The organism is Achromobacter dolens (assembly GCF_902859745.1).
Classification (GTDB): domain Bacteria; phylum Pseudomonadota; class Gammaproteobacteria; order Burkholderiales; family Burkholderiaceae_B; genus Achromobacter; species Achromobacter dolens.
Window position 1 is genome coordinate 1 of sequence record NZ_CADIJW010000042.1, and the last position, 50806, is coordinate 50806.

40 protein-coding genes and 1 pseudogene are annotated in these 50806 nt (G+C 68.5%); 18 read left to right on the plus strand and 23 right to left on the minus strand.

The genetic code is table 11. The features are described from left to right. The 4 genes from HV783_RS22590 to HV783_RS29520 form a co-directional block, all read right to left on the minus strand. Positions 1-546: enoyl-CoA hydratase-related protein (locus tag HV783_RS22590; RefSeq protein WP_175189898.1), on the minus strand; the 546-nt coding region annotated here is incomplete at its 3' end. Then, the gene (locus HV783_RS22595; RefSeq protein WP_064524256.1) at positions 543-1835 is read right to left on the minus strand and encodes an acetyl-CoA C-acetyltransferase; all 1293 of its coding nucleotides are present in this window, start codon (positions 1833-1835) and stop codon (positions 543-545) included. The genes HV783_RS22595 and HV783_RS22590, both read right to left, overlap by 4 nt. A gap of 29 nt (positions 1836-1864) precedes the next feature. Continuing rightward, on the minus strand, positions 1865-4213 hold the full coding sequence (locus tag HV783_RS22600; RefSeq protein ID WP_254604000.1) for an acyl-CoA dehydrogenase: 2349 nt from the start codon (positions 4211-4213) through the stop codon (positions 1865-1867). Positions 4214-4270: 57 nt separating this feature from the next. Then, on the minus strand, positions 4271-4942 hold the full coding sequence (locus tag HV783_RS29520) for a TetR/AcrR family transcriptional regulator (protein WP_054503067.1): 672 nt from the start codon (positions 4940-4942) through the stop codon (positions 4271-4273). A 353-nt stretch (positions 4943-5295) separates the two neighbouring features. Here HV783_RS29520 and HV783_RS22605 point away from each other — a divergent pair, with 353 nt between their 5' ends. The 3 genes from HV783_RS22605 to HV783_RS22615 all read left to right on the plus strand — a co-directional run bounded on the left by HV783_RS22605 (position 5296) and on the right by HV783_RS22615 (position 9229). Next, positions 5296-6897: a glucosamine inositolphosphorylceramide transferase family protein gene (locus HV783_RS22605; protein ID WP_175189899.1), complete on the plus strand. Its 1602-nt coding sequence runs from the start codon at positions 5296-5298 to the stop codon at positions 6895-6897. A 565-nt stretch (positions 6898-7462) separates the two neighbouring features. Continuing rightward, entirely contained in the window at positions 7463-8209 is a 747-nt protein-coding gene (locus HV783_RS22610) for a response regulator transcription factor (protein WP_064524407.1), read from the plus strand. A gap of 369 nt (positions 8210-8578) precedes the next feature. Then, positions 8579-9229: a response regulator transcription factor gene (locus tag HV783_RS22615; protein WP_054503064.1), complete on the plus strand. Its 651-nt coding sequence runs from the start codon at positions 8579-8581 to the stop codon at positions 9227-9229. A 72-nt stretch (positions 9230-9301) separates the two neighbouring features. Here HV783_RS22615 and HV783_RS22620 read toward each other — a convergent pair whose 3' ends face one another. The 13 genes from HV783_RS22620 to HV783_RS22680 form a co-directional block, all read right to left on the minus strand. Next, positions 9302-10579 (minus strand): glycosyltransferase WbuB, encoded by a 1278-nt coding sequence (locus HV783_RS22620; RefSeq protein ID WP_175189900.1) that lies wholly within the window; start codon positions 10577-10579, stop codon positions 9302-9304. Continuing rightward, complete coding sequence (locus tag HV783_RS22625; protein ID WP_054503062.1) at positions 10576-11136, minus strand: putative colanic acid biosynthesis acetyltransferase; 561 nt, start codon at positions 11134-11136, stop codon at positions 10576-10578. The genes HV783_RS22620 and HV783_RS22625 overlap by 4 nt, the downstream gene beginning before the upstream one ends. Further along, on the minus strand, positions 11133-12020 hold the full coding sequence (locus tag HV783_RS22630) for a glycosyltransferase family 2 protein (RefSeq protein ID WP_081273429.1): 888 nt from the start codon (positions 12018-12020) through the stop codon (positions 11133-11135). The genes HV783_RS22625 and HV783_RS22630 overlap by 4 nt, the downstream gene beginning before the upstream one ends. A 12-nt stretch (positions 12021-12032) precedes the next feature. Further along, the gene (locus HV783_RS22635; RefSeq protein WP_064524264.1) at positions 12033-13163 is read right to left on the minus strand and encodes a glycosyltransferase; all 1131 of its coding nucleotides are present in this window, start codon (positions 13161-13163) and stop codon (positions 12033-12035) included. Beyond that, entirely contained in the window at positions 13156-14448 is a 1293-nt protein-coding gene (locus HV783_RS22640) for an O-antigen ligase family protein (RefSeq protein WP_175189901.1), read from the minus strand. Before HV783_RS22640 ends, HV783_RS22635 begins: the two co-directional genes overlap by 8 nt. 23 nt (positions 14449-14471) lie before the next feature. Continuing rightward, positions 14472-15374, minus strand: a complete 903-nt coding sequence (locus HV783_RS22645) for a glycosyltransferase family 2 protein (protein ID WP_054503058.1) — start codon at positions 15372-15374, stop codon at positions 14472-14474. Between the two features lie 20 nt (positions 15375-15394). Beyond that, complete coding sequence (locus tag HV783_RS22650; RefSeq protein WP_175189902.1) at positions 15395-16711, minus strand: lipopolysaccharide biosynthesis protein; 1317 nt, start codon at positions 16709-16711, stop codon at positions 15395-15397. 30 nt (positions 16712-16741) lie between these two features. After that, complete coding sequence (locus HV783_RS22655; protein WP_054503056.1) at positions 16742-17695, minus strand: GDP-L-fucose synthase family protein; 954 nt, start codon at positions 17693-17695, stop codon at positions 16742-16744. 6 nt (positions 17696-17701) lie between these two features. Continuing rightward, positions 17702-18811: a GDP-mannose 4,6-dehydratase gene (gmd, locus tag HV783_RS22660; protein WP_054503055.1), complete on the minus strand. Its 1110-nt coding sequence runs from the start codon at positions 18809-18811 to the stop codon at positions 17702-17704. Positions 18812-18821: 10 nt separating this feature from the next. Then, positions 18822-19229 (minus strand): VanZ family protein, encoded by a 408-nt coding sequence (locus HV783_RS22665; RefSeq protein ID WP_231132911.1) that lies wholly within the window; start codon positions 19227-19229, stop codon positions 18822-18824. Continuing rightward, a complete protein-coding gene (locus HV783_RS22670) occupies positions 19222-20652 on the minus strand; it encodes a mannose-1-phosphate guanylyltransferase/mannose-6-phosphate isomerase (protein WP_116791888.1) in 1431 nt (476 codons plus the stop codon). Before HV783_RS22670 ends, HV783_RS22665 begins: the two co-directional genes overlap by 8 nt. Beyond that, the gene (locus tag HV783_RS22675) at positions 20649-21110 is read right to left on the minus strand and encodes a GDP-mannose mannosyl hydrolase (RefSeq protein ID WP_155755505.1); all 462 of its coding nucleotides are present in this window, start codon (positions 21108-21110) and stop codon (positions 20649-20651) included. The genes HV783_RS22670 and HV783_RS22675 overlap by 4 nt, the downstream gene beginning before the upstream one ends. A 73-nt stretch (positions 21111-21183) precedes the next feature. Next, positions 21184-22593, minus strand: a complete 1410-nt coding sequence (locus HV783_RS22680; protein WP_175166634.1) for an undecaprenyl-phosphate glucose phosphotransferase — start codon at positions 22591-22593, stop codon at positions 21184-21186. A gap of 249 nt (positions 22594-22842) precedes the next feature. On the opposite strand from HV783_RS22680, the gene HV783_RS22685 reads away from it, so the two are divergent. The 7 genes from HV783_RS22685 to HV783_RS22715 all read left to right on the plus strand — a co-directional run bounded on the left by HV783_RS22685 (position 22843) and on the right by HV783_RS22715 (position 32478). Continuing rightward, complete coding sequence (locus HV783_RS22685; RefSeq protein WP_054503051.1) at positions 22843-23979, plus strand: polysaccharide biosynthesis/export family protein; 1137 nt, start codon at positions 22843-22845, stop codon at positions 23977-23979. A gap of 14 nt (positions 23980-23993) precedes the next feature. Further along, positions 23994-26255 carry a GNVR domain-containing protein gene (locus tag HV783_RS22690; protein WP_054503050.1) on the plus strand — a complete coding sequence of 754 codons (2262 nt, stop codon included), beginning with the start codon at positions 23994-23996 and terminating at the stop codon, positions 26253-26255. A gap of 18 nt (positions 26256-26273) precedes the next feature. Continuing rightward, positions 26274-27677, plus strand: coding sequence for a phosphomannomutase/phosphoglucomutase (locus tag HV783_RS22695; RefSeq protein WP_175143240.1), 1404 nt, complete (start codon positions 26274-26276; stop codon positions 27675-27677). A 13-nt stretch (positions 27678-27690) separates the two neighbouring features. Continuing rightward, positions 27691-29364 (plus strand): glucose-6-phosphate isomerase, encoded by a 1674-nt coding sequence (gene pgi, locus HV783_RS22700; protein ID WP_144654724.1) that lies wholly within the window; start codon positions 27691-27693, stop codon positions 29362-29364. Between the two features lie 13 nt (positions 29365-29377). Next, positions 29378-30430, plus strand: a complete 1053-nt coding sequence (galE, locus tag HV783_RS22705) for a UDP-glucose 4-epimerase GalE (protein ID WP_175189903.1) — start codon at positions 29378-29380, stop codon at positions 30428-30430. A 181-nt stretch (positions 30431-30611) separates the two neighbouring features. Then, a complete protein-coding gene (gene epsC / locus HV783_RS22710; protein WP_054445629.1) occupies positions 30612-31559 on the plus strand; it encodes a serine O-acetyltransferase EpsC in 948 nt (315 codons plus the stop codon). A gap of 91 nt (positions 31560-31650) precedes the next feature. Next, positions 31651-32478, plus strand: coding sequence for an NAD-dependent protein deacetylase (locus HV783_RS22715; RefSeq protein WP_064524271.1), 828 nt, complete (start codon positions 31651-31653; stop codon positions 32476-32478). A 192-nt stretch (positions 32479-32670) separates the two neighbouring features. On the opposite strand, the gene HV783_RS22720 is transcribed toward HV783_RS22715, so the two are convergent. The 3 genes from HV783_RS22720 to gabT form a co-directional block, all read right to left on the minus strand. Continuing rightward, positions 32671-33525, minus strand: coding sequence for an inositol monophosphatase family protein (locus HV783_RS22720; RefSeq protein ID WP_064524273.1), 855 nt, complete (start codon positions 33523-33525; stop codon positions 32671-32673). A 196-nt stretch (positions 33526-33721) separates the two neighbouring features. Beyond that, complete coding sequence (locus tag HV783_RS22725; RefSeq protein WP_054503045.1) at positions 33722-35194, minus strand: NAD-dependent succinate-semialdehyde dehydrogenase; 1473 nt, start codon at positions 35192-35194, stop codon at positions 33722-33724. A gap of 147 nt (positions 35195-35341) precedes the next feature. Beyond that, the gene (gabT, locus tag HV783_RS22730; protein WP_054503044.1) at positions 35342-36604 is read right to left on the minus strand and encodes a 4-aminobutyrate--2-oxoglutarate transaminase; all 1263 of its coding nucleotides are present in this window, start codon (positions 36602-36604) and stop codon (positions 35342-35344) included. A 95-nt stretch (positions 36605-36699) separates the two neighbouring features. On the opposite strand from gabT, the gene pdxR reads away from it, so the two are divergent. After that, a complete protein-coding gene (pdxR, locus tag HV783_RS22735; RefSeq protein WP_367646396.1) occupies positions 36700-38229 on the plus strand; it encodes a MocR-like pyridoxine biosynthesis transcription factor PdxR in 1530 nt (509 codons plus the stop codon). A gap of 145 nt (positions 38230-38374) precedes the next feature. On the opposite strand, the gene HV783_RS22740 is transcribed toward pdxR, so the two are convergent. Beyond that, the gene (locus HV783_RS22740; protein ID WP_064524277.1) at positions 38375-39286 is read right to left on the minus strand and encodes a DUF72 domain-containing protein; all 912 of its coding nucleotides are present in this window, start codon (positions 39284-39286) and stop codon (positions 38375-38377) included. Between the two features lie 110 nt (positions 39287-39396). Here HV783_RS22740 and HV783_RS22745 point away from each other — a divergent pair, with 110 nt between their 5' ends. From HV783_RS22745 to HV783_RS22775, 7 genes are all read left to right on the plus strand, one after another. Further along, positions 39397-41487, plus strand: a complete 2091-nt coding sequence (locus HV783_RS22745) for an ATP-dependent helicase (RefSeq protein ID WP_175189904.1) — start codon at positions 39397-39399, stop codon at positions 41485-41487. Between the two features lie 124 nt (positions 41488-41611). Next, positions 41612-42622 (plus strand): magnesium and cobalt transport protein CorA, encoded by a 1011-nt coding sequence (locus HV783_RS22750; protein ID WP_054503041.1) that lies wholly within the window; start codon positions 41612-41614, stop codon positions 42620-42622. A gap of 101 nt (positions 42623-42723) precedes the next feature. Then, positions 42724-43392 carry a thermonuclease family protein gene (locus HV783_RS22755; RefSeq protein ID WP_175189905.1) on the plus strand — a complete coding sequence of 223 codons (669 nt, stop codon included), beginning with the start codon at positions 42724-42726 and terminating at the stop codon, positions 43390-43392. A 151-nt stretch (positions 43393-43543) separates the two neighbouring features. Beyond that, positions 43544-45781: an ABC transporter substrate-binding protein gene (locus HV783_RS22760; protein WP_144654727.1), complete on the plus strand. Its 2238-nt coding sequence runs from the start codon at positions 43544-43546 to the stop codon at positions 45779-45781. Then, on the plus strand, positions 45778-46755 hold the full coding sequence (locus HV783_RS22765; protein WP_054503038.1) for an ABC transporter permease: 978 nt from the start codon (positions 45778-45780) through the stop codon (positions 46753-46755). The genes HV783_RS22760 and HV783_RS22765 overlap by 4 nt, the downstream gene beginning before the upstream one ends. A 5-nt stretch (positions 46756-46760) precedes the next feature. Then, the gene (locus HV783_RS22770) at positions 46761-48269 is read left to right on the plus strand and encodes an ABC transporter permease (protein ID WP_175189906.1); all 1509 of its coding nucleotides are present in this window, start codon (positions 46761-46763) and stop codon (positions 48267-48269) included. Next, positions 48266-49960 (plus strand): ABC transporter ATP-binding protein, encoded by a 1695-nt coding sequence (locus tag HV783_RS22775; RefSeq protein ID WP_175143237.1) that lies wholly within the window; start codon positions 48266-48268, stop codon positions 49958-49960. Before HV783_RS22770 ends, HV783_RS22775 begins: the two co-directional genes overlap by 4 nt. A gap of 57 nt (positions 49961-50017) precedes the next feature. On the opposite strand, the gene HV783_RS22780 is transcribed toward HV783_RS22775, so the two are convergent. Next, complete coding sequence (locus tag HV783_RS22780) at positions 50018-50557, minus strand: MarR family winged helix-turn-helix transcriptional regulator (protein ID WP_054503036.1); 540 nt, start codon at positions 50555-50557, stop codon at positions 50018-50020. 28 nt (positions 50558-50585) lie between these two features. Next, positions 50586-50806, minus strand: a pseudogene (locus HV783_RS22785) (collagen-like triple helix repeat-containing protein); the annotation flags it as partial.

Sequence of the window (50806 nt, forward strand, 5' to 3'; positions counted from 1 at the left end):
GGCCGCGCGGCGCGCGTCGGCGCCGCGGCCGGTCAGCATCATGTCGAGCGCGGCCGGCGCGCCGACCACGGCCGGCAGGCGCAGCATGCCGCCCCAGCCGGGAAAGATGCCCAGCATCACTTCCGGCAGCGCCAGCGAGGCGCCGGGCGCGTCCTCCACCAGCCGGTAGCGGCAGGCCAGCGCCAGTTCCAGGCCGCCGCCCAGGCAGTGACCCTGGATCAGCGCCAGCGTCGGGTAGCGCACCGCCGCCAGGCGGTTGAACAGGTTCCAGCCGCGCGCCACCAGGGCGCGGCCCTGTTCCGGCGTGTTCAGTTCGGCGAATTCATTGACGTCGGCGCCGACGATGAAGCCGGTCGGCTTGCCCGAGCGGATCACCAGGCCCTTGGGCGGCTGCGCGTCGAGCGCGTCCAGCACCGTCGCCAGTTCCGCCATGGTGTCGGCGGACAGCGCGTTGACGGCGCTGCCGGCGCGGTCGAACGTCAGCCACGCCAGGCCGTCGGCGTCGCGCTCCAGGCGCCAGTGCGAGAGCGTCTCCAGCGTGTTCATGGGCGGTCCTCCAGGGTTTCGACCAGCATGGCGCCACCCAGGCCGCCGCCGATGCAGATGGCGGCCATGCCGCGGCGCGCGCCGCGACGCTTGAGCGCCTCCAGCAGGTGCAGCACGATGCGGGCGCCGGAGGCGCCGACGGGATGGCCGATGGCGATGGCGCCGCCGTCCACGTTCAGGCGCGCCGGATCGAGTTCGCCCCACGCGGGCGTGCCGAAGTGTTCCTGGCAATAGGCCTCGTCCCGCCAGGCCGCCAGGCAGCCTAGCACCTGCGCGGCGAAGGCCTCGTTGATCTCCCACAAGTCCAGGTCATTGAGGCCGAGTCCGTGGCGTTGCAGGATCGGGGTGGCGGCGTGCACCGGCCCCAGGCCCATCATGGCCGGATCGAGGCCGGCCCACTGGCTGTCGATGATGCGGCCCAGCGGCCGCAGGTTCCAGCGCCGCACCGCTTCCTCGGAGGCCAGCACCAGCATCGCCGCGCCGTCGGTGACCTGCGAGCTGTTGCCGGCGGTGATGTTGCCCCAGGGCTTGTCGAACACCGGCTTGAGCTTGGCCAGCTTTTCAGGCGTGGAGTCCTCGCGCACGCCGTCGTCGTCCGGGTACAGCTTGCCCTGCGTGTCGATCAGCGGCGTGATCTCGGCGAAGGCGCCGTTGGCGCGCCCGGCCAGCGCGCGCGCGTGGCTCTGCGCCGAATAGGCGTCCATGGCCTGGCGGCTGATGCCGAAGCGGGTGGCGACGTTCTCGGCGGTCTGGCCCATCGACAGGCCCACCACCGGGTCCGTCAGGCCCTTGAGCAGGCCGATGACCGGCGCCAGGTGGCGCAGGCGCAGGCGGCCGAGCGTGGCGAGTTTGGCGCCGACGCCGCGGGCCGCGTACCAGCCGGCCAGCCAGCGCACCATGTCGTCGGAAAATAGCACCGGCGCGCGCGACAGGGCGTCGACGCCGCCGGCCAGCACCAATTGCGAGCGTCCGGTCTGAATGTTGGCGATGGCCGAGTCCAGCGCCTGCATGCCCGAAGCGCAATTGCGCATCACGGTCCAGCCGGGCACTTTGTTGCCGCAGCCCAGGCGCAGGGCGATCACCCGGCCGATGTTGACTTCGTCGGGCGACGGCGCGGCGCAGCCCACGATGACCTCGTCCAGGTCCGTGGGCGCGTAGGGCTGTCGCAGCAGCAGGCCGCGGCCGGCCTGCACCGCCAGATCCCCGGCGGCGAACGGGCCGGGGCCCGTGCGCGCCTTCAGGAATGGCGTGCGGGCGCCGTCGACCACGTATACCGGTTTGAATGCCATCCGATCTCCTCTGCGTGTTGACTGGGTCCTCAGGCGGCCTTGCGTTCGGCCGCTGGCTTGACCGCGCCTGTGACGCCGAGGTCAAAGGGGAAATCATCCACTCTCACCACGCTATCGCGCAAGGCATTGCGACGCTTGACCACCGCATATTCTTCGGCGGTGATGCCGCCGGCGGCAAAGACGGCGTCGGCCAGGTCGCGCACGTTGGCCTGCGGATTGCCTTCGAGCGTGCCGCGCTTCTCGAACTCGCGGATCTTCGATTCGATCGGCTCGGCCTCCAGCGTGGCGGCCAGCGCCTGTTCGATCGCGCCGACCGGTTCGTCGGCGGTCGCGGGCAGATGGCAGCCGGCGGTCAGGCGGTCGCGGGTCGCGCCGGGGTTGATGAGCAGCCGCGCCACGTCCTGGCCCAGTTGGTCCGACGGCAGCGACTGCGGCCGGCCCCAGGGGAAGACGATGCGGCGCAGGCTCCACGCCACCACCCGGTTGGGATAGTTCTCCAGCACGCCGTCGATGGCGTCCTGCAAGCGGAACAGCGCGTCCTGCACCGACCAGTGCGCCAGCGGCGCGTCGGCATTCTGGCGGCCTTCGTCCTCGAAGCGCTTGAGCGCGGCGCTGGCCAGGTACATCTGCGACAGGATGTCGCCCAGGCGCGCCGACAGGCGTTCGCGGCGCTTGAGGCTGCCGCCCAGCACCAGCATCGAGGTGTCGGCCAGCAGCGCGAAAGCGGCCGAATAGCGGCTCACCAACTGGTAGTAGCGCTTCATCTCAGGCGCGACGTCGGCGTCGATGCCAATGAAGCGTCCGCCGGTCAGGGCGGTGCCCAGCGCGCGCAGCGTGTTGCGCGCGACAAAGCCGACGTGGCCCCAGAAGGCCTGGTCGAAATCGATCAGGCCCTGCCTGCGGTCGGACGACTGCGCCGCGCGCATCTCGGCCAGCACGTAGGGATGGCAGCGGATCGCGCCCTGGCCGAAGATGATCAGGCTGCGGGTCAGGATGTTGGCGCCTTCCACGGTGATGCCGATGGGGATCTGTTGATAGGCGCGGCCCAGGAAGTTGGAGGGCCCCAGGCAGATGCCCTTGCCGCCGATCACGTCCATGCCGTCGTTGACGACCTGGCGCGCGCGCTCGGTGACGTGGTATTTGACGATGGCCGACACCACCGACGGTTTCTCGCCCAGGTCGACGGCGCCGGCGGTCATGCTGCGCGCGGCGTCCATCATGTAGGTGTGGCCGCCGATGCGGGCCAGCGCCTCCTCGACGCCCTCGAACTTGCCGACCGGGGTGCGGAACTGGCTGCGCACGCGGGCGTAGCCGCCGACGGCGCGGGCGGTCAGCTTGGACATGCCGGTGTTGGACGATGGCAGCGAGATCGAGCGGCCGGCCGCCAGGCATTCCATCAGCATGCGCCAGCCCTGGCCGGCCATGGCCGGGCCGCCGATGATGAAGTCCAGCGGCATGAACACATCCTGGCCGCGGGTCGGGCCGTTCATGAACATGGCGTTCAGCGGGAAGTGGCGGCGGCCGGTGTCCACGCCGGGATGGTCGTGCGGCACCAGCGCGCAGGTGATGCCGATGTCCTTCCTGCCGCCCAGCAGGCCGTCCGGGTCGTACAGGCGGAAGGCCAGGCCCAGCAGCGTGCAGACCGGCGCCAGCGTGATGTAGCGCTTGTCCCAGCTAACGCGCATGCCGATCACTTCGCGGCCCTGCCATTCGCCCTTGCAGACGATGCCGCTGTCGGGAATGGCGGCGGCATCGGAACCGGCCCAGGGGCTGGTCAGCGCGAAGGCCGGCACTTCCTCGCCGCGCGCCAGGCGCGGCAGGTAGTGGTTCTTCTGTTCGTCGGTGCCGTAGTGCAGCAGCAGCTCGGCGGGGCCGAGCGAGTTGGGCACCATCACCGACACCGCCAGCGCCGACGAGCGCGTCGACAGCTTGGTCACGATCTCGGAGTGGGCATAGGCCGAGAAGGCCAGGCCGCCGTATTCCTTGGGGATGATCATGCCGAGGAAGCCGCTGCGCTTGAGATAGTCCCAGACCTCGGGGGGCAGGTCGAAGCGCTCCTGCGTGATGTTCCAGTCGTTGACCATGCGGCAGGCCTCTTCGGCCTGGTGGTCGAGGAAATGTTGTTCCTCGTCGGTCAGGCGCGGGCGCGGGTAGGCCAGCATGCGCTTCCAGTCAGGGCGGCCGCGGAACAGCTCGCCTTCCCACCACACCGTGCCGGCCTCGAGCGCGTCGCGCTCGGTGTCAGACATCTGCGGCAGCACCTTGCGGTAGAGATTGAAGATCGGCGCCGACAGCAAGGCCCGCCTGAGCGGGCGCACGCCCAGCAGGATGACGGCCAGCAGCGCGATGACGATCAGCGCGACGATGACTGCGTTCATTTCCTAGTCTCCTTTTTTGAATTCTCTGGAACCGCCGCGCCGCGCCGACCCGGGGCCCTAGGTGGCGGGGTGCTGCGGCAGCGGAGCGCGCAGGCCGCCGAGCAGGAAGCTCATCAGGCGGGGCAGCAGCAGCTCGGGGTTGTCGGGTTGCTCGGACTCGTCCAGCGTCCAGCCGGTCACCGAGCGCAGCAGGTCGGTGCCGATGATGGCGTAGGAGGTGGCGCCGAGCATGAACTGGAAACGCCACACGATTTCGGCGCGCGGCACGTCGGGCAGGGCGGCGAACAAGGCATTGCGATAGCGCTCGAGCACGTCGGCGTATTCCTCGGCGAACAGGGCGCGGATGAAGCCGGCGGGGTCGGTCATGGTGCGTTCGAGCAGCGGCAGGAACGTGCTGCCGGCCTGTTCGGGATCGGCCGCCAGCCGCAGCAGCGTGCCGAAGAAGGCGTCGACGATCTGCGACGGCTTGAGCGGCTTGCCCTGGGCCTGGGCCTCGAGCTCGTCGAGCAGTCGCAGCCGTTCGCGGTTCAGGACTTCCAGGCGGCGCTTGAGCACGGCCTGCACCAGCGATTCCTTGGAGCCGAAGTGATAGTTGACCGAGGCCAGGTTGACGCCCGCCGCGCCGGTGATCTGGCGCATGGACGTGCCGTCGTGCCCCTGCTGGGCAAACAGGGCTTCGGCGGTGTCCAGGATCGATTCGCGCGTGCTGGAAGATCTGAGTTCTTGCATTAAGTTGAATTCAAACGTTTGTTTGAAAGCAGTATGCGTAAAAGATCGCAAGCGTGCGACCCCTGCAATCCCGAATAGGGTTTACCCCTAAAAACGGAGTGCGTGCGGCGCTCGTTCCTTTGCATGAGAACCCCTGCCGTTGGCTGAGGCGGAGCGCGGCGTGTCGTCCAAACGGCGTTGCGCCGTTTGGCCTCGGACTTGCGCCCTAGGATGAAAGCCGTCTGGAAGGTCGGGGCGAAACGCCGCAGTATCACAGCGAGGACTTGAGAGCGTGGCACCGTGGATGCGCCTGGCGAGCCCGATCGCCGTTCCGGTGCCGCAGGCCATATCGACCTGACACAGGAGCAGGAGACATGAAGACCTACAGAGTGGGGCTGTTGATCGATGGCACCGACCAGCCCGGCTGGATCCACGACATGGCTGAGTGGCTCGCGCGCAGCCAGGATTTCGATCTTTCCGCACTGCTGGTCATGGAGAAAGACGCCGCCGGCCTGTCGCCGCGGTTTGGCGCCAAGGCGCTGTTCGGCACGCTGTCGCGGCTGGAGTCGCGCCTGCTGCCGGCGCGGCAGCGCCAGATGCTGGCCTGCCGCGACTTGCGCGACGGCCTGCCCGCATCGACCACGGTGCTGACCCTGCCGGCGGGCCCGCGTGACAGCGGACGCGATGACGGCGTGGCGGCGTTGGGGCTGGACCTGGTGATCATGCTGGGCGCGCTGCCGCCGCCGCGCTCGCGGATGGCGGGCTGGGCGCGGCACGGCATCTGGCGGCTCAGTTATTCCGACATCGCCGTTTCCACCAGCCGCTATGCGGGGTTTTGGGAGGTCTATCAGCGCGAGGACCATACCACCGTGAAGCTGTGGCGGGTGGGCGCCAGCGCGGACGAGGATGCGCTGCTGGACCAGCGCAGTTTCAATACCGAGGTGTTCTGGCTGAAGAACCAGACCCGCGCGTTCAGCCTCGGCAATTTCATGGTCTATGACGCGCTGCTGGCGCTGGCGCGGGCGCGGCCTGGCGCCGCGCCTCCCGGCATGCAGATCATGAGCGGCCAGCGCCGCGACGATCCGGCCGAGTGGGATAGCGCCGCCTATATCGCCCGTCAGGCCTGGTTAATGACCGATTTGATTGTGCGCCGCGTCATGAGGCGCAATGTGCGCTGGCGAATCGGTATGTTCCCATCGACCCGGCAACAGGCAGTGGTATCCGAGGCCATGGTATTGCAGCCTCCCAAGGGGCGTTTTTTCGCGGATCCATTTGTTTATATGCGGGGCGATCATCCATATATTTTTTTTGAGGATTACGATTTTCACTCGCGCAAGGGAACGATCTCGGTCGCCACCTATGAAAACGGGGCTTTCCAGTTGCTCGGGACCGCCCTGAATCTGCCTTACCATTTATCCTTTCCATATATTTTTGAATATGAAGGAACGACGTACATGGTGCCGGAAACGTGCGGAAATCGGAGTATTGAATTATGGAAATGCACGGAATTTCCGCTGAAATGGGAGTTGGATCTGACGCTCATGACCGATGTTTCCGCGGTCGATACTATTATTTTTAAACGCGGTGAATACTGGTGGCTATTAACCAATATCGATCGCACCGACGGCCAGAATCACTGCGATGAATTGTTCGCCTTCTTCGCCGACTCGCCGCGCTCGAGCCACTGGACGCCGCACGCCTGCAACCCGATCGTGCGCAACCCGATGCGGGCCCGCAACGCCGGGATCGTTGTCTCGCCTGGCGGAGAGGTGATCCGCTGCGCGCAGTACCAGGGCTTCTGCCACTACGGCAAGGGCGTTTCGCTGAACCGGATCGAAGAACTGTCGCCGTCGACCTACGTCGAGACCGACGGCGAGATCCACTACGCCAGCTTCCTGAAAAAACGCCATGCTTCAATGCACCATTGGCATCATCAGGGTGGCCATACGGTATTTGACTTCGCGTATATGGAGTAAATGACGCAAGCTACCGGAAAATAAAAGTGTTACCTATATTTCTTTTGCGACGGATAGCCGCGGGCATAATGTGTCGGTGGAAACATATCGACAAGTCTGCCGCCCGATCCGGCCGCGTCGCGACAGCCTTTCCGTCGGCGCCGGTCGCGCCCCGTTCCCCCCGCGCATGCCTTGAACATGGCCTTGCCCAAGCCGGCCTGCCGGCCTGGAAGCCGCTTGGCGCGCGGCTTTGCGCGCGGATGGGGTTGGTGGAAACCCTAGCGGATGAAAGGATGAGAGGGGGTGTCTCATCCTGTTTTATGAGTACGTTTACGGCTAACGAATGATTTCTGTTTTTGTCGGATTATATCGCTTGCCAGCGTCTTGATTTTGCCAATTTCGAACCATAAGATGGGTTCATGCCATCCGTTATGTTGGCTACGAAAGTCTCCCAGCCCAAATGGCCCGGTGCAGCGTCATTAGATATTCCGGGAAATCGCGGACCACCCCCGCGGGGTTGGAAAAAAAATAGTCTTCAGCACAGCGAAGATCCCTTCTAGGCCTGTTGAACAACCGGGAGGCCACCATGGCCAAGATGGTCCTGATTGAAGCCCATCCGCTTCTGCGGCTGGGGTTATGGCAGATTCTGAGCAAGTTGGACGATGTGTGGGAAATCGAAGGAATGGGGTTGGCCGATGTCTCGAAGGCCAACGGGGCGCATGCCGGCGCAGATCTTCTGATCTACGGCCTGCCCGTGGACAGCGAGGAAGCCTGGAGCACGCTGCATGAGATCCAGCGCGAACTCAGCCCCAAGCGCATCCTGCTGCTGACCGATGTCATGCCGCTGCCGATGCCGGTGCAGGGCTTGCCCGGCGCCAGCGTGTACGGTTGCCTGATGAAGACGGCGTCGGTGGAGATCCTGGAAGCGGCCATCCGCCTGGTCATGGCGGGCGGGCAGTGCTTTCCGAGCGAGCAGGCGTTGCAGGCCCCGGCTCAGGCCAGTTGCGTGCTGCCGGCGCGCGAGACCGATGACGCTGGCAAGGGCACCATGCCGATCAGCGCGGGCGCGCAGTTGCTGCAGATCACGCCGCGCCAGTACGAGGTATTGGTGCTGCTGGCCAGGGGCTATCCCATCAAGACGGTCAGCCGCATGCTCAACATCTCGGTGGCCACCGCGAAAACGCATGCCTGCACGCTGTACCAACGCCTGCACGTCAAGAACAAGGGCGAGGCCGTGTACGCGGCGCTGCAACGCGGCGCCACGCTGGAATGGCATGAGCCCAACGCTCGCGACGTGGACGCCGGACAGATGTATGGGCGCAAGCTGGGCTGAAGCGCCGGGGCTCGGCGCCCCGGCTCGCGCCGTCCGCCAGACCGCGCGCGGCCCCCGCCCATCGGCCCGGCCGGGCGCTCCCCGCCATCCCGCCTAGGGCATACACTGCAGCATCGGCGGTCGCCGTGCCGCAGCATTCCTCCTCCAATCATCCTCCTGTACGAGATTCAGCGAACGTAGCCGCTGATAGCATGGGTTGTGTCCGCAAGCATGGGTTGAGACGGCGAATCGCTATGCCGCCAGAGCCCACCCCGCGCGGCGGACGAGATTCCCGTGAGCCGGGTGACGCGCCGGAACCGTCGTCGCTGCCGTGCGCCGCCTTGCCATGGGAACCGTGTCTGGACCCTGTGTCACAAGGTTCCCCCCGGGATGACAACCGTTCTGATCGAAGACTACGCGCTGCTTCGCGTCGCTATCCAGCATGTGTTGGAGCGCGTGCGCAATGCCGAGGACATCCTGGCGATCTCGCCAGCCCATCTCTTGAACATGCCGGGCTCGATCAATCGGCCAGTGGAACTGCTGGTGGTCGGCTGCAGCGGGGTAACCGAGCCCGACATCGGCCTGCTGTCGCAGGCGATGGCGCTGTTCATGCCGCGCCTGGTACTGGCGCTGTACGCGGTGCTGGACCAGAACGTCATGGCCGCCTGCGCGCGGGCCGGCGTGGCGGGTTATCTGCCCAAGGCCTCCAGCCCGGATGCGTTGGCCGCCGCGGTCAGCCTGGTGCTGGCGGGCGGGGAATGCTATCCGCAGCCAGCGGCGCGGCCATTGGGCGCCTCGCAGACGGCGGCGCCGGAATTGCGCGAGCTGACGCAGCGGCAGGAGGAGATCCTGCAATTGCTGGTGCAGGGCAAGACCATGCGCGAGATCGGCCAGCACGTGGGCATTTCGGTGGCCACGGTCAAGAGCCATGCGCGCACCCTGTACTGGAAGCTGAACGCGCGCAACCAGGCCGAGGCCGCCTACATCGCGGTGCAGATGGGCCTGGTGCGCGGCAGTGGCAAGCCCGGCGAACCCACCTGAAGACGCCCCAGGAAAGAGGCGGCGCGCCCTCAAGCGCGCCGCCCTGGATGGCGCCAGGCCGTGATGGCGGCGTCAGCGGCCCGTGTCGCGGCGCGCGGCGCTGGCGGGGCTGGGCGCGGCCGGCACGGTGACGGGATCGACCACCGCCGCGAACTCCCGTTCGGCGGCCGCCAGCACCGCGTCGATGTGCAGGTAGCGCAGCGCGTGGCGGCGCGCGGCGGTGCCAAGGGTCTCGCGGATCTGCGCGTTGTTGGCCAGCTTGCGCACGGCCTCGGCCATGGCCGCGGCATCCTCGGGCGGGGTGACCAGGCCGCAGTGCGCCACCACGCCGGCCAGCTCGGTGCCGCGCGCGGCGCCGCACACCACGGGACGGCCGCTGGCCAGCATGCCGGTCAGTTTGGACGGCATGACCAGATCGGCGGCGCCGGCGCGTTGCGGCAGCAGGTGGATGTCGGCCGTGTTCAGCAGCGCGCCCAGGCGTTCGCAGGGCTGCAGGTCGAGAAAGCGCACCCGCGCCAGGCCCTCGCACTGCGCCTGCAGCGGCGCGCGTTCGGGGCCCTGGCCGCAGAACACGAACCACAGGCGCGGTTCGTGCTCCAGCAACCGCGCCACCTGCGCCAGCGTGAGCAGGCCCTGCTTGCCGCCCATGTTGCCCGAGTACAGCGCCACCACCGCGTCGGCCGGAATGCCGAGCTCGGCGCGCAGATTGCCCGCGCGGTCGGGCGCGATGGCGTTGACGTCGATCCAGTTGGGCAGCAGCACCGCGCGCTGCGGGTCGATGCCCTTGTACAGCGCCAGGTCCTGCATGCGCCGGGAAATCGTCGAGACGCGGTCGAAGCGTCGCATCAGCCAACGCTCGGCGCGCTGCACCAGGCCGCGCAGTCGCGCGCCCTTGAGCAGGCCCAGGTCGAAGGCGGCGTCCACTTCATAGTCCTGGATGTGCAGCCAGGCGCGCGCGCCGCTCAGCCGCGCCGCCAGCCATGCGGCTGGGGCGCAGAAGAGGGCGGGCTCGACCACGAGGATCAGGTCCGGCCGGCCTGCCGCCGCCCGCAGCAGCGACGGCAGGCTGGACAGCGCGAAGCTGGCCAGGTGCACCAGGCGCTTGGCGCCGCCGGGCTTGCGCGGCACCCACAAGGGCGCGCGCCGAACGTCGACGCCGGCGCGCGTCTCGCGGCGGTAGCGGCCGGCGTGATAGCCGTCGTGGACCTGCCATTGGGGATAGTAGGGCGGCGCGGTGACCACGCTGACCTGGTGGCCGCGGGCGGCCAGCCATTCGGCCATTTCCGCGTTGTACTTGCCGATGCCGGTCAGCTCCGGCGCGTAGTTGATGCTGTACAGAAGGATCTTCATGTTGGCGGCTCCACGCGGGGTTTGACGGGACGGCAGGGATTGCCCAGGCACACCATGGCGGGCGGCAGGTTGCGGAACACCGAGCTGCGCGCGCCGACCACGGCCTCGCGGCCGATGGTGACCCCTGGGCCGACGAACACGTCGGTGGCGACCCAGGCGCCTTCCTCGATGCGCACAGCGCGTTCGCGCAGCGGGAAGTCGGGCTTGCCGGCGTCGTGGTCGGCCGCGCACAGGTAGCTGCGCTGGGAGATCACGGCATGGGCGCCGACGTGGATCGGCCCCAGGCTGTAGAGCACCGCGTCGTCGCCGATCCAGGCGTAGTCGCCGATTTCCACCTTCCAGGGATAGGTCACGGTGGCGCTGGGCCGGATCAGGACTTTGCGCCCGACGCGGGCGCCGAAGCAGCGCAGCAGCCAGCGCCGGAAGCCGTAGGCCACCTGCGGCGACCAGCGGAACAGCGACCCCTGCACCAGCCACCACAACTGCACCGTCAACGCCGAGCGGCCGCGCTGTCCAGGCGCCACGGCGAACTGGTCGAGACGCTGCAGCGCGCTCATTTGGCGGCTCCGGCCACCGCGTCACGCTGTCCGCGCTCGGGCTCGGCCAGTCGCGCCTGCCGGATCTCCTCGGTCTTGATGCGGATCTGCCAGTAGTACATGGCGCGCGCGATGGCGTAGTCGAAGCCGGCGCGTCCGTCGAGGAACCCCAGTCGCAGCACGTACGAATGCAGGAACGAGATCGGCGCCTTGAACGGCATCGCCTGGAATACGCGCTTGAGCAGCGCCCGCGCGCCAACGTTGGCCTCGCGCGGGTCGTTCATCAGGCCCTTGATGCGCAGGTTGGCTTCCCAGTCGGAGTAGCGGTTGTGCTTGTCGAAGTAGTGGTACAGCGAGTCGTGGTCGTTGTGCACCATGCGCGCCCGCAGCGCGAAGGTTGCGCCCTGCACCTGGGGCTGGTAGTGGCCCTCGACCTCCCACATGTGGGCCACGTCCAGGTCGTCGTAGTCGAGAAAGCGCGAGCGCTCGCGCGCCAGCAGCGCCAGCTTGTAGACGCGATGCCCATGGCGCAGCTTGCGGCCGCAGAACACGTAGTCGAACGGCACGAAGGCGCCGCCGGCGCCGGCGGCAAAGCGCGGCAGCGCGGCGCGGATCTCGGCGGCCAGCTCGGGCGTCATTTCCTCGTCGGCGTCGACGTACAGCACCACGGGGTGGGTGAAGGGCAACTGCTCCAGGCACCACTGCTTCTTTTTCGGGTACTTGCCATTCCACTGGAAGTTGCTGACCTTGGCGCCGAGCGCGGCGGCCATGGCGCAGGTGGCGTCGGTGCTGTTGGAATCGACCACGAAGACTTCGTCGAAGTCGGCCAGCGCCTTCAGGCATTTGGCGATGTTGCGTTCCTCGTTCTTGGTCATGACGACCACGGACACCGGTATCTTGGACATGATGCTTTCCTTTCAGGAGGCGGCGCGCCGCATCAGCGGCTGGAACAGCTCGATGACGTCGCGGCAGTGCCGCTCCAGTGAAAAGGCGTCGGCGCGCCCGGGGCCGTCGGCCGCCAGTCTCGCGCGCATGTCGCCGTCGTAGGCCAGGCGGCGCACCGCCGCGGCCAGGGCCGCCGCGTCGCCCACCGGCACCAGCAGCCCGTAGCGGCCGGCGTCGAGGATCTCGGCCGGCCCGTGCGGACAATCGGTGGAAATGACAGGAACCCCCAGGCACAGCGCCTCGACCAGCACGTTGCCGAAGCTCTCGCGCACCGAGGTCAGGGCGAAGGCGCCGGCGCCGGCGATGACCGGGAACGGGTTGTCGATGTGGCCGGCCAGCGTCACCGGGCTGCGCGAGGCGCGCGCGTCGATACGCTTTTGCAGGGCGGCGTGTTCCGAGCCTTCGCCCAAAATGGTGAAGCGGATGCCCGGGTCGTCCAGCAGCGCGGCGGCGTCGATCAGGGTGGCATAGTCCTTGACGGCCTCCAGGCGGCCGACCGCGACCACGTGGTACGGCGCGGCGGCAGGCTCGGCGTCCGTGGACGTCGCGCTCTGCTCGCGCACCTCGTCCAGCGGCACGCCGTTGTAGATGGTGCGCACCTTGCCGCGCAGCGGCGGAAACATGCTGACCAGGTCTTCCTTGACGCCGCGCGACACGCCGACGACGGCGTCGTGGCGGCGGTAGGTCTGGCTCACCAGCCAGCACTTGAGCCGCCGCATGCGCGACGCGCCGTAATGGATGGCGGGGCTGCTGTGCTCGAAGGCGACGGTGGCGAATTTGCCGCGCAGCAGCTTCCTGGCCAGCACCACCAGCATATTGCACAGCAGGCCGTGCGAGCAGACGATGGCGGGCCGGTCACGGCGGATCTGCTTCAGCAGCCGCCAGAACGCCACCGGCAGCATCAGCCGCAGCGAGGTGGGCGATTCGATGACCGGCAGCGCCCGTGTCACGCGTGGATTGGCGACCGGGTACTCGCGGTTGCGCGAGCGCAGCAGGAACAGCGCGGCGTCCAGGCCCCTTTCGGGCAGGGCATCGGCGATGAAGGCAACGCATCTTCCGACGCCGCCGTGCAGGTCGGGCGCGACGAACAGGACATCAGGCATGGGGCAGTACTCGCGGTGACGCCCGGCGCATGGCGTCCGGACGGGGGCTGGGAGCCGCGGGCGCGGGCGTGGGCACGGGCATGGCCCGCGCATTGCGTATCAGCGACAGGCAGTAGCACAGCAGGAAGCCGGTGAAGGCGGTCTTGGGGGCGTACGCCAGGCCGCCCGAGAGCGAGTCGATGAAGATGTAGATCGGCGCCGTGGCGAGCAGATAGCGTCGATGCAGTTCGAGTCCGGGGTGGGCGTAGCGCCGGAACAGCGACAGCAGCAGGATCAGCAGTGGCGGCAGCATGATCATCGCCGTGCCGACGATGCCGAACTTCATCAGGTAGAAGGCCCAGGAATTGTGCGCGAACGTGCTCAGTTCGAAGCCGTTCTCGCCCATCACCCAACTGCGAAAGCCGGCGCCCTTGCCGAACACCGGGCTCTCGGCGAACGAGTCCATCTGGCCCTGCATCTCCTGGATGCGGGCGCCGTAGCTGGAGTCCTCGTCCAGGCGTTCGACGCTGAAGACGCGGTTGGTCAGCACCTCCAGGTAGCCGATGCTGGCGAACACCAGGATGCCGGCCACCGCCGCCGGCGCGAAGATCATCACCACCCGGCGGCGCACGTCGGAACCGGCCGCCAGCATCACCGCCAGCAGCACGGACACCATCAGTTGCAGGTACTGGCTGCGGTTCAGCGAGAACACCAGCGCCAGCAGCATGTACACCGTCAACGCGTAGGCCTTGGGGCCGGACACGTTGAGCGTTTTGCGAAAGTACAGCAGCGACACCACGCCGAACGGAATCGCCCAGACGCCGAGCCGTACGTTGCGCAGCGGGTTGGCGACGCTGAAGCCCTGCAACTGCTCCAGCAGCATCAGCGTGGCCACGGCCAGGCACGCGGCCACGATGTACTTTTGCAGCAGGGCGTAGGCCGCCGGGCTGTCGATGTCCTTGTAGCAAAGGAACGGCACGCTCAGGAAGTAGAAGACGATGCGCAGGTCGCGGGCGACGTCGCCGGTGTCGATGCCCGGATGATGCAGCGACACCAGCAGCAGGTAGATCACCGTCAGCACCTGCAGGCCCAGCAGCATGCCGAGCGCGCCGCGCGGCAGGGCATAGGCGGCCGGGTCCGCCAGCCGCAGCGCCTTGACCACCAGGATGGCGACGAACAGCACGTCGAACGGCGACAGCTTGAAGCTGCCCACCCCGAGGATGAAGTGGTCGTCGTTCAGCGCCAGCGCGGTGAAGGCGAACAGGCCCAGCAGGTGCAACGTGGAAAGACGGCGGTGCGAATGCATGGCGGCTCCATGGCTGGGTGGGGTCAGTGCGCGGCCCAGTCGTCGCGTCCGAACAGCTTGATGGCGAGCTTTTCGACGAGGTAGGACAGATCGCCCTGGCGCGCGTGCGCCGCCACCTGCGACGCCCGGCACGACAGGCCGAACAGCTTGCCCATGCCCGGTTCGGTGCGGCGGATGCGCTCGACGATCTGCTGGCGTTCCTCCAGCAGCACGTCCTGCATCAGCGCGGTCTTGGTCTCGTCATGGGCGGTGTACACGCCCATCGCGTCCGGCACGATCTGGTTGCGGCCTTCGCGCAGCAGCCGGCTCCACAGTTCCAGGTCCATGCAGTAGCGCATGCTTTCCTGCAACAGGCCGTGCTTGAGCAGCAGGTCGCGGCGGAAGATGGCCGACTGGTTCGGGATCGAGGCCTTGACCACGGTCAGCGTGCCGCGGTTGACGGGGGTGTAGTGGATCTTGCGGAAGATGTGGTTGTCGGCGTCGGCCACGAACAGGTTGCCGCTGACGATCGGCGCCCGGCCCCGCGCCGCCGCCGCGCCCAGCTTGCGCAGGGCGCCCGGGTAGTACAGGTCGTCGGAGTTCTGCCAGCCGACATAGTCGCCGGTGGCGCGCTCGAAGCCCTTGTTGATGGCGTGCGACTGGCCGCGGTCGGGCGCGCTTTCCCAGTGGGTCAGGTAGCGCTCGTACTTGCGGATGATGTCGACGCTGCCGTCGGTCGAGCCGCCGTCGATGATGATGTACTCCAGCCGCGGATAGCCCTGGTTGAGCACCGACACGATGGTGCGTTCCAGGAAGCGGGCCTGGTTGAACGAGGGGGTCACGATGGTCAGCTTGGGCAACAGGCCGCCGGCGATCGGCGCGGGCGGGCGCAGCTCGCTCACGAAATCGATCAGTTCACGCGAGTACTCGTTGTGACGCTTGCGCATATAAGACCTCAGCATGTTCACTACCGGGTGGCCGCAGGCATTGCGCCCGGGTAGTCGGGCCGGGATTGACGGATGGCGAGCGCCACGCCGGCCAGCGTGATCGCCGCGTAGGCCATGCGGCCCCAGGCGGCGGCGTGTTCGCCCGCCGCGTGCACCAGGACGGCCATGACGCACAGCATGGCCAGGCCGCCCAGGCCGTTCAGAATGGCGACTGCGCGCGAGTTGCCCAGCCCGAGCAGGGAAAAATGCGCGGCCGCGTTCAGCGACAGCAGCCCGGAGGCGGCGATCAGCAGGCGGAAGGTGCCCAGGTGGCCCTCGGCCACCGCCTGGCCCAGCAGCAGGTCCAGCAGCGGCGCGCTGACCGCCAGCACCGCCACGGTGGCGCCGGCCGACAGCAGCAGGTTCCACCGCATCAGGCGGCGGATTTCCTCTTCGGCGGCGCCGGGATGGGGCGGCGCCGCGGCCAGCCGGCTGACGCGCGGCATGGCCTTCTGGAAAATCGCCACCGAAGCGGTGTGGATCATCTGGCCGACCTGCACGCCGACCGTGTAGATGGCCAGCGCGGCCGGGCCCATCAGGCTGCCCACCAGCACCCGGTCGACCGAGCCGAACGCCAGGGCGCTGAGGCTGTTGAGCCAGGACCAGCGCGAGAACTTGAACGCCGCCAGCATCGCGCCGCGGTCTCGCACCGGGCGCACCAGCGCATGGCCGTAGCGGCGCGCGAACACGCGCATCTTGACCGAGCCGGCCAGCAGCAGGCCGGCCGCCTGGGCCAGGCCGGTCCAGGTGGGCGAAGCGGTCAGCCACGCGGCGGCGCAGGCCAGCGCCATGGTGCCGCTGCGGCTGAAGACTTCGCACAGGGCGGTGGCGCGGAAATCCTCGCGGCCCTTGAGGCAGCCGGACATCAACTGGTCGTATTGCTGCGTCAGGTAGACCGCCAGCGCCGGCATGGCCAGCAGCGTCACCGCGACCCCGCCGAAGGTGGCGGCGGGCCAGCCCAGCCAGACCACGCCCCACAGCAGCGCCGCGGCCGCCGTCACCACGCCGAGCGCGCAGCCGATCAGCGACATGGCGACGCCTGCCGCGCGGTAGGCGCCGCCCGGCTCGTGCAGGCGTTCGGACACCAGCTTGGTGGCGGTCACGGCGGCGCCCAGGTTGGCGGCGTTGCCGAAGCCGGCCAGCGCGATGATCATCGAGTACTGGCCAAATCCCACCGTGCCCAACTGGCGGAACAGGATGGGCAGCGCCACCAGCGCCGCGACCGGGCCGATGCCGTATTCCACCAGCCCCCAGAACGAGGCATTGCCGGCGACGTGCTGCCTGATGAGTCGGATCATCGGTGGGCCTGTGCTCGGTTGGCGTGGCGCTCAGGCCACGGGCAGCGGCGGACGCGCCTGCTCGCGCAGGAAATGGCCATAGGCCAGCGTCACGCCATGGGTAAGCGATATCTCCGGTTTCCAGCCCAGGGCGCGCACCCTGGACGAGTCCATCAGCTTGCGCGGGGTGCCGTCGGGCTTGCTGGCGTCGTAGACGATGTTGCCCTGGTAGCCGACCACCTGCGCCACCACCCGCGCCAGCTCGGCGATGGACAGGTCCTGGCCGGCGCCGATGTTGTACATGCCCTCGGCCGACGGCGTTTCCATCAGCATCACGCAGGCCCGCGCCAGGTCGTCCACGTACAGGAATTCGCGCAGCGGCCTGCCGCTGCCCCACAGCGTCACGCTGTCGTCGCCGGCCTCGCGGCCCTCGTGGAACTTGCGGATCAGCGCCGGCAGCACGTGGCTGCTGTGCAGGTCGTAGTTGTCGTGCGGGCCATACAGGTTGGTCGGCATGGCGCAGACGAAGTGCGCGCCATGCTCGCGCTGGTAGGCCTCGCACAGCTTCAGCCCGGCGATCTTGGCGATGGCGTAGGGCTCGTTGGTGGCTTCCAGCGGACCGGTCAGCAGTGCGTCCTCGCGCAGCGGCTGCGGCGCGTCGCGCGGATAGATGCAGGACGAACCCAGGAACAGCAGCTTGCGCACGCCGGCCGCGTAGGCGGCGCGGATCACGTTGCACTGGATCATCAGGTTGCGGTAGAGGAAGTCCACCGGATGGTTCTGGTTGGCCAGGATGCCGCCGACCTTGGCGGCCGCCAGGTACACCACGTCGACCGGCGTGGTCGAAAAGAAGCGGTGCACCTGGTTCTGGTTCTCCAGGTCCAGTTCGCTGTGGCTGCGCGTGATGACCTGGCGGTAGCCGCGGCCCTGGAGCTCGCGCACCAGCGCCGCGCCCACCATGCCGCGATGGCCGGCCACGAACACGCGTTGATCCTGATGGCTCATGGCGGGCTACTCCTTGTAGGCGTAGATTTCGTAGCCGTTCTGCTCCACCAGGGCATCGCGGCGCGCGTCCTTCAGGTCGCTCTCGACCATCTCCTTGACCAGTTGGGCGAAGGTGGTGCGGGGCGACCAGCCCAGCTTCTCGCGCGCCTTGGTCGGATCGCCCAGCAGGGTCTCGACCTCGGTCGGGCGGAAGTAGCGCGGGTCGACCCGCACGATGACCTGGCCGGCCTTGATGTCGTGCACCGGGCTGAACAGCACCGTGGCGGTTTCGTTCAGGCCCTCGCCTTCCCACGCCAGCAGGATGCCCAGCTCGCGCGCGGCGGTATTGATGAACTCGCGCACGCTGTACTGCATGCCGGTGGCGATGACGTAGTCCTCCGGCGTGTCCTGCTGCAGCATGAGCCACTGCATTTCGACGTAGTCGCGCGCGTGGCCCCAGTCGCGCAGCGCCGACAGGTTGCCCAGGTACAGGCATTCCTGCAGGCCCAGCACGATGCGGGCCAGGCCGCGCGTGATCTTGCGCGTCACGAAGGTCTCGCCGCGCTTGGGCGATTCGTGGTTGAACAGGATCCCGTTGCAGGCATACATGCCGTAGGCCTCGCGGTAGTTCACGCTGATCCAGTAGGCGTACAGCTTGGCGGCGGCGTAGGGACTGCGCGGATAGAACGGCGTGGTTTCCTTCTGCGGGGTCTCCTGCACCAGACCGTACAGCTCCGAGGTCGAGGCCTGGTAGAAGCGGGCCTTGTCCTCCAGTTTGAGGATGCGGATGGCCTCCAGCAGGCGCAGGGTGCCCAGGCCGTCCGCGTTGGCGGTGTACTCCGGTTCTTCGAACGACACGCCGACGTGGCTCTGCGCCGCCAGGTTGTAGATCTCGTCGGGCTGCACCGATTGCACGATGCGGATCAGGCTGCAGGAGTCGGTCATGTCGCCGTGGTGCAGCACGAAGTTGCGCGGCTGGTCATGCGGATCCTGGTACAGGTGATCGATGCGCGCGGTATTGAAGAGCGACGCGCGCCGCTTGATGCCGTGGACTTCATAGCCCTTGGCCAGCAGGAACTCGGCCAGGTATGCGCCGTCCTGTCCGGTGACGCCGGTAATCAGTGCCCGTTTTGGCATGGTTTTATCCTTAAGACTTAGTCACTGCACGAAAGGAGCCGAAGGCTGCGGAACCGATGTTCAACGAGATTACTGTCGCACCCGCCGCGGAGATATCGGCCAGAAGGTCTAAGAGATCAGCCTGTCGATAGGCAAAAAAGGACTGGATGATTTCGTCCAGCGCGCCCAGCGCCGTCACGATCGCCAGCGCCGTCAGCGCGGGGCGCCGACGCACCGAGGCGTAGATCAGCGCCGTCAGAAAGGCGTAGGCCGCAAGGTGCAGGCGCTTGTCGCCGAAGGTGGCCGACATTTCCGCCGCCAGGCCTGGCAGGTTGCCCACCGTGACCAGCGCCAGGAAGAACAGCGCCGCCGCGGGCAGGCAGATCCGCGCCACCCCCGGGCGCAAGAAGGACGAGGCCGCGCGCCGCGGATCAGACACGGCCGTACATGTCCTGGAAACGGACGATGTCGTCCTCGCCCAGATACGCGCCGGACTGCACCTCGATGATTTCCAGCGGGATCTTGCCGGGGTTCTCCAGGCTGTGGACCTCGCCCAGCGGGATGTAGGTCGATTGGTTTTCGGTCAGCAGGTATTGCTTGTCGCCGTTGTAGATGCGCGCCGTGCCTGACACCACCACCCAGTGTTCGGCGCGGTGATGGTGCATCTGCGACGACAGGCGCGCGCCCGGCTTCACGGTGATGCGCTTGACCTGGTAGCGCGGCCCCTGGCCCACCGAGTCATACGAGCCCCAGGGCCGCTGCACCTCGCGGTGGTGGTTCATCTCACTGCGGCGCTGGCCCTTGAAAGCCTCCACCAGCCGCTTGACGTCCTGCGAGCGGGTCTTGTGCGCCACCAGCACCGCGTCGGCGGTCTCGATCACCACGATGTCGTCCAGTCCCACCGAGGCCACCAGCCGGCTGGTCGAATGGATGAGGCAGTTGCGCGAGTCCTCGACCATCACGTCGCCGCTGGTGGAGTTGCCCTCGGCCGTCTTGCGGGCGATGCCCCAGACCGCGTCCCAGGCGCCGACGTCGCTCCAGGGCGCTGCCAGCGGGATGACCACGGCGCTGTCGGTGCGTTCCATGATGGCGTAGTCCATCGAGTCGCTGGGGCAGGCCTCGAAGGCGGGGCCGTCCAACTGGAACAGGCTGTCTTCGCCATGGCCGGCGGCCACGGCCGCGCGCACCTGCTGCAGGATGCGCGGCGCCAGGCGTTCCATCTCGGCCAGGAACACCGAGGCCTGGAAGGCGAACATGCCGCTGTTCCAGTAGTAGCTGCCGGTCTCGATGAAGCGCTGCGCCACTTCGGGCGAGGGCTTCTCGACGAAGCGGCGCACGCGTCGCGCCGGCGCCAGGTCGTCCGGCTCGGCCGCCTGGATGTAGCCGTAGCCGCTCAGCGGCGCCGTGGGCGTGATGCCGAACGTCACCAGCGCGCCCTGGCGCGCGGCCTGGTAGGCCTCGGCGAAGGCGGCGGCCAGCACCGGTCCGTCCTCCAGCACGTGGTCGGACGGCATGATCAGCATGACCGGATCCTCGCCGTCGCGCATCGCCCGCAGCGTGGCGGCGGCGATGGCGGGCGCGGTGTTGCGGGCGTGCGGTTCGAGCACGATCTCGGCGTCCTGTATGCCCAGTTCCTGCGCCTGTTCGGCCGCGATGTAGCGGTGGGCGGCGTTGCAGACCAGCATCGGTTTGGGCTGGGCGCCGGCCGAGCCGAGCCGCAGCAGGGTGTTCTGCAGCAGGCTGCGGTCATCGGTCAAACGGATGAACTGCTTCGGCAGCAGCTCGCGCGACAGGGGCCACAGGCGCGAACCCGAACCGCCGCAAAGGATGACGGCCCGGTAGGGGGGATGGGGGTGGGTCATGGCGCTGACTCCTTGAAGTAGGCCTGGGTGTTCGGATGCGCGCCGGGATCGGCGGCGATGGCCGCCGGGGATTGCCAGCGGTAGCGGCGGTGCTGGCCCAGCGGCAGGTTGCCGGCATCCAGCGTCAGATCGGCCTCGTAGGCGAGGACGACGTAATGGGTGGAACGGCCGGGCTCGCCGGCGAAATTGGTGTCGTAGAAGTGTTCGTACACGCCGCGCGGCCGCCAGGCGGGGGGCGGCAGCGTCACGCCCAGTTCCTCGCGGGCGATGCGCTGCAGCGCCCGCGCCAGCGTTTCGTTCTTGCGGATGCGGCCGCCCGGCACGAACCAGGCGCCCTGGGCCGGCGGGTTGCTGCGCAGCCCGGTCAGGTAGCGGCCCTCGGCGTCGCGCAGCAGCAGGTCGATGGACACCAGCGGCAGCATCTCCACCGCGCGGCGGAAGTCGTCCTCGGCCAGCAGGCCGGGGGCCGGCGCGGCCGGGCCGGGCGAGAAACGCACGCGCGCCGGGACGATCAGGGGCCAGCCGAGCGGTTCAGTAGACATTTCGGCCCGTCCATCCGGAGACCGCCGTGCGGGCGATGATCATCAGGTCCATCCGGAACGTCCAGTGCTGGATGTAATAGATGTCGTGCTCGATGCGGTCGCTCATCTTGCGCAGCGTGTCGGTCTGGCCGCGCAGGCCGTTGACCTGGGCCCAGCCGGTGATGCCCGGCTTGACGCGGTGGCGCATCATGTAGCGCTGTACCAGGTCCTTGTAGAGTTCGTTGTGCTCCAGCGCGTGCGGACGCGGGCCGACCACGGACATGTCGCCGCGCAGCACGTTCAGGAACTGCGGCAGTTCATCCAGGCTGGTGCGGCGCAGGAAGCCGCCAATGCGCGTGACGCGGGCGTCATTGCGGGTGGCCTGGGTGACCACGCCGTGCTCCTGGTGCACGGTCATGGTGCGGAACTTGTAGACGTGGAACACCTTGCCGTCCACGCCCAGGCGCGGCTGGGTGAACAGCACCGGCCCGCGCGAGGTCAGCTTCACCAGGCACGCCACCGTCAGCATCACCGGCGACAACCCCACCAGCGCGCACAGGGCGAAGGCGCGGTCGAAGGCTTCCTTGGCCAGGCCGCGCACGCCGGCGGCCGGCAGGCTGTTGAGCTGGATGGCGGGCAGGCCGAGGAACTCGCCGATGCGGTGTCCCAGCAACTGGATCGACATCACGTCGGGAATCCAGCGGATGTCCACCAGGTCGTTGCGCAGGTGGTAGAGCACCTCGCGCAATTCCTGGCCTGCCTCCATCGGCAGCACGATCCAGACTTCCCGCACATTGTGCTCGCGCACGAAGCCATGCAGCGCGTCCAGCTCGTGCAGGCGGCGCACCTGCGGCGGCAGGTTTTCGTGGGCTTCGGCATAGATGCCGGCGATCTCGTAGCCGGCCTCGCGGTAGCGTTCGACACGGCGCCACAGGTCGTGGCCGAGCGCGCCGAAGCCGACCAGCAGCACGCGCTTGCGGTCCAGGCCGCGGTCGCGCGCCGCGCCCAGGATGGTGTAGGCCGCCAGGCGCACGCCGGCCAGCGCCAGGGCGACGGAGCCGAACCAGGTCGCCGCCCACAAGCGCGATACCGCCGCGCTCTGATGCATGAGAAAACTGACCAGAATGCCCAGGGCGAACACCGTGGCCCAGGCCGCCAGGCTGCGCACCACCAGGTCGGTCAGGCGGCGGCCGCGCCAGGAGACATAGAGGCGGAAGGCCGGGAACAGCGCGATGACGCCCAGGCCGCACAGGTAGATCAGGAACAGGTGGATCTGCGGAGGATCCGCCATCGCCTCGTCCGAGAACTTCAGCTCGGTGACGGCGAGGCCGCAGATGATGACGATCGCGGCATCCAACAGCCGGTAGAGATAGCTGGATCGGTTCGACCTCGCCGACGTGTCCGTAAGGGACGGGTCCATCGCGTACTCCTTTGTTCGGGGAGTCGCCCTGCGGCCGCGCGGAAAAAAAAACGGTGCGCCGCCGCAAAGCATGTGGCTACCGTGGAAATCTTATTGAGTGCCCGGCGCACCCGAAACCTCCAAACGATGTAGGAGAAGGCTTAGGGCATCCGTCGAATGTGCGGGGCCTGGAAAAGGGAGTGGAATGTCGCAACCCGTTACGCATCGGGCTCCTTTCCAAGCAACGAAGTCATTCACAGTGGATTCGCCATGACGACATTTTTCGGAACGTTGAGCCGAGCCATCGCAGCCATTGCGCTCGTGTCCTCGCTGGGCGCCTGCGCCCTTTCTCCCGGCATGACCTTCAATGCCAAGCACCTGGTCGATCCGCTGGATCCGAACTCGGTGGCGCAGATCAAGGAGATCACGCCCTCGCTGGTGCTGGACGACAACCGCGCGCGGCAGGCGCTGCTGGACAACGACGGCATTTCGCGGCTGGTCGACAAGGCCGAGCCCTATCGCATCGGTCCCGGGGACATCCTCTCGATCGTGGTCTGGGATCACCCCGAGCTCGTCCTTCCGACGCAAACCTACGCCATCGGCACTGGGGTGACCGAACTAGCCTTCGGGGACACCGCATCGGGCATTCCGGGGTATACGGTCTCGTCCTCTGGATACATCCAATTTCCCTATACGGGATTGCTGAAAGTGGCGGGGTTGACTGAACTGCAGGCGCGCAATCTCATAGTCAACAGTTCCGGCAAATACATTCAGGACCCGCAAATCACGGTGCGCGTGCTGGGCTACCGCAGCAAGCGGGTCTACGTCGAAGGCGAGGTGAAGACGCCAGGCACGGTGGCGATCAACGACATTCCCATGACCTTGCTGGAGGCGATCAACCGCGCGGGCGGCGTATTGCCCACGGGCGACCGCAGCAGCGTGTACGTCATCCGCGAAGGCAAGAAGACCCGCGTGAATCTGCCCGCGCTGATCGACCGTGGCCAGGACCTGAACCAGGTCATGCTGAAGTCGGGCGACATCGTCCGGGTGACTCCGAGGGATGAGAGCAAGGTGTTCGTGACGGGCGAAGTGACTACGCCGGCCACGATCGTGATGCGCGACGGCAGATTGACGTTGAACGAGGCGCTGGGCGTGGCGGGAGGGCCCAACCAGTTGACCGCGGACTCGTCGCAGGTGTTCGTGGTGCGCAGCACCGAGCAGGCTACGCCGCTGGTGTTCCACCTGAATGCCGCCTCGCCGCAGGCCTATGCGGTGGCGGAGAAGTTCGAGTTGCAACCCAAGGACGTCGTCTTCGTCGATACGGCGGCGCTGGTGCGGTGGAACCGCTTCATCAGCAATCTGTTCCCGAGTGCACAGACGGTACAGACCGTGCATTCCATCAAGTAACCCTGGAGAGCTGCATGCCGTTGCCCATCGAATCGTTCGAGCCCTCCGTCCCGGCTCGCCAGCAGGAAACCCCGCTGTCCTCGCACGTGGACGCCATCTTCTCCAACCGTTGGCTGATCATCGCCATCACCCTGATCGCATTGCTGGGGGCCGTTGCCTACGTCATGGTGACCCCCTCGGTCTATTCGGCCGACATCATCGTCCAGGTGGAGGAGGAGCTGCCGCAAGGCCAGAGTCGCAGCCTCCTGGGCGACGTCTCGGCCATCTTCGACACCAAGGCCGAAACCTCCGGCGAAATGGAAGTGCTGCGTTCGCGCATGGTGGTGGGGCCGGCCGTCGACAAGTTCATGCTCTACATCCACGCCAAGCCGCGCTACTTCCCCGTGGTGGGCGAATGGCTGGCGCAGCGCCACGAAAGCCTGCCGTATCCATCCGGGCTACCCCGCGGCGGCTACGCCTGGGGCGGCGAGTCGATCTCGATCTCGCAATTGGACGTGCCGAACGAATGGCTGGGCAAGCCTTTTCGCATCACCAACCTGGGCGAGGGCGCCTACACCCTGAACGACAAGCTTACCGGCGCCACCTTCAACGGCACGGTCGGCAAGCCCGAGCACTTCCTGCTGCCTGGCGGCGGCGCGCTGGACGTGCACGTCGACGCGCTCAACGGCCGTCCCGGGACGGAGTACACGGTGTCGCGCACCTCGCGCCTGGCGGCGATCGAGGACGTGCAGTCGCGCCTGGGCATCTTCGAGCGCGGCCGCACCTCGGGCGTGATCGGGGTGACGCTGGAAGGCAACGATCCGGTGCTGACCACGGCGGTGCTGAACCAGATCGGCCAGGAATACGTGCAGCAGAACGTCAACCGCAAGTCGGCGCAGGCCGAGAAGTCGCTGGCCTTCCTCGACCAGCAGTTGCCGCAGCTCAAGCGCGAACTGGACGCGGCCGAGACCAAGTACAACTCGCTGCGCAACAAGCGCGGCACCATCGACCTGAGCGAAGAGGCCAAGCTGATCCTGGCGCAGTCGGTGGACGCCCAGACCAAGGTGATGGAACTGCGCGCCAAGCGCCAGGAGCTGATCACCCGGTTCGCGCCGACCCATCCGAGCATCGTCGCCATCGACCGCCAGATCGCCTCGCTGACGGGCGACGTCAACCGCATCGGCGACAACATCAAGCAGTTGCCGGACCTGGAGCAGGACGTGGTGCGGCTGGTGCGCGATGTGCGCGTCAACACCGAGCTGTACACGGGTCTGCTCAACAACGCCCAGCAATTGCGCCTGATCCGCGCCGGCAAGGTCGGCAACGTGCGCATCCTGGACGCCGCCGTGCAGCCGGACAAGCCGGTGCGGCCCAAGGCCGCCATCATCATCGCCGTCGTCACGGCCATCGGCCTGATCATCGGCGTGCTGTGCGCCTTCGTGCGCAACGCGCTGTTCGGCGGCCTGTCCGAGCCGGACGATGTCGAGCGCTACACCGGCCTGCCGGTGCTGGCGGCGATTCCGCACAGCGACCTGCAGGACAAGCTGTGGCGCCGCAGCCGCCGCAAGAACGCCACGGTGCCCGCGCTGCTGGCGCAGAGCCAGGGCAATGCGCCGCCGATCGAGAGCCTGCGATCCTTCCGCAACGTGTTGCAGGCCTCGCTGCGCCAGTCGGCCAACAATATGGTCATGTTCACGGGCCCGGTGGCGGGCGTCGGCAAATCGTTCCTGTCGGCCAATTTCGCCTTCATCCAGGGCGGGGTCGGCAAGCGCGTGCTGCTGATCGACGCCGATTTCCGCAAGGGCCAGCTCAATCGCTATTTCGGCGTGCCCAAGGAAGACGGCCTGTTCGAGGTGCTGTCGGGCACGCTGCCGCTCGAACGCGTGCGCAAGCACAGCGTCTCGGAGGGGGTGGATTTCATTTCCACCGGCGCGGTCAGCTTCGATCCCTCGGAACTGCTGGCCTCGCCGATCTTCGGCCAGACGCTGCGCGAACTGGCCAGCCAGTACGACATGGTCATCCTGGACACGGCGCCGGTGCTGTCCTCGCCCGACGCCGCCGTGGTCGGCACGCATGCCGCGGCGGTCATGGTGGTGGTGCGGTCGGGCATGAACACCGTGGGCGAGATCCGCGAAACCGCCAAGCGCCTGATCCAGGCCGGCGCGCCGGTCGACGGGGTGCTGTTCAACGGACTCAAACTGATGCCCGAGCGCTTCGGGTTCCGCTCCAAGTATGGCGGATACCGCTATTCGCGAGCCGCTTATTACGGTGATTTCAAGCAGAACGGCCCCAAGTAACCTCCGCGGAGAACTGGCATGCATGGAACGTTTGGCTGGGAAACCCCGCAGATCCTGGATGCGGTCTTCAAGGCGTATGACATACGCGGCACGGTGCCCGATGAAATCGACGCGCGCTTTGCCCACAGCCTGGGCATGGCGGCCGGCGTGCGGGCGCTGGAGCTGGGCGCGCGCGCCATGGTGGTGGGGCGCGACGGGCGCCTGAGCAGCGTGGAACTGGCGGCGGCGCTGCAGGCCGGGCTGCGTTCGGCCGGCCTGCATGTGATCGACATCGGCATGGCGACCACGCCGATGGTCTATTTCGCGGCCCGCCTGATGGACACCGGCGCCGGCATCGCCGTCACCGGCAGCCACAATCCGCCGTCCCACAACGGCTTCAAGATCGTGCTGGACGGCGCTTCGCTGTATGGCGACGGCATCACCGCGCTGCGCGACGCCATGCGCCTGCCGATCGAGTCGGCCAGCGTGGCCGGCGGCCGCACGCAGATGCAGATCCAGCCCTGCTACGCGGCGCGGCTGGTGGGCGATATCCGCCTGGCGCGGCCGATGAAAATCGCCATCGACTGCGGCAACGGCGTGGCCGGCGCGGTGGCGCCGGCGCTGTTCCGCGCCCTCGGCTGCGAGGTCACCGAGCTGTTCTGCGAGGTGGACGGGGCCTTCCCCGGCCATCACCCGGACCCGGCCGATCCGCAGAACCTGCAGGACCTGATCTATTGCCTGCGCTACTCCGACTGCGAAGTCGGGCTGGCGTTCGACGGCGATGGCGACCGGCTCGGCGTGGTCACCAAGTCGGGCCAGATCATCTGGCCCGACCGCCAACTGATCCTGTTCGCCCGCGATGTGCTGGCGCGCAACCCGGGCGCCGAGATCCTTTACGACGTCAAGTGCAGCCGCCACGTGGCGCGCGCCATCACCGAGGCCGGCGGCAAGGCCACCATGTGGAAGACGGGCCATTCGCTGATCAAGGCCAAGATGCGCGAGACCGGGGCGCTGCTGGCCGGCGAGATGAGCGGCCACATTTTTTTCAAGGAGCGTTGGTACGGCTTCGACGACGGCATCTACGCCGCCGCCCGACTGCTGGAGATCCTGTCCGGCGCGCCCAATCCGTCGGCGCTGCTCGAGAGCCTGCCGCAGTCCTGCGCCACCCCCGAAATCAAGCTGGAAACCACCCAGGGCGAGCAGTTCGAGCTGGTCGAGGCGCTGCGCGCCGGCGGCCAGTTTCCGGGCGCGCTTTCCATCAATGACCTGGATGGCGTGCGGGTCGACTACGCCGACGGCTTCGGCCTGGCGCGGCCGTCCAACACCACGCCCACGGTGGTGTTGCGCTTCGAAGGAGACTCCGTGGCCGCCCTGGCCCGCATCGAGGAGGACTTCCGCAACGCGTTCCGGCGCGTTGCCCCCCATATCCGTTTACCGTTCTAAGGAGCATCACGCGATGGGTAATGCGAATTTTGCGAGAGAGGCCGAGGCCGCGGCCGAGGCCGACAGCCTCGCCGCCAGCCTGGAATGGCGCGCTTTCGCGCAGGCGGCGCACGGCGCCGCGCTGGACGCGGGCGCATTGAAGGTGATCGAGGCGGCTGGCCTGTGCGTGGACCTGACCATGCAGCGGCAATCGCCCGCGCTGGACGCCGCCGCGCAGGCGCTGTTGCGCGCCCGCGGCCTGGACGAGGCGCGGCAGGCGCTGTTCTCCGGCGGCCCGGTCAACTGGACCGAGGGCAAGCCGGCCTGGCACACCGCGCTGCGCGCCGGCCGCACCCGCGAACAGCCTGAAGGCCAGGACCGGGACTCGGTCTGCGAGTATTCGCGCATGGCCGATTTCGTGCGGCACGTCGACCAGAACGCCGACTTCGCCACCGTGCTGCACATCGGCATCGGTGGCAGTGACTGGGGACCGCGCCTGGCGATCCAGGCCTTTGGCGGCCCGGGCCAGCGGCGCCAGATCCGTTTCGTCTCCAACATCGACGGCCACGCCTTCCATGACGCGGTGGCCGGGCTGGACCCGCGCCGCTGCCTGGTGGTGGTGTCGTCCAAATCCTTCACCACCGTCGAGACCCTGCACAACGCCCGCGCCGCCATTGCGTGGCTGCGGCAGGGCGGGGTGGCCGATCCCTCCGCGCACCTGGCGGCGGTCACCGCCAACGCGCCGGCCGCGCGCGCCCTGGGGGTGCCGGCAAGCCAGGTGTTTCGCATGTGCGACTGGGTCGGCGGACGCTATTCGGTCTGGTCGGTGGCCGGGCTGTCGATCGCGCTCACCGTCGGCGCCGACGTGCTGATCGGCATGCGCGCCGGCGCCGAGGCCATGGACCAGCATTTCCAGCAGGCGCCGCTGGGCGCCAACGCGCCGGTGCAACTGGCGCTGGCCGGCCTGGTCAACTGCAGCGTGCTGGGCCACGGCTCGCTCAACATCGCCGCCTACAGCGCGCGGCTGCTGCACCTGGTGACCTACCTGCAGCAACTCGAAATGGAGTCGCTGGGCAAGCGCGTCGGCGGCGACGGCGCCGCGGTGGACGTGCCGACCGCCCCGATCATCTGGGGCATGCCGGGCACCGACGGCCAGCACACCTTCTTCCAATGGCTGCACCAGAGCGCGCATGGCGCGCCGGTCGATTTCATCGCCAGCCTGCAGGGCCACCCGGACAGCCCCGACGCCCACCGCATGTTGCTGGCCAATTGCCTGGCGCAGCGCCAGGCGCTGTTGCGCGGCAAGGATCTGGAGCAGGCGCTGCTGGACGTGGCCCATGTCGAGGACCCCGAGCAGGCGCTGACGCTGGCGCATCACATGGTGCACCCGGGCGGGCGGCCGTCCACGCTGATCGTGCTGCGCCAGTTGGAGCCGCGCGCGCTGGGCGCATTGCTGGCGCTGTATGAACACAAAGTGTTCGTGCAGAGCGTGGTGTGGGGCGTCAATCCCTTCGACCAGTGGGGCGTGGAACTGGGCAAGCGGCTGGCCACCGGCATCGAGCGCGAGCTGGCGGTGCCGGTGTCGGCCGGCGTGGTCGACTGGGGCCACGACGCGTCCACCTCGTACTGGATCGACCGCTATCGCGGCCACGCCCAGGCGCCGCAACCGCGCCATGCCCGCCTGCCCGGCGTGGCGGCGCATCTTTGACCGGGAGCCGGGCATGAGCGAGATGCGCGTGCTGGTCACGGGCGGCGCCGGCTACATCGGCGCCCACACCCTGGTGGCGATGCTGGCCGCCGGCCAGCGGCCGCTGGTGCTGGACAACTTCAGCAACGGCAGCCCGGAGGCGGTGCGGCGGGTCGAGCGCCTGTGCGGCGCGTCGATCCCGCTGGTCGAGGGCGACATCCGCCAGACCGGGCTGGTGCAGGCGCTGCTGGCGCGCGAGGCGCGGCGCGGCGACCCGGTGCAGGCGGTGCTGCACCTGGCCGGCTGCAAGGCGGTCGGCGAATCGGTGGCCGACCCGCTCAAGTACTACGACAACAACGTGTCGGGCTCGGTGGCATTGCTGCGCGCCATGCGCGACGAGGGCGTGACGCGCCTGGTGTTCAGCTCGTCGGCCACCGTCTATGGCGAGCCGCGCTCGCTGCCGTTCACCGAGGCGCATCCGCTGGCGCCGGCCAATCCGTACGGCCGCAGCAAGCTGATGGTCGAGCAGATGCTGCGCGACCTGTGCGCGGCCGAGCCGGCGTTCGGCGCGGTGACGCTGCGCTACTTCAATCCGATCGGCGCGCATCCCAGCGGCCAGATCGGCGAGAGCCCGCGCGACGTGCCCAACAACCTGTTCCCGTACATCACGCAGGTGGCGGTGGGGCGGCAGCCGTTCCTGAACGTGTTCGGCGACGACTACGCCACCGCGGACGGCACCGGCGTGCGCGACTACCTGCATGTCATGGACCTGGCGCAGGGCCATGTGCAGGCGCTGGCCTACGCCACCGGCCACCCCGGTTTCGTGGCGGTCAATCTGGGCACCGGGCGCGGCACCAGCGTGCTGGAACTGGTGCATGCGTTCGAGCGCGTCAGTCAGCGCCGCATCCCGCTGCGCACCGGGCCGCGCCGTCCCGGCGATATCGAGCGGATGTGGGCCGACCCGGCATTGGCCGCCTCGCTGCTGGGCTGGCACAGCACGCGCGGGGTCGATGCCATGTGCGCCGACGGCTGGCGCTGGCAGCAGGGCAACCCGCGCGGTTACGAGACGGATCCGCCGGCGTCATAACCCCAACGGCGTGTCGGATGGGTTCCGCGAAGCGGGCCGAGCGGTTACAGTTGACGGAAATATTGCGAAGCAGCATCCGCGCGGCCCCGCCGTCGCGCGCGATGCACCGTCACCGAGGCACTGTCATGCTCGATTCCCTTCCGTCCGCCGGCCCGGCCGGCACCCAGCCGGGGCTGTTCCAATGAGCGGCCCGGCCTACCTTCCCACCGCCCACTGGAACCTGGACAGCATCGTCTCCGGCCTGCGCCAGGCGCGGGTGGCCTGGCGCGGCCCGCGCGGCCGCCTGCGCGAAGACGCCGGCCTGCGCGAGTTTCCGTCGCAGGAAGCCCTGCGCCAGATCATCAAGGACCTCTGTGGCGCCCTGTTCCCGATGCGGCTGGGGCCCATCGACCTGCGCGAGGAGGTCGAGGACTTCTACGTCGGCCACACCATCGGCGCGGCGCTGGACGCGCTGCTGCACCAGGTCAACCTGGAACTGCAATACGTCGGTCGCGACGATCCGGCGCTGCTGGCCGCTTCGCAGCAGCGCGCCATCGACATCGTGCGCCAGTTCGGCGCCGAGCTGCCGCGCGTGCGCGCCGCGCTCGACCTGGACGTGACCGCCGCCTACCAGGGCGACCCGGCCGCGCACAGCGTCGACGAAGTGCTGCTGTGCTATCCCGGCGTGGCCGCCATGATCCACCATCGCCTGGCCAACGTGCTGTACCGCCTGGGCGTGCCGATGCTGGCCCGCATCGTGGCCGAGATCGCCCACGCCGACACCGGCATCGACATCCATCCCGGCGCCACCATCGGCCGCAGCTTCTTCATCGACCACGGCACCGGCGTGGTGATCGGCGAGACCGCCATCATCGGCGACCGCGTGCGGCTCTACCAGATGGTCACGCTGGGCGCCAAGCGCTTCCCGCCGGGCGAGAACGGCGAACTCAAGAAAGGCCTGGCGCGCCACCCGCTGATCGAAGATGATGTGGTGATCTACGCGGGCGCCACCATCCTGGGGCGCGTCACCATCGGCAAGGGCTCGACCATCGGCGGCAACGTCTGGCTCACGCGCAGCGTGCCGCCGGGCAGCAACGTCACCCAGGCCAGCCTGGTCAGCGACATGCCGGATTGCGGCCTGGGCGGCTGAGACGGCGTCCGCGTTTCGGCTGGGCGGCCCTGGCGCCGCCCGCCTCTCGCCCGGGCGGCGCTGACGCCCGGGATTCGATACGGGAGCCTGGATGGACACACGTGTTTCGGATCTGGCCGCGCTGCGCGGCTTCGTCGACCGCCACCCGCGGCTGTTCGTGCTGACCGGGGCGGGCGTCAGCACCGATTCCGGCATCCCCGACTACCGCGACACCGACGGCGAATGGAAACGTTCCCCGCCCATGACGCTGCAGACTTTCATGGGCGGCGAATACGCGCGCGCCCGCTACTGGGCCCGCAGCATGGTGGGCTGGCGCCGCTTCGGCCAGGTGCAACCCAACGCCTCGCATCGCGCGCTGGCGCAATTGCAGCAGCGCGGCCGGCTGTCGGTCCTGGTGACGCAGAACGTCGACGGCCTGCACGAAGCCGCTGGCAGCCGCGACGTGGTCGACCTGCATGGCCGGCTCGACCAGGTGCGCTGCATGAACTGCGACTGGCGCGGCCGCCGCGATGCCTGGCAGGACACGCTGCACCAATACAACCCCGGCTGGATCGCCTTCGAGGCCGATGACGCGCCCGACGGCGACGCCGACCTGGAGGGCGTGGACTTCGCTTCGTTCCAGGTGCCGCCCTGTCCGGTCTGCGGCGGCATCGTCAAGCCCGATGTGGTGTTCTTCGGCGAGACCGTGCCGCGCGAGCGGGTCGACCGCGCCAATGCCGGCCTGATGGCGGCCGACGCGGTGCTGGTGGTGGGCTCGTCGCTGATGGTCTATTCGGGCTACCGCTTCGTCACGGCGGCCTCCCGCAACGGCATGCCGATAGCGGCCATCAACCTGGGCCGCACGCGGGCCGACAACCTGTTGACGCTCAAGATCGAGCTGCCCAGCGCGGTGGCGCTGGAGGCGCTGACGGCGGCATAAAAGCGGGACGGACAACGGCCGGTTTTTGACCGGTTTAACCAAGTGCCCGCCCTGTAAGGATTTTTTTGCGCCGTTACAGACCTTTCCAAAGGGTTGTCCACAGATACTGTGGATAATTCCTAGGGATTACCCCGATTTTGCGAGCATGTTAGGGCCATTTCCGACCGATCCATGGTGGTCTGGCCCCGGTATTCAGCCTTCGACGTCGGCAATGGCGTCGCCCAGCAGGGCCTTGCGCGCCGCGTGCCAGCTCCCTGCGTCCGGGGCGTAAAGCAGCCCGCCGCTGCGGTGGGTGGGCTTGTAGGGCGAGCCGTCGAAGCGCGCCGCGTAGCCGCCCGCCTCGCGGTGCAGCAGCCAGCCGGCCGCGTGGTCCCAGGCGGTCAACTGGTTGTACAGCGCGACGTGGCTGTGGCCGGCCGCCAGCATGCGGTATTCGTGGGCGGCGCAGCGCAGGCTGGCCGTGCTGCCCAGGCGCGACAGGTTGCCGTTGACGGTGGTGCGCAGCGGCTCGGGCAGGGCGCCGGTCGAGATCAGGCCGTCCATGTCCTCGGGCGGCGCGGGGCTGGCCACGGCCAGCGGCGCCTGCTTGCCGTTCTCGTACTCCATCCAGGCGCCTTCGCCACGCACGGCCAGCGCGCTGTCGCGGTTGACCGGGTCGTAGATCACGCCGGCGATCACGTCGCCGCGATGGCAGGCCGCGATCATCATGCCGAACAGCGGCAGGCCGGCGACGTAGTTGCGGGTGCCGTCGATCGGGTCGATCAGGAACGCCAGCTCGGCGTCTACCAGCATGTTCAGCAGGGCCGGGTTGCGGGTCGAGGCTTCCTCGCCGATCAGCACCGCGCCCGGATGCAGCCTGGCCAGGCGCGCGGCGATCAGGCGCTCGGCGGCTTCGTCGGCGTCGGTCACCAGGTCGCGCGGCGAACTCTTGTCGCGCACGCTGCCCTCGGGCAGGTTGCGAAAACGAGGCATGACCTCCGCCTGCGCGGCCTCGGCCAAAATGCCGGCCAGCTTGCGGGTGTCGTCACGGGTGAAAGTTCTGCTCATGGTCGCTCGTCCGGGGGAACGCGCAAATCTATCACGCCTGGGCGGCATTTGATCGCGATTTATAACCGCATGAACTAAAAGGGAATTTTCCACCTGTGCAGGAGTTATCTGCCAGGTTGTCCACAATTCCTGGGGATAAACGGGACCGGAGCCCCGTTTATCCCCCCGGGCGGGCGCCCGGCGGAGGGTGGTGCGCTCAGGCGCCCAGGTCGACGCAGAGGTACTTGATCTCGAGGTATTCCTCGATGCCGTACTTCGAGCCTTCGCGGCCCAGGCCGGACTGCTTGACGCCGCCGAAGGGGCCGACTTCGTTGGAGATCAGGCCGGTATTGATGCCGACGATGCCGTATTCCAGCGCCTCCGACACGCGCCAGATGCGGGCGTAGTCGCGGGTGAAGAAGTAGGCGGCCAGGCCGAAGATGGTGTCGTTGGCCATGCCGATGACTTCTTCCTCGGACTCGAAGCGGAACAGCGGTGCCACCGGGCCGAAGGTTTCCTCGGTCGCGAAGCGCATCGACTGGGTCACGTCGCGCACCACGGTCGGCTCGAAGAAGGTGCCGCCCAGCGCGTGCGGCTTGCCGCCGGCGATGACCTTGGCGCCGTGCGCGGTGGCGTCGGCGATGTGTTCCTGCACCTTCTCGATGGCGTTGGTATCGATCAGCGGACCTTGCGTCACGCCGTCCTCGAAGCCGTCGCCGACCTTCATGGCGTTGACCTTGGCCACCAGGCGCTTGGCGATTTCCTCGTACACGCCGGCCTGCACGTAGATGCGGTTGGCGCAGACGCAGGTCTGGCCGGCGTTGCGGTACTTCGAGGCCAGGATGCCGTCGACCGCGCGGTCCAGGTCGGCGTCGTCGAACACGATGAAGGGCGCGTTGCCGCCCAGTTCCAGCGACAGCTTCTTGATGGTGGGGGCGCATTGCTCCATCAGCGTGCGGCCGACTTCGGTCGAGCCGGTGAAGCTCAGCTTGCGCACCACCTCGCTTTCGCACAGCGCCGCGCCGATGTCGCGCGAGCTGCCGGTGATGACGTGGAACACGCCGGCCGGCACGCCGGCTTCCTCGGCCAGCACCGCCAGCGCCAGCGCGGTCAGCGGCGTCTGCTGGGCCGGCTTGACCACCATGGTGCAGCCGGCGGCCAGGGCCGGGCCGACCTTGCGGGTGATCATGGCGGCGGGGAAGTTCCACGGCGTGATGGCGGCGGTAACGCCGATCGGCTGCTTGAGCGCCAGCAGGCGCTGGCCGGCCTTGGGGCTTTGCAGCACGTCGCCGTCGATGCGCTTGGCTTCCTCGGCGAACCACTCCAGGAACGAGGCGGCGTAGGCGATTTCACCGGCGGCCTCGGTCACGGGCTTGCCCTGTTCCGAGGTCATGATGGCGGCCAGGTCCTGCTGGTTCTGCATCATCAACTGGGCCCACTTCAGCAGGATCGCGGCGCGTTCCTTGCCGGTCTTGGCGCTCCAGGCGGGCAGGGCGGCCTGGGCGCTGGCGATGGCCTGCTCGGTCTCCTTGCGGCCCAGCTTGGGCACCGACACGATGGTCTTGCCGGTGGAGGGGTTGTCCACGGGGATCGACGGGCCGTTGCCGGCGGATACCCACTTGCCGTCGATGTAGCAGGCGTCGCGCAGCAGTTCGGGGCGCGACAGGGGATGGGTCAAAGAAGAAGTCATTGCATTAGTCTCCTCAAAGGGAACGCGGCCGCCAAAGCGGACGCGGGCGCGGCGTGCATCCCCGGGCGGAATCCGCCCGGAATGCTCGCCACGCCCGCAATCGTCATGCCTGCCAGCCGAAAAACCGGATGATCGGGTTGCGCGGCCTCAGGCGGCCAGGGCTTCGGCCAGGATGGCCAGCGCGCGGTCGAACTGGGCGTCGGGAATGGTCAAGGGGTACAGGAAGCGCAGGACGTTGCCGTACACACCGCAGCTTAGCAAGATCAGGCCTTGCTCGATGGCGCGGGCCTGCACCTTCTTGACCGCCTCGGCGTCGGGCTTGCCGTTGGCGTCGTTCAGTTCCAGCGCCACCATCGAACCCAGGCCGCGCACGTCGGCGATGCCCGGCACCTTGGCGCGCAGGCCCTCGAGGTGGGCGCGCAGCTTGTCGCCCAGTTGCACCGCGCGTTCGCACAGCTTTTCCTCGGCGATCACGTCCAGCACGGCGTGGGCCGCGGCCACCGCCAGCGGGTTGCCGGCGTAGGTGCCGCCCAGCCCGCCCGCGGCCGGGCCGTCCATGACGTCGGCGCGGCCGACCACGCCCGAGATCGGGAAGCCGCCGCCCAGGCTCTTGGCCATGGTGATCAGGTCGGCCTGCACCGAGTGGTGCTCCATGGCGAACAGCTTGCCGGTGCGGCCGAAGCCGGTCTGCACTTCGTCGGCGATCAGCAGGATGCCGTGCTCGTCGCAGAGCTTGCGCAGGGCCACCATCAGTTCGGGCGGGGTGATGTTGAAGCCGCCTTCGCCCTGCACCGGCTCGATGATGATCGCGGCGACGCGCTTGGGATCGATGTCGACCTTGAACAGCAGGTCCAGCGCCTTGAGCGAGTCGGCGACAGTGATCGACTGGGTGCCGTTGGGGAACGGCACGTGGTAGATGTCGCCCGGCATCGGGCCGAACGACAGCTTGTAGGGGGCGACCTTGCCGGTCAGCGCCATGCCCAGCATGGTGCGGCCGTGGAACGAGCCCGAGAAGGCGATGACGCCCGAGCGGCCGGTGGCCGAGCGCGCGATCTTGATGGCGTTTTCAACGGCTTCGACGCCGGTGGTGAAGAAGGCGGACTTCTTCAGGCCGTCGATCGGGGCCAGGCGGTTGATGCGCTCGGCCAGCGAGACGTAGCCTTCGTACGGCACGATCTGGTAGGCCGTGTGGGTGAAGTTGTCGAGCTGGGCGCTGACGGCGGCCTTGACCTTGGGATGCAGGTGGCCGGTGTTCAGCACCGCGATGCCGCCCGCGAAATCGATGTATTCCTTGCCGTTGGCGTCCCAGAGCGTGGCGTTCTCGGCGCGCACGGCATAGAAGTCGCACATGACGCCGACGCCGCGCGGCGTGGCCAGGGAACGGCGGGTATTCAAATCCTGATTCTTCATCTCAGCCTCGGATGGCAAGTGGGCGGTAAACCCTTACTTTAATGCTACTATGGCCCCATTGGTGGGAACCACTTTTATAAATCAGGTAGAACCAATTGCGGTCCATCGTTGGAGACTTGCTGTTGCTGCGCCTGGCCGATGCCGCGGGCGGGCCGATGAACAAGCGGCTGTACCACGGTATCCGCGAGGCCATCCTGGATGGTTCCATTGCCGCCGACTCGCGCCTGCCGGCCTCGCGCGACCTGGCGGCCGAACTCGGCATCGCGCGCAACACCGTGGTGCACGTCTACGGCCAGTTGCTGGCCGAAGGCTATACCCGCAGCCTGCAGGGCAACGGCACCTTCGTCAATGCCTCGCAGCCCGACTCCTACCTGGCCAGTGGCCGCCAGTCGCGCCGCGCGCCGGCGCCGCAGCCGCGACCGGCACTGTCGGCGCGGGGCGCGGCCATCGTCGACGGCGTGTCGGCCTCGCCCTACCAATGGGGCGCCTTCATGCCGGGGGTGCCCGACCTGACCGAATTTCCGCACAAGAAGTTCGGGCGCATCTTTTCCGCGCTCTGGCGCAATCCCACCCCTGATCTGCTCACTTATGCCTACGGCGGCGGCCTGCCGGCGCTGCGCGAGGCGCTGGCGCAGCACCTGGCGCTGACGCGCTCGATCGACTGCGACCCCGACCAGATCCTCATCACCGAAGGCTCGCACCAGGCCATCGACCTGGCCACCCGCATCCTGGGCGAGGCGGGCGAGACCGCCTGGGTCGAGGACCCGGGCTACTGGGGCGCGCGCACGGTGCTGCAGGCCAATGGACTGCGCACGGTGCACCTGCCGGTCGACGAGGAAGGCATGCGGCTGCCGGATCCGGATGCCGCGCCCGCCGTGGCGCCGCCGCGCTTCATCTTCGTGACGCCGTCGCACCAGTATCCGCTGGGGCCGGTGATGTCGCTGGCGCGGCGCCGCCAACTGCTGGCGGTGGCGCGCCAGCATGGCAGTTGGATCATCGAGGACGACTACGACAGCGAGTTCCGTTTCTCGGGCCGGCCGATCGCCTCGCTGCTGGGCCTGGAGCCGGACGCGCCGGTGATCTACATGGGCACCTTCAGCAAGACGCTGTATCCGGGCCTGCGGGTCGGCTACCTGGTGCTGCCCAAGACCTTGACCGCCGCCTTCCAGGCGGCCCACGCCGAGCTCTACCGCGAAGGCCACCTGATGACGCACGCGGCGCTGGCCACCTTCATCGCCGAGGGCCACTACGCCGCCCACATCCGCCGCATGCGCATGTTGTATGGCCGGCGCCGCGCCATGCTGGTCAACCTGATCGAACGGCGCCTGGGGCCGGACTGGCTGCACCGCGACGCCAGCCTGGCGGGCCTGCACCTGGTGCTGACATTGCCGCCCCACATGGACGACCTGCGCGTGGTCGAGGTGGCGCGCCGCAATGGGGTCCTGACGCGCCCGCTGTCGCGCTACTACGTCGGCGCCGAAGGGCGCCGGCCCGGCCTGCTGCTGGGTTATGCCTGTGTGCCCGAACACGACATCGCGCGCAAGTTCGAGGTGCTGCTGGAAAGCCTGGCCGAGGTGGCGCGCACGACGCCGGCCGCGGCGGCGACGGCGGCGCAGCCGGCCTGACGCGGGCGGTCAAGGCTGGCCACGCGGCACGGGCTTTGACGGCCGTTGGCGGGCTGCCGGCGCCTGCCGCCTGAGCGCGGCGATCACCCGGCCTGAGCGCCGTGATCCCCCGGTCGGAGCGCCGCGATCACCCGGCCCGAACGCCTCAACCCGGGCGGTCCTGTCCACCGCCCAGCGCCGCCGCGAAGGCCGCGGCGTTGCGCATGCCCTGGTCCTCGAAGTTGGTGTTGAATACCGCGTGCGCCTGCCCGCTCTGGCGGGCCAGCTCCTGAAAGCGGCGCGCCAGTTCGGCCAGCTCGGCCTCGGAATATTCGTACTGGAAGCGCCCGGACGAGGCGGCGCCGTTGGCGTTCCAGGTGGCCGCGTTGCGCCCGTGCAGGCGCAGCAGTGTCAGGTCGGGGTGGGTGCAGGCCCACACCGCCGGCACGCTGTTGTCGAAGCCCTGGGGCGCGTCCACCACCGTGTGGACCACGCCCAGTTCCCGTTCGAACGCCAGCGTGGCGTCCGTGGCGGCGGCTGATTCGAACCAGCCGCGGTGGCGGAATTCGACCGACAGCAGGTGTTCCGGCAGGCGTCGGACGCATTCAGCCACCAACGCCCGGCCGCGCGCGTCGCGCCGTATCCAGGGCGGGAACTGGAAGTGCACCGCGCCCAGCTTGCCGGCCATGCGCAGGGGTTCCAGCGCCAGCGTGTAGCGGCGCCAGAGCTCGTCGCGCAGGTCGTCGGGCATGGCGTGGTGGTAGATGACGGGCTCGGGCCAGTCGGCCAGCTCGCGGCGGATGTCGGCGGGCAGCGAGGCCAGCGGCGTCTGGTGGCCGGTGAAGAGGCGGTAGGCCTTGATGTTGAAGACGAAATCGTCGGGCGTGCGCTGCGCCCATAGATAGGCGTTGTCGGGGCTGGGCAGCGCGTAGTAGCTGGAATCGACCTCGGCCAGCCCGAAGCGGGTGGCGTAGAAGCGCAGCCGGGATTGGGCGTCGTGCGCCTCGCGCGGGTAGAAGCGGCCGCACGCCAGCAGCGTGGGATCGGTCCAGGAAGCGGTGCCGGCAAGCAGGCGCATGGGGAAAACGGCGGTGGCGGGAGCGGGGGGCGATGCGGTTATGATACCTGGATATATCCCCAGGTATCGGGCCGCGCCGACCGCGCCCGCCGCCGACCATTCCACGCCCCATGTCCGACCAGAATTCCGCCCACCCGTCCAGCCGTCCCGATCCCCTGGCCGACCTCAACCCCGCCCAGCGCGAGGCCGCCGAATTCGGCGTCGGCGGCGCGGGCGACGACGGCCCGCTGCTGGTGATCGCCGGCGCCGGCTCGGGCAAGACCAACACCCTGGCGCACCGCGTCGCCCACCTGATCCTGAACGGCGCCGATCCGCAGCGCATGCTGCTGCTGACCTTCTCGCGCCGCGCCGCCCAGGAAATGGAGCGCCGCGTCGGCAGCGTGCTGCAGCGGGTCATGAACCTGCGCGGCACCCAGCAGGCGCCGTCGCTGCCGTGGGCCGGCACTTTCCACGCCATCGGCGCGCGCCTGCTGCGCGACTGCGCCCAGCGCATCGGCCTGTCCGAAGCCTTCACCATCCATGACCGCGGCGACGCCGAGGACCTGATGGGCATGGTGCGGCACGAGCTCGGCCTGTCCGCCACCAAGTCGCGCTTTCCGCTCAAGGGCACCTGCCTGGCGATCTACTCGCGCGTGGTCAACAGCCAGACGCCGGTGGCCGACGTGCTGCACGCCACCTTCCCGTGGTGCGCGCAATGGGAGGACGAACTCAAGAACCTGTTCCGCGCCTACGTCGCGGCCAAGCAGGACCAGCAGGTGCTCGACTACGACGACCTGCTGCTGTACTGGGCCGAGATGATGGGCGACGCGGCCATCGCCGCCGACGTCGGCGCGCGCTTCGACCACGTGCTGGTGGACGAATACCAGGATACCAACCGGCTGCAGGCCGCCATCCTGCTGGCCATGAAACCCGACGGCCGCGGCCTGACCGTGGTGGGCGACGATGCCCAGTCGATCTATTCGTTCCGCGCCGCCACGGTGCGCAACATCCTCGACTTTCCGGCGCAGTTCCCGCGGCCGGCGCGGGTCATCACGCTGGACCGCAACTACCGCTCGACCCAGCCCATCCTGAACGCCTCCAACGCCGTCATCGGCCTGGCGGCCGAGCGCTATGCCAAGGATCTCTGGAGCGACCGGCCATCGTCGCAGTTGCCCGAGCTGGTCACCGTCAGCGACGAGGCCGGCCAGGCCCGCTGGGTGGCCGACCAGGTGCTGGCGCAGCGCGAGGGCGGCGCCACGCTCAAGTCGCAGGCGGCGCTGTTCCGCACCTCCAGCCACAGCGCGGCGCTGGAACTGGAACTGACCCGGCGCAACATTCCTTTCGTCAAGTTCGGCGGCCTGCGCTTCCTGGAGGCGGCGCACGTCAAGGACCTGCTGTCGCTGCTGCGCTGGGCCGAGAACCCGCGCGGGCGCATGGCGGGGTTCCGCGTGGCGCAACTGCTGCCCGGCATCGGCCCGGCCACCGCCGGCAAGCTGATGGACGCCATGGCGCAATCGGCCGAGCCGCTGCGCGCGCTGCGCGAGTTCAAGCCGGGCGCGGCGGCGCAGGCGGAGTGGGGCGCGTTCGCCGACACCTACGCGGCCCTGGCCGACCCCAACCTGCGCTGGCCGGCCGACGTCGACCTGGCGCTGCGCTGGTACGCCGGCCAGCTCGAACGGCTGTACGACGATGCGCGCGTGCGCAAGACCGACCTGGACCAACTGGTGCGCATCGCCGCCGGTTACCCCACGCGCGAGCGCTTCCTGACCGAGCTGACGCTGGACCCGCCCGACGCCACCAGCGACGAATCCGGCGCGCCCTCGCGCGACGAGGACTACATGATCCTGTCCACCATCCACTCGGCCAAGGGCCAGGAATGGAAGGCGGTCTATGTGCTGAACGTGGTCGACGGCTGTATCCCGTCCGACATGAGCACCGGCACCGCCGAAGAGATCGAGGAAGAAAGGCGTCTGCTGTACGTGGCCATGACGCGCGCCAAGGAACGCCTGCAACTGATCGTGCCGCAGCGCTTCTACGTGCACCAGCAGACCGGCATGGGCGACCGCCACGTCTACGGCTCGCGCACCCGCTACATCACCAACGCCATGCTGCCGCTGTTCGACCACCTGCCCAAGCTGCCGGACCTGCCCGCGCGCGAAGCCAAGGCGCCGCAGGCGCCGAGCGTGGACGTGGCCAAGCGCGTGCGCAACCTGTTCGCGTAGGGCGCGTTCGCCGGGGCTCGAACCCCGCGCGGACGCCGCCGCGCGGCGGCGCCGGTGGGCTATCATCGGCCGATACGCTGGATATACGCTGCACCCGCAGGGCTCGCATCGCCAAAGGATGTCTATGTCTACCGAAGCAACCGCCGCCGTCGCCGCGCCGCCCCAGGGCGAAGTCGTGGCCTCCATCGCCTATGTGAATGGCCGGCGCGACCACGAGGTGCCCATCGAGGAGGTGGGCAAGCACGTCGATCCCAGGCACGGCATGGTGTGGATCGGCCTGCGCAATCCCAGCCCCGAACGGCTGGCCGACGTCGTCAACCAACTGGGCGCCTGCGACAAGAACCAGGAAGAGATGCTGGAGTCGCACCGCCGGCCCAAGATCATCGACTACGGCAACATGGTGCTGATCGTCGTCATCACCGTCGAGGTCGAGGCCGAGCGGCCCATCTTCGGCGAAACCCAGTTCCTGATCGGCGAGGGCTTTCTGGTCACGGTGCGGCGCGGCGCCACCGCCGGCCACAGCCCCTTGCGCGAACGGCTGGAGTCCTCGCCCGACCTGCTCAAGCGCGGCAGCGACTACGTCGCCTCCGAACTGCTGGACTGGCTGGTGGACCGCTACGTGGTGGCGGCCGGCAAGATCGAGTCGGTGGTCGAGGGCGCCGAGCAGAAGCTGCTGATCCGCGGCGCCAAGGACTCCGACATCCGCAGGCTGTACCGCCAGCGCCGCGACCTCCTGCGCATCCACACCGTGGTGTCGCCGCTGGCCGAGATCTGCCGCCGCCTGGCGCGGGTCGAGATGTCGGCGGTCGATGAACACGCGCGCCCATATTTCGGCGAGGTGGCCGACCGCGTGCTGCGGGTCGATGAACTGTTCAACTCACTGCGCGAGTCGCTGGCCTTCGCGTTCGAAGCCAGCCTGATGATCGGCCAGGCGGCGCAGAACGACACCACCCGCAAGCTGGCCTCCTGGGCCGCCATCCTGGCGGTGCCCACGGCCATTGCCGGCATCTATGGCATGAACTTCAAGTTCATGCCCGAGCTGGAATCGCCTTTCGGCTATCCGGTCACGCTGGGCGTGATCGCGTCGGTCTGTTCGTTCCTGTACTGGCGTTTCCGCAAGTCGGGCTGGCTGTAGCGCGACGCCCGCCGGGAGCGTGACGGCGGCGACGCACTTTGCCGCGCGGCGCGGGCGCGGCTGTGGCAAACTGCCTGCGTTTTCCCCCTGGAGCCCGGCCCGTGCGCGGCAATTCTCCCTTTCGCGGCGGCAGCAAGCTGACCGCCCTCGTGGTCGCCTTGATCCTGGCGGCGGCGGGCGCCATCGTCAACTGGCTGCAACCGTCCCGCCACGGCGGCGAGCGTCCGGCCGAACGGCCCGGCGCCAGCGCGCCGGCGGCATCCGGCAGGTCCGGCGCGGCGTCGGCCGGCGGCGTCCCCGCCGGCAGCTACACCCTGACCGGCATGATCGTCAACGTGGCCGACGGCGATACCGTGACGTTGCGCGCGCCCGACGGCCAGCGCCGCATCCGCATGGACAGCATCGACGCGCCCGAGGAGGGCCACGGCGCCGACCAGCCCGGCCAGCCCTACGCCGAGGCCGCGCGCCAGCACCTGGCCAGCCTGGTGGCCGGCAAGACCCTGACCGCCCAGTGCTACCTGAAGGACCAATATGGCCGCGACGTCTGCGCGCTGATCCTGGAAGACGGCCGCTCGGCCAACCGGCTGCAGGTCGAGGCCGGCTACGCCTGGGCCTACACCGCGCGCCAGGGCGAGTACCTGAACGACAAGGCCATGCCCGACCTGCAGCGCCAGGCCAAGGCCGCCGGCCGCGGCCTGTGGGCCGGCAAGGAGCCGATGCAGCCCTGGAAGTGGCGCTACGACTGCTGGCGCCAGCGCCAGTGCGGGTGATTGCCGCGGGCCGGCGCTGCCCGCCGGCGGGGTAATCCGTCCTGGTGTGTGCGTGAAGGCATGTCCGCAAGTTCCCTAGGGGGATGCCAGGGTACTGGGGCGGATGCACCTTTGCTATCCTCTGTCGCACTGAATAGAAGGAAAGGTTTCCATGCGTGCTTTGATGCGGCTCTGGGCGGCGGCCATGATGCTGTTGCTGGCGTTGGCGGGCTGCTCCCGGGAAGGCAGTCCCATCAACAGCCCCTATCCGGCCGGCGCCGAGGGCCAGAACACGCTGTATTCCGCCTTCGTCAAGCGCTCGCCCAAGTACCTCGACCCGGCCAGCTCTTATTCCACCGACGAAACCCCATATACCTACAACATCTATGAGACGCTGTACGGCTATCACTACCTCAAGCGGCCGTATGAACTGATCCCGCGCGCCGCGGCCTCGATCGATCCGCCGGTCTATCTCGACGCGCAAGGCCGCGAACTGCCGGCCGACGCGCCGGGCGAGCAGATCGCCCAGAGCATCTACGACATCAAGATCAAGCCCGGCATGCGTTTCGCGCCGCACCCGGCCTTCGCCCGCAAGACCGACGGCAGCTACGATTACTTCCCGATCGCGCCCGAGGAACTGGCCGACAAATACGCCATTCCCGATTTCCCGCGCACCGGCACCCGCGAACTCACCGCCGACGATTACGTATACGCCTTCCGCCGCCTGGCCAGCCCGCGCGTGGTGTCGCCGATCTATTCGCTGATGGCCGAATACGTCAGCGGCCTCAAGGAATATGGCGACCGCCTGCGCGAGCGCGACAAGGCGCTGCGCCGCGACCTGCCGGGCGGTGCCGGCGCCTCGTGGCTGGACCTGCGCGAGGCCGACGGCTTCACCGGCGTGCAGGCGCTCGACCCGCACACGCTGCGCATCCGCGTCAACGGCAAGTACCCGCAGTTCAAGTACTGGCTGGCCATGACCTTCACCGCGCCCGTGCCCTGGGAGGCCGACCGCTTCTACAACCAGCCCGGCATGGCCGAGCACGACCTGTCGCTCAACACCTGGCCGGTCGGCACCGGTCCCTACATGCTGGCCGAGTCGCAGCAGAACCGCCGCCACGTGCTGGCGCGCAATCCCAACTTCCACGGCGAGCCCTATCCCTGCGAGGGCGAGCCGGGCGATCGCGCCGCCGGCCTGCTGGCCGATTGCGGCAAGCCCACGCCGTTCATCGACCGCGCCGTCTTCAGCGTCGAGAAGGAAGCCATTCCGCTGACCGGCAAGTTCATGCAGGGCTACTACGACCTGCCGCAGATCGAGCGCGGCGAATACGGCGTGGCCATGCTGGTGGCCGCCGGCGATAGCCAGGACAAGGCGCGCAAGTACGCCGAACACGGCATCCGCCTGCCCACCACGGTCGAGACCGCCAACTGGTACATGGGCTTCAACTGGCTCGATCCGGTGGTGGGCAAGGGCGACACGCCCGAGCAGGCCGAGAAGAACCGCAAGCTGCGCCAGGCCATCAGCATCGCCTTCGACTGGGAAGAATACGTGGCGGTGTTCGAGAACAGCCAGGCCTCGGTGGCCTACGGCCCGGTGCCGCCCGGCGTGCTGGGCTACCGCGAACCGCCCGAGGGCGTGAACCCGGTGGTCTACGACCTGGTCGATGGCAAGCCGGTGCGCAAGCCGATCGAGGTGGCGCGCAAGCTGCTGGCCGAGGCCGGCTACCCCGACGGCCGCAATGCCGTCACCGGCGCGCCGCTGGTGCTGTACTACGACTCCATGACGGGCGGCGGTTCCAACCCGCAGTTCGACTGGATGCGGCGGCAGATGGCCAAGCTCGGCGTGCAGATGGACGTGCGCTCGACCGACTACAACCGCTTCCAGGACAAGATGCGGCGCGGGTCGGCGCAGATCTTCCTGTGGGGCTGGAACGCCGACTATCCCGACGCCGAGAACTTCCTGTTCCTGCTGTACGGCCCCAACGCCAAGGCCAAGGGCGGCGGCGAGAACGCCGCCAACTACGACAGCCCCGAATACGACAAGCTGTTCGAGCAGATGAAATTCCTGGACGACGGCCCCGAAAAGGAAGCCCTGATCCAGCGCATGGTCGCCATCGTGCAGCGCGACGCGCCGTGGATGTTCGGCTACTTCCCGATGTCGGGCGGCGCCTACCAGCAGTGGGTCGGCAACGCCAAGCCCACCCAGATGGTGCGCAACACGCTGCAGTACATGAAGATCGACCCGGTCCTGCGCGAACGCAAGATCGACGAGTGGAATTCCCCCATCTGGTGGCCGGTGGGCCTGTTCGCGCTGCTGATCGCGCTGGCGATCTGGCCGTCGTACGTGGCGCTCAAGCGGCGCGAGCGGCAGACCGCCTTCGCCCAGGCTTCCCGCAAGGAGCATCAATCATGATCGGCTACGTCATCCGCCGGCTGCTGTACGGCGTGCTGATTCTGATCGGCGTGAACCTCTTCACCTTCATCCTGTTCTTCGCCGTCAACACGCCCGACGACATGGCGCGCCTGGCCATCGGCGGGCAGCGCATCAGCCAGGACGCCGTCGAGAAATGGAAGGTCGAGCACGGCTACGACAAGCCGCTGTTCTACAACGCCGGGGCCAAGGGCGCGGCGCAACTGACCGACACGGTGTTCTACCAGCGCTCGGTGCCGCTCCTGGCGATGGACTTCGGCGCGTCAGACGGCGGCCGCGACATCGGCCGCGAGATCCAGACCCGCATGGGCCCGAGCCTGGCGCTGGCGGTGCCGACCTTCTTCCTGGGGTTGTTCGCCAGCATCGTGTTTTCATTGACGCTGGTGTATTTCCGCGCCACCCGGCTGGATTTCTGGGGCGTGGTGCTGTGCGTGATATTGCTGTCCATCTCCAGCCTGTTCTACATCATCGCCGGCCAGTGGATGTTCGCCAAGCTGCTGCGGCTGGTGCCGTTCTCCGGCTTCGAGGGCGGCCTGGACATGGTCAAGTTCCTGGCCCTGCCGGTGCTGGTGGCGATCGTCTCGCGGCTGGGCCCCGAGGCGCGCTTCTACCGCACCCTGTTCCTGGAGGAAATCGGCAAGGACTACGTGCGCACCGCCCGCGCCAAGGGGCTGGCCGAGCGCGTGGTGCTGCTGCGCCACGTGCTGCGCAATGCCATGCTGCCGATCCTGACCAGCACCGTCGCGGCCTTGCCGCTGCTGTTCATGGGCAGCCTGATCGCCGAGTCGTTCTTCGGCATCCCGGGCCTGGGCAGCTACACCATCGACGCCATCAACGCGCAGGATTTCTCCATCGTGCGCGCCATGGTGTTCCTGGGCGCGTCGCTGTACATCGTGGGGCTGATCCTGGCCGACATTTCCTACACGCTGGCTGACCCCCGCGTCCGTTTCGAGTAGCCGCCATGCCCAAGTTCGTATTCCTCTGGACCGACATCGCGCTGTGGCTCATGGTGCTGGGCGCGCTGGCCTATGCCTGGCACGTGCGGCGCAGCCCGAACCTGCGCGCGACCTGGGCGCGGGTGGCGCGCGACACGCCGGCGATGTGCTCGGCCGTGGTGCTGGCGGCGTTCGCCCTGGTCGGCCTGCTCGATTCCGTCCACTACCGGCCGCAGTTGCCGCCCGCGCCGGGCGCGGCGGCCGACGCCGCCCCGGTCTACGCGCCGGCGGTCAAGTCGGCGCTGGACGGCCTGCTGGGCGGCAGCGTGCTGACCCAGCCCGAGAAGACCTATTCCAGCCCGCTGGCGGTGCGCCAGTTCACCAAGGAGACCCTGCTGGTCGACGACAAGCCAGTGCGCGACTTCCCGCGGCTGCGGGCGGCCGGCACGCACCTGGCTGACCCCGACCGCGACCACCTGGGCGACGTCTATTACCGGCTGGGCCTGGGTCTGGCGGCGGGGCTGGCCGTGGCGCTGATCGGCGCCGGTCTGCTGTTCGCCTGCCTGGCGCGGCGTGGCGGCGCGTCCGCGGCGGCCGAGGCCCTATTGGGCGGGCGCGCCGAGGTGCCGTGGCGCGCCATGGCCATCACCTTCACCCTGCTGTGCCTGGTGGCGGGGGCGCTGGCCGGGCTGTCCAGCGGCTACCACGCCCTGGGCACCGACCGCATCGGCAACGACGTGCTGTGGCAGGCGCTCAAGAGCATCCGCACCGCGCTCGTCATCGGCAGCCTGACCACGCTCGCCATGCTGCCTCCGGCCATCATCTTCGGCATCGCGGCCGGCTATTTCAAGGGCAGGGTGGACGACGCCATCCAGTATCTCTACACCACCATCACCTCGATCCCGGGCGTGCTGCTGGTGGCCGCCTGCGCCCTGATGATGCAGGTCTATATCGACAACCACGCCGACCTGTTCGACACCTCGGCGGCGCGCGCCGACCTGCGCCTGTTCCTGTTGTGCATGATCCTCGGCTTCACCGGCTGGGCCGGCCTGTGCCGCCTGCTGCGCGCCGAGACCCTCAAGCTGCGCGAGCTGGAATACGTGCAGGCCGCGCGCGCCTTCGGCGTATCGCACTGGCGCATCATGACGCGCCACCTGCTGCCCAACGTCGCACACCTGGTGCTGATCACCGTGGTGCTGGAATTCTCCGGGCTGGTGCTGTACGAGGCGGTGCTGTCGTACCTGGGCATCGGCGTCGATCCCAGCATGAATTCGTTCGGCTCGATGATCGATGGCGCCCGCCTCGAAATGTCGCGCGACCCCATGATCTGGTGGAACCTGATGACCGCGTTTCTCTTCATGCTGGCGCTGGTGCTGGCCGCCAACCTGTTCGCCGATGCCGTGCGCGACGCCTTCGATCCGCGCACCCGCCGCTACAAGCCGGGCCGCGTGCCCGGCATGGGCTGGTTCGGCCGCCGTCCGGGCGCCGCGCTGGCGGCCGATGCCCGCGCGGCCAAGCCGGGAGACACGCCATGAGCCAGGATCTCCGCCAGGACTCGCCCTTGCTGGCCGTGCAGGGCCTGGACGTGGACATTGCCGGCGACAGCGGCATTACACACGCGGTCAAGCGCCTGCAACTGGCGATTTCGCAGCGCGAGACCTTCGCCCTGGTGGGCGAGTCCGGCTGCGGCAAGAGCATGACCGCGCTGGCGCTGCTGCGCCTGCTGCCGGATGCCGGGCGCATCGTCGGCGGCCAGATCGACCTGGATGGCGAAGACCTCAACCGCCTGCCCGAAAGCGCCATGCGCGGCGTGCGCGGCGGCCGCATCGGCATCATCTTCCAGGAACCGTCCACCAGCCTGAACCCGGTCATGCGGGTCGGCGACCAGATCATCGAGACGCTGGTAGCGCACACGCCGCTGCGCGGCGCCGCGGCGCGCGCCCGCGCCATCGACTGGCTGCGGCGGGTCGGCATTCCCGAGCCCGAGCGGCGTGTGGACGATTACCCGTTCCAGTTCTCCGGCGGCCAGAAGCAGCGCGTCATGATCGCCATCGCGCTGGCGGCGGAACCCTTGCTGCTGATCGCCGACGAACCCACCACCGCGCTCGACGTCACGGTGCAGGCGCAGGTGCTGGACCTGCTGGCCGACATCCAGCGCGAGATCGGCATGGCGGTGCTGCTCATCACCCATGACCTGGCGGTGGTGCGCAATGTCGCCCACCACGTGGCCCTGATGCGCGGCGGCGAGATCGTCGAAAGCGCCAGCGCCGAGGAATTCTTCCGCGCGCCCAAGCACCCGTACGCGCGTCAGTTGTTCGACGCCATTCCCACTTTCGAGAAGCGCGGCGCGCCGCTGAGCGAGGCCGGCCGCGCCGCCCGGGGCGCGGAAGGCGCTAGGCGCCGGCCGCGCGAGCCCGGCGTGGTGCTGGACGTGCAGGACCTGAAGGTGCACTACCCGGTGCGCAAGGGCCCCCTGCGGCGGGTGGCGGCGTGGGTCAAGGCCGTCGACGGCGTGACCTTCAGCCTGCGCGCGGGCGAAACCCTGGCGCTGTTGGGCGAATCCGGTTGCGGCAAGACCACCACCGGCAAGGCGCTGCTGCGCCTGATCGACGGCGCCCGCATTTCGGGGCGCGCCATGCTGCAGGGGCAGGATCTGCTGACCGCCGACCGGGCCCGGCTGCAGCGCCTGCGGCAGGACATCCAGATCGTGTTCCAGGATCCGTACGCCTCGCTCGACCCGCGCATGCGGGTCGGCGACATTCTCGACGAGGGCCTGGAATCGCTGCGCCGCGGCATGGGCGCGCAGGAGCGCCGCGACCGCGCCGTCCGGCTGGTCGAGCGCGTCGGCCTGCCGGCCAACACGCTGGCGCGCTATCCGCACGAGTTCTCGGGCGGCCAGCGCCAGCGCATCGCCATTGCGCGCGCGTTGGCGGTCGAGCCCAAGGTGCTGATCTGCGACGAGCCGACCTCGGCGCTGGACGTATCGGTGCAGGCGCAGATCCTGGACCTGCTGCGCGAGTTGCAGGACGAGCTCGGCATCGCCTACCTGTTCATCACGCACAACTTCGGCGTGGTCGAGTACCTGGCGGATCGCATCGCGGTGATGGACGGCGGCCGCATCGTCGAACTGGGCGAGGCCGACGCGGTGCTGCACGCGCCGCGCCAGGACATGACGCGCCGGCTGCTCGACGCGGTGCCGCGGCTGCAATTCGGCGCGCCCCAATGAAAACCGCGCCCCGATCCTGTGGCGGATCGGGGCGCGGCATGCGCGGGTCAAAGCGCCTCAGTCGTGGGCGTTGCGGGTCTCGAGCCAGACCAGGGTGTCGTGCCTCAGGGCGCGCACGCATTGCGCCAGGAAAGCATGCACCACTTCCAGTTCGCCGGCGTTGTAGCGCCGGGCCATCAGTACCACCGCCTCGGCCACCCACTGGCGTTCCTGGGCCAGTTGCTGGCACTGCTCCTCCACCGGCCGGATCACGATCATGCGGCGATCCAGCGGATGGCGGCCCCGCTGGACATAGCCTGCCGCTTCCAGGCGGTTGATCAGGGCGGTGGCGCCGCCGGAGCTGATGCCCATCAACTGGGCCAGTTGGCCGGTGGGCAGGGCATCGAACTCCATCACCAGCTCCAGCGCTTTCAGATCCGCCAGGGGGATACCCATTTTCTCCGCCAGGGCCGATTGGCAGGCCGCGTTGTACACGGCGAACTGTCGGCCCAGCATCAGGGCGATGTCGTCAAGCATTCCGGGACGCAGATCGTTGTTGCGGGATTCAGGCATCACGGTCACATGCTCGTGGTGAACGAAGGTTTCTTGTTGCAGCATGGCGTCGCTCCCTCACGGATCCGGTTGATCACTTCTGGGCCGTCAGGCCGCCGAGCAGCCCGCCCAGCAGGCCGCCGTTGTTGCCGCCGGTGCTCGCGCTGCCGCTGACGCCGGCCGTCACCCCGCCCAGCAAGCCGCCAAGCAGGCCGCCGTTGTTGGCCGAACCCGAGGCGCCCGCGCCCGCTCCGGCACTGGCGCCGGCCGAGGCGCTGCCGCCGGTCAGGCCGCCGAGCAAGCCGCCCAGCAGGC

What these genes read in the sequence shown, in the direction of transcription:
- HV783_RS22720 (WP_064524273.1), bottom strand. Translation starts at nt 33,525, where the DNA reads ATGAGCAGAACTTTCACCCGTGACGACACCCGCAAGCTGGCCGGCATT.
- HV783_RS22670 (WP_116791888.1), bottom strand. Translation starts at nt 20,652, where the DNA reads ATGACCCACCCCCATCCCCCCTACCGGGCCGTCATCCTTTGCGGCGGT.
- HV783_RS22655 (WP_054503056.1), bottom strand. Translation starts at nt 17,695, where the DNA reads ATGAGCCATCAGGATCAACGCGTGTTCGTGGCCGGCCATCGCGGCATG.
- HV783_RS22610 (WP_064524407.1), top strand. Translation starts at nt 7,463, where the DNA reads ATGGCCAAGATGGTCCTGATTGAAGCCCATCCGCTTCTGCGGCTGGGG.
- HV783_RS22650 (WP_175189902.1), bottom strand. Translation starts at nt 16,711, where the DNA reads ATGATCCGACTCATCAGGCAGCACGTCGCCGGCAATGCCTCGTTCTGG.
- HV783_RS22750 (WP_054503041.1), top strand. Translation starts at nt 41,612, where the DNA reads ATGTCTACCGAAGCAACCGCCGCCGTCGCCGCGCCGCCCCAGGGCGAA.
- galE (WP_175189903.1), top strand. Translation starts at nt 29,378, where the DNA reads ATGAGCGAGATGCGCGTGCTGGTCACGGGCGGCGCCGGCTACATCGGC.
- HV783_RS22630 (WP_081273429.1), bottom strand. Translation starts at nt 12,020, where the DNA reads ATGTCCAAGATACCGGTGTCCGTGGTCGTCATGACCAAGAACGAGGAA.
- epsC (WP_054445629.1), top strand. Translation starts at nt 30,612, where the DNA reads ATGAGCGGCCCGGCCTACCTTCCCACCGCCCACTGGAACCTGGACAGC.
- HV783_RS22615 (WP_054503064.1), top strand. Translation starts at nt 8,579, where the DNA reads ATGACAACCGTTCTGATCGAAGACTACGCGCTGCTTCGCGTCGCTATC.
- HV783_RS22765 (WP_054503038.1), top strand. Translation starts at nt 45,778, where the DNA reads ATGATCGGCTACGTCATCCGCCGGCTGCTGTACGGCGTGCTGATTCTG.
- HV783_RS22695 (WP_175143240.1), top strand. Translation starts at nt 26,274, where the DNA reads ATGCATGGAACGTTTGGCTGGGAAACCCCGCAGATCCTGGATGCGGTC.
- HV783_RS22645 (WP_054503058.1), bottom strand. Translation starts at nt 15,374, where the DNA reads ATGCGCAAGCGTCACAACGAGTACTCGCGTGAACTGATCGATTTCGTG.
- HV783_RS22635 (WP_064524264.1), bottom strand. Translation starts at nt 13,163, where the DNA reads ATGCCTGATGTCCTGTTCGTCGCGCCCGACCTGCACGGCGGCGTCGGA.
- HV783_RS22685 (WP_054503051.1), top strand. Translation starts at nt 22,843, where the DNA reads ATGACGACATTTTTCGGAACGTTGAGCCGAGCCATCGCAGCCATTGCG.
- HV783_RS22600 (WP_254604000.1), bottom strand. Translation starts at nt 4,213, where the DNA reads ATGAACGCAGTCATCGTCGCGCTGATCGTCATCGCGCTGCTGGCCGTC.
- HV783_RS29520 (WP_054503067.1), bottom strand. Translation starts at nt 4,942, where the DNA reads ATGCAAGAACTCAGATCTTCCAGCACGCGCGAATCGATCCTGGACACC.
- gmd (WP_054503055.1), bottom strand. Translation starts at nt 18,811, where the DNA reads ATGCCAAAACGGGCACTGATTACCGGCGTCACCGGACAGGACGGCGCA.
- HV783_RS22605 (WP_175189899.1), top strand. Translation starts at nt 5,296, where the DNA reads ATGAAGACCTACAGAGTGGGGCTGTTGATCGATGGCACCGACCAGCCC.
- HV783_RS22745 (WP_175189904.1), top strand. Translation starts at nt 39,397, where the DNA reads ATGTCCGACCAGAATTCCGCCCACCCGTCCAGCCGTCCCGATCCCCTG.
- HV783_RS22780 (WP_054503036.1), bottom strand. Translation starts at nt 50,557, where the DNA reads ATGCTGCAACAAGAAACCTTCGTTCACCACGAGCATGTGACCGTGATG.
- HV783_RS22725 (WP_054503045.1), bottom strand. Translation starts at nt 35,194, where the DNA reads ATGACTTCTTCTTTGACCCATCCCCTGTCGCGCCCCGAACTGCTGCGC.
- gabT (WP_054503044.1), bottom strand. Translation starts at nt 36,604, where the DNA reads ATGAAGAATCAGGATTTGAATACCCGCCGTTCCCTGGCCACGCCGCGC.
- HV783_RS22770 (WP_175189906.1), top strand. Translation starts at nt 46,761, where the DNA reads ATGCCCAAGTTCGTATTCCTCTGGACCGACATCGCGCTGTGGCTCATG.
- HV783_RS22715 (WP_064524271.1), top strand. Translation starts at nt 31,651, where the DNA reads ATGGACACACGTGTTTCGGATCTGGCCGCGCTGCGCGGCTTCGTCGAC.
- pgi (WP_144654724.1), top strand. Translation starts at nt 27,691, where the DNA reads ATGGGTAATGCGAATTTTGCGAGAGAGGCCGAGGCCGCGGCCGAGGCC.
- HV783_RS22625 (WP_054503062.1), bottom strand. Translation starts at nt 11,136, where the DNA reads ATGAGCGCGCTGCAGCGTCTCGACCAGTTCGCCGTGGCGCCTGGACAG.
- HV783_RS22640 (WP_175189901.1), bottom strand. Translation starts at nt 14,448, where the DNA reads ATGCATTCGCACCGCCGTCTTTCCACGTTGCACCTGCTGGGCCTGTTC.
- HV783_RS22690 (WP_054503050.1), top strand. Translation starts at nt 23,994, where the DNA reads ATGCCGTTGCCCATCGAATCGTTCGAGCCCTCCGTCCCGGCTCGCCAG.
- HV783_RS22760 (WP_144654727.1), top strand. Translation starts at nt 43,544, where the DNA reads ATGCGTGCTTTGATGCGGCTCTGGGCGGCGGCCATGATGCTGTTGCTG.
- HV783_RS22680 (WP_175166634.1), bottom strand. Translation starts at nt 22,593, where the DNA reads ATGGACCCGTCCCTTACGGACACGTCGGCGAGGTCGAACCGATCCAGC.
- HV783_RS22620 (WP_175189900.1), bottom strand. Translation starts at nt 10,579, where the DNA reads ATGAAGATCCTTCTGTACAGCATCAACTACGCGCCGGAGCTGACCGGC.
- HV783_RS22595 (WP_064524256.1), bottom strand. Translation starts at nt 1,835, where the DNA reads ATGGCATTCAAACCGGTATACGTGGTCGACGGCGCCCGCACGCCATTC.
- HV783_RS22775 (WP_175143237.1), top strand. Translation starts at nt 48,266, where the DNA reads ATGAGCCAGGATCTCCGCCAGGACTCGCCCTTGCTGGCCGTGCAGGGC.
- HV783_RS22740 (WP_064524277.1), bottom strand. Translation starts at nt 39,286, where the DNA reads ATGCGCCTGCTTGCCGGCACCGCTTCCTGGACCGATCCCACGCTGCTG.